The sequence below is a fragment of the Janthinobacterium sp. BJB401 genome, from assembly GCF_013372745.1.
GTDB lineage: Bacteria > Pseudomonadota > Gammaproteobacteria > Burkholderiales > Burkholderiaceae_D > Janthinobacterium > Janthinobacterium rivuli.
Genome location: NZ_JABXFH010000011.1, coordinates 1 through 57,671, shown reverse-complemented (window position 1 = coordinate 57,671; position 57,671 = coordinate 1). Strand labels below are relative to the sequence as shown.

Here is a 57,671-nt window from a genome sequence, read left to right as displayed (position 1 = left end):
GTGCCGCAGGTGGCGCTGGCGCCGCACAGCCACCAGTTGCGCGTGCTGTGCGCGGAAGACTTCCCCACCAACCAGATCATCATCCGCGTCATGCTCGAGGAACTGGGGCACCGGGTCGACGTCGTCGCCAACGGCGTGCTGGCGGTGGCCGCCTGCGTGCATACGCGCTATGACCTGATCCTGATGGATGGGCGCATGCCGGAGATGGACGGCGCCACGGCGACGCGCTTGATCCGCGTGGGCGGCTGGCCGGACCAGCCCGTGCGCGACCAGGAACTGATGATCGTGGCCCTGACGGCGAACGCCAGCGACGAAGACCGCAGCCGTTATCTTGGCGTCGGCATGGATGATTTCCTCAGCAAACCGGTGGACGAGGCGGTGCTGCATGGCTTGCTGGCGCGCGCCATCGAGCGCCAGCTGCAGCGCGGTTTCATGTTGCCGCGCATGCCGTCGGATGCGCCGCGCGCCGCCGCGCGCGGGCAGGCCGAACTCGACGCCCTGTTCGGCATCGCGCCGGCGGTTCCCGTGCCGGCGCCTGCCCAGTCCATCCGCAGCGGCGAACTGCAACGGCGCATCCGCGTCGCCTTCCTCGCCGACCTGGAGGGGCGTTTGCGTGAACTCGACGCCGCCCTGGCGGCGCAGGACAAGGACAACGCCGGGCGCCTGCTGCACGGTTTGAAGGGCAGTGCCGCCTATCTCGATGAAACGCAGCTGCACATGCTGTGCACGGAAATGGAGGAGGCGGCGGACGGCGGGCGCTGGACGCAGGTGGCCCTGCATTTGCCGCAATTGCGCGCACTGTTGGCGCAAATAGCCGTTTCTGGCAAGGAAATGTAAAATAGGCAATGCCGGCCATCGAGCGCGCGGCCAAACTGGGTAGAATATGGCCAGGCACCGTGACGCTGCCGCCTATGGAGAAAGCAATGAAAGTACTGGTGGTTGACGATGATGTCGTGTCGCGCATGGTATTGATGCATCTGATCGACAGCTGCGGCGTGCACGATATCGTGGAAGCCGAAGATGGCGCGGCGGCGTGGGAGCAGCTCGAAGGCGGCTTGCGTCCGTCGCTGTGTTTTTGCGATTTGCGCATGCCGCGCCTGTCCGGCATGGAGCTGCTGCAGAAAATCCGCTCCGACAGCGCGCTCGACGCCATGCCGCTGGTGCTTGTGTCGTCGGCGAATGACCAGGACACGGTGCGCGACGCCGTGCAGGCTGGCGCTGCCGGCTACATCGTCAAGCCCTTCCAGCCGGAGCAGGTGCGCCAGCATATCGACGCCTGCTTCGACGTTTCGGCCTTGCCGGCCGAGGCGCCGCGCGACACCTTGCAGCGCCTGGGCATCGACAGCGAACGTCTGCTGGCCTACCTGACGGGCTTCCAGGGACAGATAGTCGCCGCTGGCGAGCAGGTCGACGCCTTGCTGGCGCGCGGCGAACCGGCCCAGGCGCGCCAGCAGCTCGAACGCCTGCACCTCGGTTGCCGCACCTTGGGTCTGCACGGCGCGGAAGCGGGCATGATGGCCTTGCTGCAGGCCGCGGTGCTCGACGGCGGCCAGATACAAACGGCCCTGGCCGCGCTGGCGCGCAGCGTGGCGCAGCAGGCGCGTCTGGCACAGAAGCCGGACGGCGCTGGCTGAATTCGCTGTTTTCCGCTTGCCGGGAAAATACTTTAGGTTTAAAGTATCTGCTTCCGGGCCTTTGCACGCGCCCGTCACCAGCCAGGACGAGCATGAGCAGCGACCCTTCGCCTACCACCGCATCTCCCCGGGACGACTTCGCGCGTGCGCACTTGCCGCCGCGCGCGCACTGGCCGCAGCTGTGCCTGGACTTGCCCGAGCTGCAGTATCCGGCGCGCCTCAATTGCGTCGCCGCGCTGCTCGATGCGGCCGTGGCCGATGGCGGCGGTGGACGCACCGCCATCCTTGCCGACGGCCAGCGCTGGACTTACGCGCAGCTGGCGCGCCAGGTCGACCGCATCGCCCACGTGCTGCGCGCAGACCTGGGCCTGATCCCCGGCAACCGCGTGCTGCTGCGCGGCGCGAATACCCCCATGATGGCCGCCTGCCTGCTGGCCGTGCTGAAGGCCGGCTGCATCGCCGTGCCCACCATGCCGCTGCTGCGCGCGCGCGAGCTGTCCACGATTATCATCAAGGCGGAAGTCAATGCCGTGCTGTGCGCGCAAGGCTTGCGCGCGGAGCTCGATGGCGTGCCCGGCTTGCCGGCCATGCTGTGCTTTGGCGCCGATGACGCGGAACTGGAACAGCGCATGGCGGCCCACGCTGCACCGTTTGCCGCGTGCGATACGGCGGCCGATGACGTCTGCCTGATCAGCTTTACCTCGGGCACGACGGGCGTCCCCAAAGGCACCATGCACATGCACCGCGACTTGCTGGCCATCTGCGACTGCTTTCCCCGCTCCATGCTGCAGGTGCGCGCCGGCGATATCTTCATCGGCACGCCGCCGCTGGCGTTCACCTTCGGCCTTGGCGGCCTGCTGCTGTTCCCGCTGCGCTTTGGCGCTTGCACCGTGCTGCTGGAAAAACTCACGCCCGAGAGCCTGCTGCGCGCCATCGGCGCCTACGGCGCCACGATCTGCTTCACGGCGCCCACCTTTTACCGCCAGATGGCGCCCCTGGCGGCCAGCCACGACGTGCGCAGCCTGCGTTTGTGCGTGTCGGCCGGCGAGGCGCTGCCGCTGGCCACGCGCGACGCCTGGCAGGCGGCGACGGGCCTGGCCATGACGGACGGCATCGGCGCCACCGAAATGCTGCACATCTTCATTTCCGCCACGGGCGAGGGCATCCGCCGTGGCGCCATCGGCAAGGCCATTCCCGGCTACCAGGCGTGCATCGTCGATGAGGCCGGCGTGCCGCAGCCGCCCGGCGTGACGGGCCGCCTGGCCGTGAAAGGCCCCACCGGTTGCCGCTACCTGTCCGACCTGCGCCAGCGCGAGTATGTGCAGAACGGCTGGAACCTGACGGGCGACACCTTCGAGATGGATGCCGACGGCTACTTCTATTACCGCTCGCGCAGCGACGACATGATCGTCTCGGCCGGCTACAACATTGCCGGCCCGGAAGTGGAAGAGGCGCTGCTGCGCCACCCGGCCGTAGCCGAATGCGGCGTGGTCGGGCGCGCCGATGCCGAGCGTGGCCAGATCGTCGAGGCGCACATCGTGCTGAAGGAGGGCGGCCAGGCCAGCGACCTGCTGGCGGCCGAACTGCAGGACTTCGTGCGCCAGCAGATCGCCCCCTATAAATACCCGCGCGCCATCCGTTTCCTGCCTTCCCTGCCGCGTACGGAAACGGGCAAGCTGCAGCGCTTCAAACTTCGTACGGATACGCCATGAATATCGTCTGCATCGGCGGCGGCCCCGCCGGCCTGTATTTCAGCCTGCTCATGAAAAAGCAGAACCCGGATCACCACATCACCGTCATCGAGCGCAACCGGCCGTATGACACGTTTGGCTGGGGCGTCGTGTTTTCCGACCAGACCCTGGGCAACCTGGCCAACGCGGACGAGCCGACCGCGCGCGCCATCCTGCAGGCCTTCAACCACTGGGACGATATCGAGATCCACTTCAAGGGCCAGACCGTGCGTTCCGGCGGCCATGGCTTTTGCGGCATCGGCCGCAAGCGCCTGCTCAACATCCTGCAGGCGCGCTGCGAGGAACTTGGCGTGCAACTGGTGTTCGAGACGGAAGTGCAGGACGACCAGGCCATCGCGCAGCAGTACGGCGCCGACCTGGTGATCGCCAGCGACGGCTTGAACAGCCGCATCCGCACGCGCTATGCGGCCAGCTACCAGCCCGAGATCGACCAGCGCCAGTGTCGCTTCGTCTGGCTCGGCACGCGCAAGAAATTCGAGGCATTCACGTTTGCCTTCCGCCAGACGCCGCACGGCTGGTTCCAGGCGCATATCTATCAATACGATGGCGACACCTCCACCTTCATCGTCGAAACGCCCGAACACGTGTGGCGCGCGGCGGGTTTGGATGCCATGAGCCAGGAAGAGGGCATCGCCTTTTGCGAAGCGCTGTTCGCCGAGGAGCTCGACGGGCAAGGATTGCTGAGCAATTCGCCGCACTTGCGCGGCTCGGCGCAGTGGATCACCTTCCCGCGCATCGTTTGCCGCCAGTGGGTGCATGTACAGGACGGCGTGCCCGTCGTGCTGATGGGCGACGCGGCCCACACGGCGCATTACTCGATTGGCTCGGGCACCAAGCTGGCGCTGGAAGACGCCATCGAGCTGGCCCGCTGCTTCGGCCAGCATGCGGAAGCTGGTGCCGCGCTGGGCGCCTACCAGCAGGCGCGCGCGGTCGAGGTGCTGAAAATCCAGAGCGCGGCGCGCAATTCCATGGAGTGGTTTGAAAACGTCGAGCGCTACAGCGCCATGGAAGCGCCGCAGTTCGCCTATTCCATGCTCACGCGCAGCCAGCGCATTTCGCATGAAAACCTGCGCCTGCGCGACCCTGCGTATGTGTCCGATTATGAACGGTGGCTGGCGCGGCGCGCGGGCGAGCAGGCTGGAGTGGCGATGCGGGACGAGGCCCTGCCGCCCATGCTCACGCCCTTCCGGCTGCGCGGCGTGCTGCTGAAAAACCGCATCGCCGTCTCGCCCATGGCGCAATACAGCGCCGTCGATGGCGTGGCGGGAGATTACCATCTGATGCACCTGGGCGCGCGCGCCATGGGCGGCGCGGGTCTCGTGTTTGCCGAGATGACGTGCGTGTCGGCCGATGCGCGCATCACGCCCGCCTGCCCCGGCATGTACAGCGAAGCCCACACGCAGGCGTGGCGCCGCATCGTCGATTTCGTGCATGCGAACAGCGATGCGAAGATCGCCCTGCAACTGGGCCACGCAGGGGCGAAAGGCTCGACGCAGCCCATGTGGGACGGCATCGACCTGCCCTTGAAGAAAGATAACTGGCCGCTGCTGGCGGCCTCGGAACAGCAATACCTGGCCGGCGTGTCGCAGGTGGCGCGCGCGGCCACGGAAAGCGACCTGGCGCGCATCGAGCAGGACTTCGTGCGCGCCACCCTGGCCGCCGCCGTCGCCGGTTTCGACTGGCTGGAACTGCATTGCGCGCATGGTTATCTGCTGTCGAGTTTTATCTCGCCGCTGACCAACCGCCGCACGGACGACTATGGCGGCAGCCTGGAAAACCGCTGCCGCTATCCGCTGCGCGTGTTCCGCGCCATGCGCGCCGCCTGGCCGCAGGATAAACCGATGAGCGTGCGCATCTCGGCCCACGACTGGGTCGAAGGCGGCATCACGCCAGATGACGCGGTGCGCATCGCGCGCCTGTTCAAGCAGGCGGGCGCCGACCTGATCGACTGTTCCTCGGGCCAGGTGAGCAAACTCGAACAGCCCGTATACGGGCGCATGTTCCAGGCGCCGTTCGCCGACCGCGTGCGCAACGAGGCGGGCATCGCCAGCATGGCCGTCGGCTCGATCTTCGAGGCGGATCACGCCAACAGCATCATCGCCGCCGGGCGCGCCGACCTGTGCGCCGTGGGCCGGCCGCACCTGGCCAACCCCGCCTGGACCCTGACGGAAATGGCGCGCATCGGCTACAGCGGCGCAGGCGCAGCGTGGCCGAAACAGTACCGGCCGGGCCAGCAGCAGCTGGAACGCAATCTGCAGCGCGAGCGCCAGCTGGCCGCCGCCAATACGGGCCTCACCCCGCAACAGGTGGCCGCGCGGCTGCTGGAAGGATGACATGAGCAAGGAAGCATTGATGGACACGCTGTTAGAAAAACACGCGCTGGTGACGGGCGCCGGCAGCGGCATCGGCTTCGCGTGCGCGGGCGCCTTGCTGGACGCGGGCGCCAGGGTCACCCTGGCCGGGCGCGATGGCGCGCGGCTGGCGCGCGCGCGCATGCAGCTGGAAGAGGCGGGCCACGCGGGCAGGGTCGCCGTCTGCGTGCTCGACGTGGCCGTGGAAGCGTCCGTGCAGGCGGGCTTCGCGCAGGCGGCCGCGCATTTCGGCCGCATCGATATATTGATCAATAACGCGGGCCAGGCGCATGCGGCGCCCTTCGGCAAGACGGATGCCGCCATCTGGCAGCAGATGCTGGCCGTGAACCTGACGGGCGTGTATCACTGCTGCCATGCCGCCATGCCGGCCATGCTGGAAGCGGGCTGGGGCCGCATCGTCAACGTGGCGTCGACGGCGGGCCTGAAGGGTTATCGCTACGTCAGCGCCTATGTCGCCGCCAAGCATGGCGTGATCGGCCTGACGCGCGCGCTGGCGCTGGAAGTGGCGCCGCGCGGCGTCACCGTCAACGCCGTCTGCCCCGGCTACACGGAAACGGACATGGTGGCGCAGGCCGTGCAAAACATCGTGCGCAAGACGGGGCGCGGCGAAGACGCGGCGCGCGCGGAACTGGCGGCCAGCAACCCGCAGCAGCGGCTGGTGCAGCCGCGCGAAGTGGCCGATGCGGTGGCGTGGCTATGCCTGCCCGCGTCGGCCGCCATGAATGGACAATCGATCGCCGTCGCCGGCGGCGAAGTCATGTAACTGAGTGAAGACCATGGATAAAGAACCCGAAAATTTGCAGGACGAAGCCGTACCGGAAGAGCCGGTGCTGGACCTGGCGAGCCGGCTGACGCAGGACCACCACCAGTCGCTGAAATTGTGGCTGCGCATGCTGTCATGTACGGTCAAAATTGAAAACGAGGTGCGCACGCGCCTGCGCGCCACCTTCGGCATCACCTTGCCCCGCTTCGACTTGATGGCGCAGCTTGAACGCTTTCCCGAAGGCTTGCGCATGGGCGAACTGTCCCGGCGCATGATGGTCACGGGCGGCAATATCACGGGCATCACCGACCAGCTGGAACAGGAAAAGCTGGTGGTGCGCGTGGTCGACCCGAAAGACCGTCGCTCCTACAGCGTCAAGCTGACGCCGGCGGGCCGGCGCGCGTTCGACGAGATGGCGCGCGTGCACGAAGGCTGGATCGCCGAACTGCTGCACGGCGTGACGCCGGACGACAAAACCCGCTTGATCGACCTGCTGTCGCACATGAAACAGCAGTTGAATAACACCCCCATAAAGGACTGAGCATGCGCCATCTACCCGGCCAGCCGCAAGACCTGCCAGGCAACCGCGCCAGCCTGGCCGGCTACGCCGCGCGGCATTTTCTGTTTTCCGTCGACGCCGGCGTCGCCACCTTGACTTTGCACCGGCCCGAGCGCAAGAATCCGCTCACTTTTGACTCTTATGCGGAATTGCGCGAGCTGTTTCGCGCGCTGGCGCATGCGGACGACGTCAAGGCCGTCATCATCACGGGCAGTGGCGACAATTTCTGCTCGGGCGGCGACGTGCACGACATCATCGGCCCGCTGACAAAACTCGACATGCCCGGCTTGCTGGCCTTTACCCGCATGACGGGCGACGTGGTGAAAGCCATGCGCGCCTGCCCGCAGCCCATCATCGCCGCCATCGACGGCATTTGCGCGGGCGCCGGCGCCATGCTGGCGCTGGCCTCCGATATCCGCCTCGGCACGGCGCGCAGCAAGACGGCCTTTTTGTTTACCCGCGTGGGCCTGGCCGGCTGCGACATGGGTGCCTGCGCCTTGCTGCCGCGCGTGATCGGCCAGGGCCGCGCCGCCGAGCTGCTGTACACGGGGCGCTCGCTGACCGGCGCCGAGGGTGAACGCTGGGGCTGGCTCAACCGCCTGGTCGAACCCGAGGAGCTGGCCGAGGCGGCGCAGCTGTTCGCGGCCGGCCTGGCCAGCGGCCCCACCTTCGCCCATGGCATGACGAAAAAAATGCTGCAGCAGGAGTGGAACATGGGCGTCGACGAAGCGATCGAGGCGGAAGCCCAGGCGCAGGCCATTTGCATGGCCACCAACGATTTCCACCGCGCCTATCACGCTTTCGTAGCGAAGGAAAAACCACAATTCGAGGGTAACTGACATGCGTGACATGAGCTATCTGGACTGGCCATTTTTCGAGGCGCATCATGCCGGACTCGAACGCGAGCTCGATGCCTGGGCGACGCAGCACCTGGACGACGCGCATGGTGCCGACGTCGATGCGGCTTGCCGCGCGCTGGTGGCGCAACTGGGGCAGGGTGGCTGGCTCGCGCACGCCACCGGCACCGATGGCAAGATCGACACGCGCGCCATTTGCCTGATGCGCGAAACCCTGGCGCGCCACAATGGCCTGGCCGATTTCGCCTTTGCCATGCAGGGACTCGGTTCCGGCGCCATCGGCCTGTTCGGCAGCGCGCAGAACAAGGCGCGCTATCTGCCGGACGTGGCCAGCGGCAAGCGCATCGCCGCCTTTGCCCTGTCCGAACCGCAGGCCGGCTCCGACGTGGCGGCCATGGCGTGCGCGGCGCGCCGCGACGGCGACGAGTATGTGCTCGACGGCGAAAAGACGTGGATCTCGAACGGCGGCATCGCCGATTTTTACGTGGTGTTCGCCCGCACGGGCGAAGCGCCCGGCGCGCGCGGCATCAGCGCCTTCATCGTCGACGCCGACAATCCCGGGCTGGAAATCGCCGAGCGTATCGCCGTGATCGCGCCGCATCCGCTGGCGCGACTGCGTTTCAATCAGTGTCGCGTGCCCGTCTCGCAGCGCTTGGGCGAGGCGGGGCAGGGCTTCAAGGTGGCCATGGCGACACTCGACGTGTTTCGCACGTCGGTGGCCGCCGCCGCGCTGGGCTTTGCGCGGCGCGCCTTCGATGAAGCGCTGCGCCACGCGACAAAGCGCCAGATGTTTGGCCAGACCCTGGCCGACTTCCAGCTGACGCAGGCAAAATTGGCGCAGATGGCCACCGGCATCGATGCGGCCGCCTTGCTCACCTACCGCGCCGCCTGGCAGCGCGACCAGGGCCGCAAGGTGACGAAGGAAGCGGCAATGGCCAAGCTGACAGCCACGGAAACGGCGCAGCAGGTAATCGACGCGGCCGTGCAGCTGTTCGGCGGCATGGGCGTGGTGAGCGACCATCCGGTCGAGCGCCTGTACCGCGAAATTCGCGCCTTGCGCATCTACGAGGGCGCCAGCGAAGTACAGCAATTGATCATCGCGCGCGAATTGCTGCGCGAGGCGGCGGACGCATGACCCGCATCAACAACGAGGAAAGCAATATGCAAGTTTTACAACCACCGGGATGGGCCAGGCCGCGCGGCTATGCGAATGGCGTGGCCGCCAGCGGACGCACGGTGTACGTCAGCGGCATGATAGGCTGGGATGCGCAGGGCCAGTTCCATACGGACGATTTTGCGGGACAGGTGCGCCAGGCCCTGCAGAATATCGTCGCCGTGCTGGCCGAGGCGGGCGCCTTGCCCGAGCACATCGTGCGCATGAACTGGTATGTGCTCGACAAGAAGGAATACGTGGCGGCGTATCCGCAAATCGGCGTAGCCTACCGCGAGCTGATCGGCAAGCATTTTCCTGCCATGACGGCCGTGCAGGTGGCCGGCCTGATCGAGGATCGCGCCAGGGTGGAAATCGAGGTGACGGCCGTGCTGCCGCCATGATGGTGGCAGAAAACCATTGCATTAACTGCATTTCAATTGAAATTAATTAATGCAATTAATATATCACCCTGTGCTATATTGATATGCCGAAAATTCGCGGCAACTACACAGGGGGAGCGATGCAACAACAAATCATGCTGAAAATCAAGGCGGTGCAGCCCGTCACCTTGCTCGCTGGCGCCTTGCTGTGCATTGGTGCCGTGCCTGCCGCGTCGGCGCAATCCTTGCTCAACGGCGCGCAGGAAGCGCAGCTGTCCGCCTGGCTGGGCGAAGGTCCGCTGGCGCTGACGGCCATCTACACGAAGTCGGCGGGCGACACCTCGCGCGATTTTCACCTGGCTGCCGACGGCAGGGGACGCACCTTTTCCGTGATGCAGGCGAGCAACAGCGCCGGCCAGACTTGGCTGGTGGGCGGCTACAACCCGCAAAGCTGGAATTCGTCGGGCAACTACAACATGACGCCGGAAGACCGCGACCGCACGGCCTTCATCTTCAACCTGACTTCGGGCCAGCATTTCCGGCAAACGCCGAAAACCTATGCGCTGGACTCGGTGGGGTCGTATCAGACCTTCAATGACATCAACGCCGGCCCCACCTTCGGCATCGGCGCCGACCTGGGCATGTCGGCGGACCTGAGCACGAACGGCATTTCTTCGCGCTACTCCTACATCGACCCGGTCAATGGCATCTTTGGCGCCAGCTTGCTCGATGGCACGCCGTACGGCTCCTATCCCAACGTCACGTTTGGCGCCATGCAAGTATTTAGCGTCAGCGCCGTGCCTGAGCCGGCGATGTTGCAGCTGTTGCTGGCCGGCTTGTTGCTTGTCGGTGCAGCTACCGTGCGGCACAGGAAATTGAGCGTGCCGCCGTTTGCAACGAGGCGTGTCAAGTAAGACAGAACGCTTTTACGGGATCGACAGTGCGGCGGAACAGGAACATGGTGCGCAGGACTGGCTGACGGCGATGGCGCGCGTGATTGCGGCCGTGCGGCGCATGATGGCGCGTCGTGCGGGCAAGAACTCGTCTCATCCTCATGTTAAAAATAATAATAAACAAATATCGGCATCAAGCGTTTAGACTTGCGCTTGCTGGTCGCCGAAGCGTCACGTGTAAGCAACTTTATGGAATCGCGCCGTGTTATTTAATTCATTTCCGTTCTTTCTGGTGTTTTTGCCGTTGGCGTTGCTGGGATACTTTCTCATTTCAAAGTATTCGCTGCGGCTATCCATAATTTTCCTGTTGCTGGCCTCGCTTGCATTCTATAGCTACTGGGACGTCGCCTACCTGCCGCTGCTGCTGTTGTCAATCTGCTGTAATTTCACTATTGGCCGAGTCGTCTCGAAGCGTCAGGAGACGGGGCGCAAGCGCGAGGCAAAGCGCTGGCTGTGGGCCGGACTGGCCTTCAATTTGTCGCTGCTGGTGTTTTTCAAGTATTTTGATTTTGTGATCAGCAATGTTGCCACCTTGACGGGAGCGCCATTTCAGCCGCTGGGGATTACCTTGCCCATTGGCATTTCGTTTTTCACCTTTACGCAAATCGCCTACCTCGTCGATTGCCACGCCGGAAAAGTCAAGGATTACCAGCCAGAAAGCTATGGTTTATTTGTGACCTACTTTCCGCACCTGATCGCTGGTCCCATTCTGCATCACAAGGAGATGATGCCGCAGTTCGTGCAGGCCGAATCGCATGTTTTCAGTCGCGGGCGCCTGATCGTCGGCCTTGCATTCTTCACGGTTGGTTTGTTCAAGAAAGTTATTCTGGCCGATGGGATCGCGCGCTACGTCGCTCCCGTCTTCGACCTCCATCACGCCCATTTGAGCATGCTGGAGGCCTGGGCCGGTGCGCTGGCATATACCTTCCAGCTGTATTTCGACTTCTCGGCTTACTGCGACATGGCCTACGGCTTGTCCTATATGTTCGGCATCATCTTGCCCATTAACTTTTTCTCGCCATACAAGGCGACCTCGATCATCGATTTCTGGCGCCGATGGCACATCACGCTGTCCAATTTCCTGCGCGATTATTTGTATATCCCCCTGGGTGGGAACCGCAAGGGCGGGTTCTTGCGTTACCGCAATCTACTGATCACGATGCTGCTGGGCGGACTCTGGCACGGCGCCAACTGGACCTTCGTGGTATGGGGCGGCTTGCACGGCTTTTATCTCATCGTCAACCATGCGCTGCGCCACCTGTTGGGCCAGCGCAGCAACCTGGTGGTACGCGCTGGCGGCGCATTGGCGACTTTTTTTGCCGTGGTGCTGGCTTGGGTCTTTTTTCGCGCCAGTTCCATCGACGCGGCGCTGGATGTGCTCCAGGCCATGTGCGGCGGCACGCTGACGCCCGCCATGCAGGAAAGCATGCTGGGTGTGAACCGCATCATGCAGCTGAGTTCCTGTCTGTGGTGGCTGGGCGTCTGTGCCGCCATCATTTTTTTCATGCCGAATGTGTATGAGCTGCTGGGGCGAGGCTTGCGCGTGTCGACGGAGCAGCGCCTGGAAAGTGACCGGGGCAGTGTCCTGTTGGGGGCCATGTTGATGCTGTGCCTGGTCTTGCTGGCAATTAGTGAGACGCGTGGCGTTTCTGAATTCTTGTATTTTAATTTCTGATAAATCATATGCGCTCTATATTTGCGATAGGCCTGGGTGTCCTGGGTACGGCACTGGTGTTGGAAGCGTTGCTGCAATGCCTGCCGGTGGTGTCCGGCCTGCGCATGGAACAGAGCAGCGAGCAGCGCCCGTATGCCCGTTATCTGCCGCAGCAGGACTACGTGTATTCGCACGGCTGGGCGCTGGCGAATGCCCGGCATGGCAAGACGAATCGGCAGGGCTTTACCAACTCTCCTGATTTTAAGGATGGTGCGGCCGTTCTTGTCATCGGCGACAGCTTTATCGAAAGCTTGATGCTGGAGTATCCGGAAACCCTGCAAGGCCGGCTGGCTCAGACACTGGGCGGCGGCGTGTATGCCGCCTCCGCCTCGGGAAACGGGTTTGCCGATGCGCTGGAAGTGTTGCGTTATACGCGTGCGCAGCTGCATCCGCGCACGGTGGTGATGTTTGTCGAGCCGATGGACATGCTGGACATCCTGGCGCCAGCACAGCGGGGCCATAGCATGTTTGTCAGCGAGGGAAACAATATCAAACTGGTGCACGTCCCGTATGTCGAGTCCAAGGTCAAGCAGCTAGTTTCCTATTCGGCCCTGGTCCGTTATATCTATTACAACTTGAAGTTTCCTGACTGGTTGATGAGCCAGTTGCGCCGCAGTCCCCCTGGCGCGGCACAGGAGCTGGCCGCCGGCGCGCCTGATGCACGCCGCGCTGCCGCGCTTGAATACTACATGACGCAATTGCGCGCGCTGGGCGGCGCTGACGATACGCGCTTTATCTTCGTGGTCGATGCTGACCGGAACATGCTGTATGCGCCGCGGAAGGCGGTGCCGAACTGGAAAGCCGGTGATCGCACATTTTTTATCCAGAGTGCAATACGACATGGCTATCAGGTGGTGGACATGCAGCCCATATTCGCGCGCCATTGGGAGCAACAGCGCGAGCGCATGGATTTCCTGCCGGCGGACGGCCATTGGAACCCTGTGGCGCACGATCTGGCGGCGCAGCAAATCCTGCCCTTGCTGCCTTCGGCATCGCCTGCGTTGCCGGCGCCATTGCGCCAGGTGGCAGGACACTGAGGCGCCGGCCCCACGCACGCGCCCGATTGCCGGACTGTCAATGGCCGGAACTAGCCTGTATAATGCCGCTGCGCGTGTCGCCATCGTACAATGGATAGTACAAGGTCCTCCTAAGACTTAAATGCAGGTTCGATTCCTGCTGGCGACACCACGTTTCCACGCAACGCGCGTCGGCAGCCTGTGATCATCCAGGCGGTAATTACTGGTCGATGGCGATTGAAGTCCGAGTTATCGGTACAATGCGTGCTTCATTCATCCAATCGGCGGCTGTTTTGCACACCACGCGGTGTGCGCGAGACGGCGCCCGAGCACTCTTACTCATTATGGCTGTCATTTCTCTTTCATCGGCGCAACTTGCGTTCGGTCACGTCGCGCTGCTCGATCACGCGGAATTTTCACTGGAAACCACGGAGCGGGTCGGCTTGATCGGCCGTAACGGCACGGGTAAATCGTCGCTGTTGAAGGTTATTTCGGGCAAGTTCAAGCTCGATGACGGCTTGTTGGTGATGCAGCAAGGCATCAAGATCGCGTATGTGGAGCAGGAACCGCAATTCGACCCGGACATGTCCGTGTTCGATGCCGTCGCTTCCGGCATGGGCGAATCGCAGGCGTGGCTGAAGGAATACGATGCGCTGACGGGTCAGTTTGGCCAAGGCAATGACGACGAACTGATGGAACGCATGCACGACATCCAGGTCAAACTCGATGCGGCCGATGCGTGGAGCTTGCCGAACAAGGTTGAAACCGTACTCGACCGTCTGAACCTGACGGGCGACATGGCCATGAAAACCCTGTCCGGCGGGATGCAAAAGCGCGTGGCGCTGGCGCGTGCGCTGGTGTCGGCGCCTGACGTGCTGCTGCTCGATGAGCCGACCAACCATCTGGACTTCAGCTCCATCCTGTGGCTGGAAGGCTTGTTGCGCGACTTCAAGGGCAGCGTGCTGTTCATTACCCATGACCGCTCCTTCCTCGACAACGTTGCCACGCGCATCATCGAGCTCGACCGCGGCCGTTTGCTGTCGTATCCGGGCAACTTCACGGCGTACCAGACCCGCAAGGCGGAGCAGCTGGAAATCGAGGAAGTGGAAAACGCCAAGTTCGACAAGTTCCTGGCGCAGGAAGAAGTGTGGATACGCAAGGGCGTCAAGGCGCGCCGCGTGCGTGACGAAGGCCGCGTGCGCCGTCTGGAAGCGCTGCGTCTGACGCGCAATGCGCGCCGCGACCAGCAGGGACAAGTCAAGCTGGACGTCTCGGCCGGCGAACGCTCGGGCAAGATCGTGGCGGACCTGGAAAACGTTTCCAAGATTTATGGCGACAAGGTCATCGTCAAGGATTTCAGCGCCACCATCTTGCGCGGCGACAAGGTTGGCCTGATCGGCGCCAACGGTGCCGGCAAGACCACCTTGCTGAAGATGATCCTCGGCCAGGAAGAGTCGGACACGGGCAGCATCCGCCTGGGTACCAAGCTGCAAGTGGCGTATTTCGACCAGATGCGCACGCAGCTGAACGAAGAGGCGAACCTGATGGAAACCATCGCGCCAGGCAGCGACTGGGTCGAGATCAATGGCCAGCGCCGTCACGTGATGACGTATTTGAACGATTTCCTGTTCGCGCCGGAACGCGCCCGTTCGCCCGTCAAGTCCTTGTCCGGTGGCGAGCGCAACCGTTTGCTGCTGGCGCGCCTGTTCGCCAAGCCGGCCAACGTGCTGGTGCTCGATGAGCCGACCAATGACTTGGATATCGATACCCTGGAATTGCTGGAAGAGTTGCTGGAAGAATACACCGGCACCGTTTTCCTCGTCAGCCATGACCGCACCTTCCTCGACAACGTGGTCACGCAAGTGATCGTCGCCGAAGGCGAGGGCAAGTGGCGCGAATTCGTCGGCGGCTATACGGACTGGGAGCGCGTGCGCACCTTGCCGATCGCCACGGCGCCCGCCAGCAAGCCGGCCGTGAAGGTCGAGGCTGCCGCGCCGGCCGCCAAGCAGAAAAAGCTCAGCTACAAGGAACAGCGCGAGCTCGATGAGTTGCCGAAACTGATCGCCAAGCTGGAAGATGAGCAGTCGGTGCTGGCCGCCGAACTGTCGCACCCGGACTTCTACAAGAAGACGCCAGCCGAAGGCAAGCGCCTGAACGCGCGCGTGGCCGAGATCGAAGGCGAACTGCTGGAAGCGCTGGAAAAGTGGGAACTGATCGAGGCGCGCACCAATAGTTGATGCTTTTTTGCATACCCTGTTGTAATTAAGTCAGGATTATTTGCCACGGCAACGGTTCAGCTTGATATAATTATATAATTATATTTATTACATCGGGGGATGCATGTTTGTCATGAAAAACATGCGCTCCGGACCACCGCGTCCGGTGCGCGGTTCCACCTCCGGTGCGCAGCAGCATGTTTGACCGCGCCGCCTTGCCCCGGGTAGCGCCATTCCTTGCCTATCTCTCCTTCATTGTCATTGCCGACGTGCTCGGCCGCCTGGGCGTTGCCGCGCAGGACTTGCGCTGGCTGTACGCCGTCAAGATAGCCGTCGTGCTGGGCCTGTTGTTGTACTGGCGCCGCAGTTACACGGAATTGCTGTGGACGCCGTTGGGCGCGCGTGCCATTCTCGGAGCGCTGGTCAGCGGTGTTGTTGTTTTTCTGCTGTGGATCAATCTCGACGCCAGCTGGATGCGCATCGGCAATCCGGACGGCTTCGATCCCCGCACCGATGGCCGCATCGAGTGGAGCCTGGTGGTGCTGCGCATCGCCGGCGCGGCGCTGGTGGTGCCCGTGATGGAGGAGCTGTTCTGGCGTTCCTTCCTGCTGCGCTGGATCGACAAGCCGGATTTTTTGCGGGCCGATCCGCGTCTGGCCAGCGCCAAGGCCTTCTCCATCAGCGTGTTGCTGTTTGGCTTTGAGCATAATTTGTGGCTGGCCGGCATGGTGGCCGGTGCGGCATATAGTTTGTTGTACATGCGTAGCCAGTCCCTGTGGTCGCCTATCCTCGCGCATGGCGTGACGAACGGCGTGCTGGGGCTCTGGATTATTTCTGGTGGGCATTGGATTTACTGGTAGTATTGCCTATCAACTGTGTGATCTTTCAAAGACAAAACCATGTTGAATTCCTTGCGTAAAAAAGCCGTTGCCGCAGCCTTCATGGCCAGCCCGCGTTTGCCGGCTGCGCTGTTCCTCCTGGGCACTCTGGCCAGCGGCGCCGCCCTGGCCGACATCAGCGACACCATCAAGCCTTTCGTTGCCACCTCGTATTCGTACGACGACAACCTGATGCGCTTGCCAGACGACGTGCCCGGTTTTTCCGGTCCCCGTTCGGATACGTCGAGGATGCTGCAGGCGGGCTTCCTGTTCAACCGTCCCATCGGCCGCCAGGTACTGACGGGCCAGGCCAAGTGGTCGAAGGTGAGCTTCAACCGCTTCAGCCAGTTCGACTACGACGGCAAGGATTATCTGGCCGACCTGGAGTGGCACATCGCCAACCACCTCGAAGGCCATGTGGGCGCCAGTTATTCGCAGACCCTGACGCCGTTCAGCGACTTCCAGAGCTCTGTGCGCAATCTGCGCACGGAGCGCCGCGAGTACGTGAATGGCGCCTGGCGCTTCCACCCCAGCTGGCGCGTGCGCGGCGGCCTGTCGCGCGACCGCTACTCGTATGACTTGCCGTCGCAAGCGTTTTCCAACTGGACGGAAGATGCGACGGAGTTCGGCGTCGACTACCTTGCGCCCAGCAATAGCCGCATCGGCCTGCAATTGCGCCACCTGAACGGCAAGTATCCGAACCGCGGCGCGCTCGATGCCAGTGTGTACGGCAACGGCTATCGCCAGGACGAGATCAAGGCCAATGTCTTCTGGGAATTGAGCGGCAACACGCAGTTGGAGTTCCTTGGTGGCTGGGTGCGCCACCGCAACAACTTGCTGGTCGGGCGCGATGAGAGCGGCACCAATGGCCGGCTGAGCATGTACTGGAAGCCTTTGGGTAAAGTCAATTTCACGGGCATGGTCTGGCGCGAATTCGGTTCCGTCGACAATTCGCTGGTGACAAGCAGCCTGAACACGGGCGCCAGCCTGGGCGCTTCATGGGCTACCACGTCGAAGGTGCGCGTCGATGCGCTGCTGCGCAAGGAACGACGCGATTTCGCCGCCATCAGCGGCCTGGTGCTGCCGGGCGACGGGCGCGACACCACCCGCACGGCATCGCTGGGCGCCACGTATGCGCCGCACCGGAAAATCCAGCTTGGCGTGCGTCTGTTCCACGAGCGGCGCGAAGGCGTCGCCATCATCGATAGCGGCAGCTATCGGGCCAAGGGCATTTCCTTCAATGGCAGCGTCCAGTTTTAAAGATCAACATGACTGTCAATGATATACCCCTGATTTCGTTTTTTCAGCGCGTCCTCGACCCGATCATCATCATGGGCTTGCTGTACCTGATGACGGTTTTGTCGGGCTCGCCATTCACCGGCTATACGCTGGTGCTGATGATACTGGCCGTCTTCATTTCGTCGACGGTGTACCAGCACGTCGACCCCTACCGTACCTGGCGCAGCGGCCGCATGCTGGCGTATGCGCGCGATATTCTCGTCGGCTGGACGATCGTCGCGCTGATCCTCATCTTCCTGGGCTCGGCCACGGGCCTGGCCTATCATTTCGATACCGAGGTGGTGCTGGCCTGGTTTGTCCTCACGCCCTTCGTGCTGCTGGCCGGGCACCTGGCCGGGCGCAGGTTCAGCCTGCGTCCGGACAGCGACAGCGAAGTGCGCTCGGTGGTCATCATCGGCGCCAATGACGCGAGCCTGAAGTTTGCCGCCACCGTCGAGCGCAATGCCAACCTGTTCATGCAGGTGCATGGCTTCTTCGACGACCGCACGGACGACCGCTGGCCGGAAAAAATGCGCGAACCGATGTTGGGGCGCATGGACGATATCGCCACCTACGTGCGCGAACACAATATCAAGATGATCTTCATCAGTCAGCCGATTTCGGCCCAGCCGCGCATCCGCAAGATGCTCGACGAGCTTGAAGATACGACGGCTTCCGTGTATTTCTTGCCCGATATTTATATCTTCGACCTGATGCAGGCGCGCTTCGACAACGTGGGCGGCATGCCCGTGATCGCCATCCGCGAATCGCCGTTTACGGGCTTTAACAGCATGGTCAAGCGGGGTAGCGACATCGTGCTGGGGCTGGTGATCCAGGTGCTGCTGCTGCCGGTCATGCTGGTCATCGCCATCGCCGTCAAGAGCACCTCGAAGGGGCCGGTGATTTTCCGCCAGCGCCGCTATGGCCTGTATGGCGAAGAGATCGTCGTCTACAAGTTCCGTTCCATGACGGTGGGCGAAGACGGCGATACGGTGGTGCAGGCCACCAAGAACGACCAGCGCGTGACGCGCGTCGGCGCCTTCCTGCGCCGCAGCTCGCTCGATGAGCTGCCGCAATTTCTCAACGTCCTGCAGGGCCGCATGAGCATCGTCGGTCCGCGTCCCCACGCGGTGGTGCACAACGAGCAGTACCGCAAGCTGATCAAGGGCTACATGCTGCGCCACAAGGTCAAGCCCGGCATCACGGGCTGGGCCCAGGTTAACGGTTTGCGGGGCGAGACGGAAACGCTCGACAAAATGGAGGCGCGCATCCATTTCGACCTCGATTACCTGCGCAACTGGTCGCTGTGGCTGGATCTGTGGATTATCGCGCGCACGGTGAAAGTGGTGCTGGCGCGCGAGAACGCCCATTGAGCGCCAGTATGCTGCCTGCAGGAAAAAATAGCGTTTGAATATACTTTGCACGGAGTCAATACGCGTTAAAATGGAGCATCTTTAGAGTACCAGCATAGAGCACCAGCGCATCACGCGACCACTCCGCGCTCACCCTGCCACGAGTCGTGCCGGCCATGCGCCATTACTTTCCTCTTGGAAAGGGTCCGACGAAGGGTGCAGTATCCGGCCTTGCCCCTGCCGGTCGTAGCGTCAGCCTGACGGGCAGCCGTCAGGGACGGCACGCGCCAACTATCATTGTTAAAGTCAGTCTGTACCGTGCAATACATAATTTTTTGCAATGAAGTAGACTGCGGAAATAGTTGTTTTTATATCTCATTAGTAGATTTTTAAGCAAATATTTTGCTTGTCGTCATGCATTGTGTGTATTATGTTTACAATATTATTAATTATTTGACGAATAACTATTTTTCGGAGGAATCTGAGCAGTGCAGCCTGGCCATGCAGCCAGCACGCCGCGCCGGATTTTTCCAGCCGTCATACCCGTCATCCGAAGGAGCTCGCTTGAACCACTTTATTCATTCCCGTCCCGCGCCACGTCTGTTGTGCGCCGCCCTGGTCCTGCTGGCCGCCGCCGGTCTGTCGGCCTGCGGCAACAAGGAAAAAAAGGCTGGCCAGGCGCTGGCCAGCGTGAACGGCGAAGAAATCACCGTCCTGCAGTTGAATGAAGAGTTGCAGCGGGCCGGCGTGCAGGCGCCGCAGCAGGCCGCGGCCAGCAAGCAGTTGCTCGAGTCGCTGATCGACCGCCAGCTGCTGCAGAACGAAGCGGCGAAGGAAAAGGTCGACCGCGATCCGAAAGTCATGCAAGCCATCGAGCGCGCCAAGGCGCTGATCGTTGCCCAGGCATACATGCAAAAACGCATCGGCGCGGCCACCCGCCCGAGCAAGGCCGAAGTGGAAGAGTACTTCGCGAAAAACCCCCTGTTCTTCAGCCAGCGCAAGCAATTCGATTTGCGCGAGCTGGTCATTCCGACGGCGGCGCTGAACGATGAACTCAAGGCCGTCATGGACCGCGCCAAGTCGCTGGAAGATGTGGCGCAATGGCTCGACGAACACAAGATCGCGTTTGGCCGCACCCAGGTGTCGCGCACCAGCGCCGACCTGGCGCCCGAACTGAGCGGCAAACTGCAGTCGATGCCCAAGGGCCAGCTGTTCATCGTGCGCGAAGGCGAGCGCAGCCTGCTCATCGCGCTGGCCGATATCAAGGATAGCCCGGTGGGCCTGGACGCGGCCGCGCCGCAGATCGAACAGTTCCTGGCCAACAAGAAGAACAAGGATGCGGCCGAAGCCGAGCTGAAGCGTCTGCGCGCCAGCGCCAAGATCGAGTATTTCAACAAGGATGCAGCGGCCTCGGCTTCGGCCAGTGCACCGGCGGCACCAGCGGCAGCGGCGCCGGCGAACAGCGCGCATGAAGCCAACGAGCGCGGCGTAGCGGGTTTGAAATAAGTGACGTATCAACAAGTAGTTAAACATCAGCAATCTACCAACGGGAATCTGTAATCATGAAACGACTCGCAAACTGGATGATGGCGGCCTTCCTGGCCCTCGCCGCAGGCATGGCCGGTGCAGCCGATGTCCCCCTCGGGGCTGGTGATGTGCTGAAAATTTCCGTCTACGGCAACCCGGATCTGGGCCTGGAGACGCGCGTCAGCGAAGCGGGGGAAATCACCTTCCCGCTGGTGGGCGCGGTAGCGATCGGCGGTTTGTCCACCTCGGCAGCGGAAAAGAAACTGGGCGGCCTGCTCGAAAGCGGCGGCTTCCTGCGCAAGGCGCAAGTGAACATCATCGTCACCAGCCTGCAAAGCCAGCAGGCGTCCGTGCTGGGCCAGGTGAACCGCCCGGGCCGCTATCCGGTGGAAGGCAAGCGCAGCGTGATGGACATGCTGGCCATGGCCGGCGGCGTCAGTCCTGATGGCGCCGACCAGATCACCGTGATCCGCAAGCGCGGCGGCACTGCCACGCGCGAGGTGGCCGATATCCTCGACATCGTGCGCAACGGCGACCTGAAGGGCGACACGGAAGTGGGCGGCAACGACATCATCTATGTCGAACGCGCGCCGCGCTTCTATATCTACGGCGAAGTGCAGCGCCCGGGCGCCTTCCGCCTGGAACGCAACATGACCGTGCTGCAAGCCTTGTCCGTGGGTGGTGGCCTGACCTTGCGCGGCACCGAACGCGGCGTGCGTGTCAAGCGCCGCAATGCGGCCGGCCAGATGGAAGTGTTGCCGGTCAAGCATGACGACCTGCTGCGCGTCGACGATGTCGTGTATGTCCAGGAAAGCCTGTTCTAAGAGCAACTGGCTCCCTACCTTTTTGTATTGAAAGTTTCCAAATGAACCTCACCCAACTATTGCTGATCCTTCGGGCACGCAAGAAGATTGTGCTGCTGACCTTGATGATCACCGTGGCGCTGGCGCTGGGCGTCAGCCTGGTGTTGCCGAAGACCTACAAGGCCACCAGCACCTTGCTGATGAACTACAAGGGCGTCGATCCTCTGACGGGCATGACCATGCCGGGGCAGTTGCTGCCCGGCTACATGGCTACCCAGGTCGATATTATCGGCAGCAAGAACGTCGCCCTGCGCGTCGTCGACCAGCTGGAGCTGGCGCGCAGCCCCGCCGTGATCGCCCAGTTCAATGACGCGGCGCAAGGCAAGGGCACGGTGCGCGACTGGCTGGCCGACTTGCTGCTGAAGAAACTCGAAGTGATGCCGTCGCGCGAAAGCAGCGTGGTCGATGTCAGCTTCAAGGGCGCCGACCCGCAATTCGTCGCGGCCGTCTCGAACGCCTTTGCGGAACAGTATCAAAAGGTCAGTATCCAGCTGAAGGTCGACCCGATGCGCAAGGCGACGACGTACTTCGATGACCAGACCAAATTGCTGCGCGATAACGTCGAGCGCGCGCAAAGCCGTTTGTCGAAATACCAGCAGGATAACGGCATCGTCAGCGTCGACAACCGCCTCGACGTGGAATCGAACCGCCTGAACGACCTGTCGGCGCAACTGGTGCTGGCGCAGGGCCAGGCCATGGAAGCCAATTCGCGCCAGCGCATGGCGCAGGGCGGCAACCTGTCCGAATCGCCGGACGTGGCGTCGAATCCGCTGATCCAGAGCCTGAAGCTGGGCCTGGGCAACGCCGAGGGTAAATTGGCCGAGCTGGGCCAGCGCCTGGACCGCAATCACCCGCAATACCAAAGCGCCAAGGCGGAAGTGGACAAGCTGCGCCGCGACCTGGCCGAGCAGACGCGCTCGACCTCGCAAAGCGTAGGCAACAATGCGCAGATCCTGCAGCAGCGCGAAGGCGCGATCCGTGCCGCTCTGGCCGCGCAAAAAGCCAAGGTGCTGGAACTGAACCGGACGCGCGATGAAATGGGCGTGCTGAGCAAGGATGTGGAAAGCGCCCAGCGCGCCTTCGACGTGACCTCGCAGCGCCTGTCGCAGACGCGCATCGAAGGCCAGGCCGAGCAGTCCGATATCGCCATGCTCAACCCGGCCACGGCGCCGATCGAGCCGGACAGCCCGAAGATTCCCCGCAACGTGCTGCTGTCGATTTTCCTCGGACTCATGCTGGGCTGCGGCATCGCGCTGCTGGCCGAATTGCTGGACCGCCGTATCCGTTCCGACCAGGACCTGAGCGAAGTGCTGCAGATTCCCGTGTTCGGCGTGGTCGACTGGAAACCGAAACAGCGCCGCATGCGCGGTATGCTGCCGCGCCGCTTGCGCCTGAACTGAGATGGAACCTATCATGACTTCAAGTCCACACCTTCTGAATACCACCGCACCGCTGGTGCGCGGCGCCGATTCCAGCATAGGCGGCCTGTTGCTCGAATCGGGCAAGATCACGCCGGAAAACGCCGAACGCGTGCTGCGCATGCAAAAGGAACTGGGCATCCGCTTCGGCGAAGCGGCCCTGCGCCTGGGCCTGATCACGGAAGCCGATATCGAGCAAGTGCTGGCGCGCCAGTTCGACTACCCGTATCTGCAGCCGGGCGCCGGCAAGTATCCGCAGGAACTGGTGGCCGCGTACCAGCCATTCAGCCACCAGGTGGAAACCCTGCGCGCCGTGCGCAGCCAGCTGATGCTGCGCTGGTTCGCCCGCGGCAGCAAGTCGCTGGTGGTGCTGGGCATGGAGCCGGGCGACGGCGCCAGCCTGTTCGCGGCCAACCTGGCCGTGGTGTTTTCCCAGCTGGGCGAGCACACCTTGCTGGTTGACGCCAACCTGCGCGCGCCGCGCCAGCAGGAAATCTTCGACCTGAAGACACGCCAGGGCCTGTCCGACGTGCTGGCCGGCCGCGCCGAACTCGATATCATCGCCAAGGTGGAATCGTTTGTCGCGCTGTCGGTGCTGGCCGCCGGCACCTTGCCGCCGAATCCGCAGGAATTGCTGAGCCGGACCTCCTTCGTCACGCTCAACAAGCAGCTGGAAAGCCGCTACGACGTGGTGCTCTACGACGTGCCGGCGTATGCCACCGGTTCCGATGCGCTGGCCGTGGCCGCGCGTGCCGGCGGCGTGCTGCTGGTGGCGCGCAAGAACAAGACGCCGATGGCGGAAGTGGCAGCCATGGCCGAGCAAATGACGCATAGCGGCGCCCAGGTGGTCGGTTCCGTGATGGTCGACTTTTGATGACTGCGCCTGGCCATGCCATGCCGCCGGCACGGTCCGGCCGGTCCGCCGTGCCGGACTGGCTGCCGCTGGCGCTGGGCTTCCTGGCCATGCTCGCGCCCAGCCTGGTCGGACTGTTCCGCGGCATCTGGTCCACCGAAGAGCAGGCGCACGGCCCCATCATCCTGGCCCTGTCGCTGTGGCTGATCTACCGCAAGTGGCCCGAGATGCTGGCGCAGAGCGCCGGCGCCCGTCCGGCCCGCGCCGGCTGGCCGCTGCTGGCCGCCGCGCTGCTGCTGTATGTGCTGGGCCGTTCGCAGCACATCCTGTCGCTGGAAATCCTCGCCCTGATCGGCACCGGCCTGGCCCTGCTGCTGCTCAAGCGCGGCTGGATTGCCGCGCGCGTGCTGTGGTTTCCCTTCTTTTTCATGCTGTTCATGGTGCCGCTGCCGCTGCCGCTGGTGACGACCCTGACCATGCCGATGAAAATGGCCGTTTCGTATGTGACCGAACACCTGCTTTTCCTGGCCGGCTATCCGATCGCCCGCAATGGCGTGATCCTGCAGATCGGCCAGTACCAGCTGCTGGTGGCCGACGCCTGCGCCGGCTTGCAGACCCTGCTCACGCTGGAAGCGCTGGGCCTGTTTTACCTGAACCTGGTGCGGCATACTTCGCCGTTCCGCAACATCGTGCTGGCCCTGCTGATCGTGCCGATTTCCTTTACCGCCAATGTCATCCGCGTGATCGTGCTGACCCTGATCACATATTACTTCGGCGACGCGGCCGGGCAGGGCTTCCTGCATGGCTTCGCCGGCATGGTGCTGTTCATTTCCGCGCTGCTGCTGATCCTCAGTGTCGACAGCCTGCTGCAGTGGATCGTGCGCAGGCGCCAGGCGGGCCGCGCGCCCGCCGTGGGAGCGTCGACATGAACGCGGCGCTGCGCATGAACATGCTGCTGGGCGCCTTGCTGCTGGGCGCGGCCATCCTCAGCCACGGCGTGGCGCCGGGCGTGAAGCTGGCCGACCAGCGCCCGAGCTTTTCGCTGGAAACGGCGATACCGCAAGCGTTCGGCGAGTGGCGCGTCGACAGTTCCATCGTGCCGCTGCAGGTGGATCCGGAAACCCAGGAACGCCTGAACAAGATCTACAACCAGACCTTGTCGCGCACCTACATCAATGCGCATGGCGAACGGGTGATGCTGTCGATCGCCTACGGCGGCGACCAGAGCGACAACATGGGCGTGCACAAGCCGGAAGTGTGCTACGCGGCGCAGGGTTTCCAGGTCGAGCGCGACGAATATGGCGAGCTGGCCTCGGCCTACGGCAGCCTGCCCGTGAAGCGCTTGTTGGCCGTGAATGGCAACCGCAGCGAACCCATCACGTACTGGATCACCATCGGCGACAAGATCAGCAAGGTCGGCATGCAGCAGCGCCTGGAGCAATTGCGCTACGGCCTGACGGGCACCGTCGCCGACGCCATGCTGTTCCGCGTGTCGAGCATCGATACGGATTTGCCGCGCGCGTACCGCTTGCAGGCCGATTTCGTCAATGGCTTGCTGGCCAGCATGCCGCCAGCGGAGCGTGGCCGCCTGATCGGCGCGCCGTCCCGTTGAGGCGCAGCGAAGCAGATAGCGAGAATCATGAGTAGCGACATCAACAAGAAAAGCGTCAGCGCCGTCAAGTGGGCGGCGATGGGCACGGTCCTCATGTTTGGCCTGCAGCTGGTCACGCAAGTGGTGCTGGCGCGCCTGCTGGGGCCGGAAAACTACGGCTTGTTTGCCATGGGACTGATCGTGCTGACATTTAGCAACTTCCTGGCCGATTTCGGCTTTTCCTGGGGGCTGGTGCAAAACCGCACGCTCAGCGAGGAAGATGTGCGCTTTACCGTGACGTGGCAGGCGCTGACGGGCCTGGCGGCCATGACCTTGCTGTTTTTCATGGCGCCCTGGATCGCCGCGTATTTCAAGGAGCCGCGCATCGCGCCCGTGATCGCGTGGATGAGCCTGACCTGCCTGCTGAATGCGCTGACGGCGCCCGGTAGCAGCCTGCTGCGGCGCGCCCTCGATTTCCGCTGGCTCAACATCATCCAGGTGAGCAGCTACATCGTCGGCTACCTGCTGGTGGGCTTGCCGCTCGCGTATGCGGGCGCCGGCGTGTGGACGCTCGTGTGCGCCTGGCTGGGACAGGCGGCCACGGCGCTGGTGCTGACGTATGCGCGCACGCGCTTTTCGCTCAAGCCGCTGCTGTGGTACGAGGGCGCGCGGCGTTCGACGAATGTGGGCGTGACGGTGTTCGTGACGAATCTGTGCAACTGGTGCCTGAACAATATGGACCGCGTATTTCTGGGCCGCTTCCTCAACGCCCACGCGGTGGGCGTGTATGCGGTCGGCTACAACCTGGCCAATACGCCCAATTCGCTGTTCCTGAGCGCCTTGCAGCCGGCGTTCCTGGCCACGGGCGCCAAGCTGCAGGACGATCTGCCGCGCCTGCGCGACACCTATCTGTCGGTGCTGGCGACCATCTGGATCATCATCCTGCCGCTGTTCGTGCTGCTGGCGATGACGGCGCCGGACCTGATCGGCGTGTTGTATGGCAAGGTGTGGCAAGAGTCGGGCATCGTGCTGAGCATCCTGGCGCTGGCCATGCCCGCGTACATCACGTGGGGCATGTCGACGCCGATTTTATGGAATACGGGCGGCAAGCACCTGGAAAGCCTGCTGCAACTGCCGCTGATCGTGCTGGCTGGCGCGGCGCTGGTGCTGTGGGCGGGGCAGGGCGGGGCGGTGGTCGCCATGATCGCCGCCGGCACCTTGCTGGCACGGGCGCTGGTGGTGGGCACGGTGGCGTGCCTGCGCCTGCAGGTGGGGCTGGGCGAACTGGCGCCACTGGCCGCGCGCGGCCTGGCGATGGGCTTGCTGGCCGCCGCCGGCAGCTGGGGCGGCGCCATGTTGGGCGGCCTGGGCGGCAGCCATCCGCTGCCGGCATTCCTGGGCGGCGCGATGTTCGGCGGCCTGACCCTGCTGCTGGCCGTGCTGGCCTGGCCCGAACTGCTGGGCACGCGCGCGGTGGGCATGCTGGCCCGCTTCAGCCCGCCGCTGCCGGCCAGGGTGGTCTCTTATCTGCGCGCCCGCTGTGGCGCGCGCGACAACTTACTGGATACGCGAGAACTACATGAGTGAAATACTGTTTGGCCTGTTTGCCGTGGTCGCCGCGCTGGTGGTGGTGTTCGTGATCGCCTTGAGCATTCATTGGGGCAACAAGCGCGAGACGGGACTGGTGCCCTATGTGTTCTATCCGGTACTGCTGTCGATCGCCGTGGCGGCCATTTTGTCGAACCGCGATATCTCTGGCGATGAGCTCCAGATGGGCATGCAGGCGATGGTGCGCAACCCGGCCAGCGCCTGGTTTGGCCGGCTCACGTCCCTGTTCGTGATCTTTGCCTGCGGCGAGCGCATATTGCACCGCCTGACTTCGCGCGACAAGATCCAGCCCATGCCGATGCTGCTGTTCTGGGCGCTGTTCGTGTACTTCCTCAGCAATATTGTCAGTCCGGCCCTGTTGGGGCGCCATACCAGTGTCTCGCATGAATACCTGTACATGTTCCTGGCCGGCTATGCGGCGCTGCTGATGACGCCGAAAGAGGTCGACCTGAGCGTCATTTCGATGCGCAACGCCACCTTGCTGTTCCTGGTGCTCAGCGCGGCCGTGTTTGTCTGGAAGCCGAACATGGTCATCAACAAGAGTTACCACGGCCTGATTCCCTTCCTCAGCATTCGCTATACGGGCCTGGCCAATCACGCCAACAGCCTGGGACCGATGGTGGTGGTATTCCTGTTGTGCCTGTGGCGCAAGCCCTATGCCTCGCACCTGCTGAACCTGTTTGCCTGGGGTGTGGGCCTGGGCAGCCTGTTGCTGGCCCAATCGAAAACCAGTTGGATCGCCTGCTTCCTGTGCTTTGCCTGTGTCGCGTATTTCGGTTTCCGTGAACAAATCAAGGAGCGGCTGTTCGATTACCGCCGCCCGCAATTGTCGATCATCGGCATCTTCTGCTTCATCCTGTTGTGCACGTTGGGCATGCTGATGGTGATGTTCGGCAATCTCGACGCCAAGCTGGCGCGCTTTGCCTCGAGCAACGAGGGCTTTGACTTGATCAGCTTGACGGGCCGTGACGTGATCTGGCAGGTGGCGCTGCAGGAATGGCACAAAAATCCCGTGTTCGGCTACGGCTTGCCGCTGTGGGATGATGCGTTCCGCGTCAGCATCGGCATGCCCTACGCCACCCATGCGCATAGCCAGTTTTACCAGAGTCTGGCCAGCGCTGGCACCATCGGGGCCATCGGCCTGGTACCGTATGCCATGGCACTACTGTATGCCTGCGCGCGCACGGCCCGTGCCAGCCAGGGCCTGTCGATGGCCCTGTTCGTGCTCATTGCCATCCGTTCGATCAGCGAAGTGCCGCTGTCGCTGACGGGCTTTGCCGCCGAGGCGATGACGCATTTGCTGTTGCTCATTATCTTGACGGCGTATTATCCGGCGGCCGACCGGCAGGCGCTCAGGGCGCGCAAGGTGCGCGTGCCGGGGATGGCTTGATGCTGTGCTCGGTCATTGTGCCGCTGTATAACAAGGGGCCATATATCGAAGCGGCGCTGGCCTCGGTGCTGGCGCAAACCCATGCCGACTGGGAAGTGGTGGTGGTTGATGATGGTTCCAGCGATGATGGCGCGCAGCGCGTGCGGGCCTGCGCCGACGCGCGCGTGCGGCTGGTAAGCCAGTCCAATGGCGGCGTGTCGCGCGCGCGCAACCGCGGCATTCTGGAAGCGCGCGGCGAATTGATCTGTTTTCTCGATGCGGACGACTGGTATGGTCCGGTGTATCTGGAAACCATGGTGGCCATGGCGCGCGCGCATCCGTCGGGGTCGTTTTTCGCCTGCGGCTTCGAACGCATACCGGACAGCAGCCTGGCGGCGCTCAGCTACCAGGGCGTGGCGGTACGCGAGACGCGCCTGCTCGACGACTTTTTCGAGCGCCGTCGCCGCGGCGGACCGTTTTTCTGCACGAATTCCGTGGCCATCTGGCGCAGCGACTTGTTGCCATTGCAACCGTGCTTTCCGGAAGGCGAATCGGCTGGCGAAGACCAGGATCTGTGGTTTCGGCTGGCCGAGCGCCTGACGCTGGTGTTTACGCCGGCACAGCTGGTGGCTTACCGTGTCGAGGTGGCCGGCAGTCTGTGCGCGATCGAATCGGTCGATGTGCTGGCGCCCACCTTCGAGCGACTGGAGCAGCGTGCCCTGGCCTGGCCGGCGGCCAAGCCGGCGCGCCGTTCGGCCTTGCGGCTGGTGTCCGATGCGCGCGTCAGCGTGGCGCGCGCGGCGCTGGCGCGGGGCCGCCGCGGCGAAGCGCTGGCCGGGCTGCGCCGCGCCGCCAGCGGCGGCATGTCGCGCCACTGGTGGGTGGCCCTGGCCTTGTGTTGCATGTTGCCGACCAGGCTTGCCATAAAATGGCAAATGTGGCGCGAAACGCACATTAGTAGCTGAGAAGAAACTAATATTAGTGCTTGTAAGAATACTTTAGGTATATGCTGCATATATTCGCAGTGCCTTCCGCAGTGTCTTCGCCTATTACCCGATCTTGTACGGCGGGCCGTCCTGTGTCTCGCAAGCAGCCTCGACAGGAGGCGTATGCCCACGCAGCGGCGGTATCTTGCTCGATAGTTGATGTTAAGAAGGTAATCTATGAAATTCGCTAAATATACGCTGGTCAAGGTAGCGCTGCTGCTCGTCTGTTCAGCTTGCGGCCAGGCCCAGGCCGACTGGGCCCTGGCGACAGACCCGCTGGCCATCCGCACCTTGCCGGACAACCGCCAGATCCAGCCGCAAAATCCCCCCAGTTTCAGCTGGTCGCGCCATCCGCAGTCGCCGGCGTCCTACATCATTGAAGTGCGCTCCGCAGGCGCCGTCGTCGGCACCTTCACGTCGGCGCGCAACTGGTATCTGCCATCCAGGAAATTTGCGGATGGCACGTACACCTGGCGCGTGCGTCCCGGCACGAGCAATGAATGGTCGAGCCCGCGAACCTTTGTGATCAATGCCACCTCGAAAGTGTTCGAAGTGCCGGAAAACAGCACCTTGCGCGCTGCCGTCGTGTTGCGCCCGCGCCCGCGCGGCTTGGAAGATAACGCGACCTTTTTTGCGAACTGGAGCGCGGCCAAGCGCACCGACCGCAGCCAGGTGCTGACCTGGCTGAGCAATGAGGTCAAGCGCAACATGACGGAACTCGCGCCCGTTTCCGACGCCGAATGGCCTTTGTCGCCGGGCAAGGTTCGTACCGCCGCCAACGAGGCGCAGAATGCGCGCGTCATTTCGCGCACGAATCTGAGCGCACGCCAGCTGGAGGCTGCCTCGCTGCTGTACCGCGTGACGGGCGAGAACCAGTATCTGGTGGAGGCGCTCAAGCGTGGCGACCAGCATGCCGCGCTCAGCACGAGCGGCGGCACCAGTTTTGTCAACCATGACCAGGGCAACCGCGCCATTGCGCAAAGCCTGATCAAGGCTATCGACAATCTGGCCAGCGCCCTCGATGCGCCGCGCCGCGCCCTGTGGCTGGAGAAGGTGCGCGTACGCACGAATGCGATGTACCTCGACCTGGCCGCACAGACGGGGCGCCTGGACCAGTATCCCTACGATTCCCACGCCGCCAGCAATATCGGTTTCCTGACGCTGATTTCAACGCTGTCCCTGGGCGATATCCCGGAGGCGAAGGACTGGTTCGATTTTTCGTTCCGCGCCTTTGTCAGTTCCTACAGCGTGTGGAGCGGCCCGGAAGGCGGTTTCGCCAACGGCACGGCGTATGCCGAGTATGAGGCCGACTACGCGCTGCAGATATGGCCCGCCCTGGCTTACGCGACCAAGGTCGACCTGTTCACCAAACCCTGGGCCAGCGGCTTTCTCGACTACCTGATGCATTTCGTGCCACCCGGTTCGCAGACCCACGTGTTTGGCGACGGGCACGAGACCTTGCCTGAAATCCGCATGATGAAGGGTTTCGCCGCGCATTTCGCCACGCCTGCCGCGGCATGGTATTTCAAGAACCTGATCCGTACCGACGATTCGCTGGCCACGCTGCAGGCACCGTACCCGTTGCCGGTGTCGACCGTCACCACGGCCGCGCCGCCAGCGAACTCGGCGTATTACCCGAGCATCGGCTGGGCCGCCATGCACAGCGACATCGGCAATCTGCAGCGTACCTCGGTGTATTTCAAATCGAGTCCCTATGGTTCGTTCAATCACAGCCATGGCGACCAGAACGGCTTTGTGCTGGCCAGCGCGGGCGTGCCCCTGCTGACGGAAAGCGGCTGGTATGACTGGTACGATTCGCCGCTGTGGAGTTCCTGGTACCGCCAGACCAAGGCGCACAATGCCCTGACGTTCGACAATGGCCAGGGCCAGTTGGTCGACGGCTATGAAACGACCATGGCGCGCAATGGCCGCATCACCGCTTTTGCCCCCAAGGCAACCGTCGACTACGTGGCGGGCGACGCCACGCTGGCGTATGGCGGCCAGCTCAAATCGGCGCTGCGCAAGCTGTGGTATTTGCGCACGATGGACGCCGTGGTGGTGCAGGACCAGGTGACATCGGCCACGCCGCGCGTGTTCGAGTGGAACTTCCATACGTATGCGCCTATCGTGGTCGACGCCGGCGGCGCCATCTCGGTGACGAATCAGGGCCGCAAGGTGTGCGTGGTGCCGGTCAGCACCGGTGCGCGTTTCGAAAAGCGCACGGGACCTCCGCCGCAGCCTGGTACCTACGAAGAGCATGGGGTGTTCATCAAGTCGGCCGCGGCGCTGAGCGGTGAATTCCTCACGGTGCTCGATGTCGGCTGCAAGAAGCCGCTGATCACGCTGGGCAGCAACGGCACGGCCCGCACGCTGACGGTTGGCAAGCAAGTGGTGACATTGCCGAACTGAGCGCTGGTTCCAGCAAAATCCACTGTCGTTGTTGCGGCAGTGGATTTTTTTCAAGGCGCCAACAGAAATTGTTCGATTTCCTGGCCCGGTCCGCCGCGCTGTTCCATGCGGGCATAGGCGCGCGACACTTGCCCGGCCAAGGCTTCGCGGAAGGCATCGTCGGACAGGGCGCGGCTCAAGCCTTCGCGCATGGCGCCGCTGTCGCCTGCGGCAACGAAGCCGGCGTAATCACGTCCCAGGTAGGCTTCGATGGCTTCGTGGCGCGTGGCGATCAGTGGTTTGCCATTGCGCAATACCCGTAGCAGCACGCTCTGGCCACACGCTTCGCCCTGGCTTTTCAGCGGCATGGCGACCACCCGGCTGCGTGCCAGCAGCATTTCAAACTGCGCTTCCGGCAAGTCGAGATGGACCGTCGTCTGCGCCGGATCTTGCGCGGGGATCTGGTTTTGCGCCGACGCCACGATCACCAGCTGCGCCCCCAGTCCGCGCGTCGCATCGAGCAGCAGGTCGTAATCGCGGTTGGAAAAGCCGCCGGCGAAGATGCTGCCGTCATCTTGCCGCTGGGACGGCGCGGTGGCGCCGTCGAGATGCTGGCGCCACAGGTGGAAATGCACGGCGGCGGGCGCGATGCCGACGTTGTCGGTCAGGTTCAGCGTTTCACCGCTGGAAAAGGTAATGAATTCCAGTCCGGGGAAATTGAGCAGGCGCCAGGCCCGGTTGATCACGTTGCGTGCCCGCGCGCCATGGATGAAGCAAGCCATTACCAGCAGGCGCTGCGGGCGCGGCAGCAGGCCCACGCGTATCAGCGCCAGCACGGGCAGCGCTTGCCAGCCGACAACCAGCAGGCGGTCTTGCCGGCTCCATAATTTGCGCGTGCGCAACAGTGATGGCGACAGCATGGCCGCCAGGATGGACAGTTTGCTGCGCATGTGCGGCTGCGCCTGCGCGTCCGGTCCGATATGCGTCACGCGCGCGCCGCTCGCCGCCAGGTGCTCGACGATGTCGTGGTAGGTTCCGGCTTCCGACAGCAGCACATGGATCATTGTTGCGCCTTATTGAAAATGGACATTATCACATTAAAACAACAGCCAGCGCCGTTGCGGCCGTCGTTGTCACTGACTTAATGATTGGCAATCGACAGCATTATAACAATAGCATTAATATAGATGTTTACATATTGTTTCAATGCACGGCATGCCACGCTGCGGTGATGTGCCGCGCCATTGCTGGCCGCTGCTAGCATAAACTTGTCGTGATGCTATTAATGCAATATAATTAATCATTTCGTAAGGCCGTGATATGCTTCGGCGCATGGCGTATTGTATCTGCCTCAACCTTCTTTTGCCGTCGAACCGCCTATGTCCCTGAAGATTTTGCAACTGGTGCCGGAAAGCCTGCCCACGTTTCGTCCCGATGTGGCGGTGCTGTTCGGTAAATACCTGCCGCGCTACGGCGTCGAATGCGATATCGTGGGCATGCCGTCGCAACAGGCGCCGCAGGCGCAGGGCTTCCGCTCCGTGCGCCACGGACGCTTCCTGGGCAACCGCCTCCTGCGTGAACTGGCTTTCCAGTGGACCTGCCTGCGCGCCCTGATGGGCGCCCGCCGCGCCAGTTGCGATGCGGTCCAGGTGCGCGACATGGTACCCACGGGCCTGCTTGCCTTGCTGGCGGCGCGCCTGAAGGGCATCCCGTTCTATTACTGGGTGTCTTACCTGATCAGCGAGGGACGCATCGAACGCGCGCGCAGCAGCCTGGCGCAACGCCCCACCTTGCGCGCGCGCCTGGTGCTGTGCAAGGGATTGCTCGAACAATGGTTGCTGTACCGTATTGTGTTGCCACGCGCCAATCACGTCTTCGTGCAAAGCGAAGCGATGCTGCGCATGATGCAGGCGCGCGGCATCGCGGCGCAGCGCCTCACGGCCGTGCCCATGGGTGTCGACATGGAAGTGTTGCAGGCGCAAGCCATCGCGCCCATCCGGCCGGCTGGCTGGGAGGAGGTGCCCTTGCTGGCTTACCTGGGCACACTCGACCAGTCGCGCCAGCTGGAACGCTTGCTGGACGCCTTGCTGATCGTGCGCCAGACCATCCCCGCTGCCTGCCTGCTGCTGATCGGCGCTTCCGATACGCCCTCCGATGTCGATGACTTGCTTGCCTATGCGCAGCGCGCCGGGCTGGCCGATGCCGTGCGCGTGACGGGCTGGCTGCCCTCGGACCAGGCGTGGCCCCTGCTGGCCGGGGCCGATGCCGCGCTGTCGTATATTCCCCGTGGCGCCCTGTTCGACGTCAGTTCGCCCACCAAGCTGCTCGAATATCTGGCCTTGCGCATGCCGGCCGTGGGCAACGACAGTCCGGATCAGGTCGAGGTGCTGACGGCCAGCGGCGCAGGCTGGCTGACGGCCAGCGAACCGGCCGCCATGGCCGCGGCGATGACGGCCATCTTGTCCGATGTGCCTGCGGCGCGCGCCCGTGCCCAGGCCGGCGTCGCCTATATCGAGGCGCAGCGCAGCTACCGTGTGCTGGCGCAGGCACTGGCGCAGCGCTACCAGGATCTTGCCAGTGCGCGCAGTTGACGCCCGTGGCTGGATGAGCAGGCAAGAAGTTGTTGCCGAACACGTAAACGGCGCTCAGAATGCACCATGGGTGGTGTTCCCTGGAAGAAAATTGTTGTAGATATTAGCGCAATGCAGCAAATATATTTGTCTTCGCGTCTAAATTACAAAAGTACAACATATAATACCAATATGACTACGATAATGCTGCTAGGACCTGCACTGACTGCGGTGAGCGGGGTAACCACCCATTTGAATCAACTATTTCACAGTTCTTTGTCGCAAGACTACAAGCTGGTGCACTTCCAGGTCGGTAGCGAGGGCCGCAACGAGTCGCGCCTGCACAAGCTGCTGCGTTTTGCCTGGAGTCCCGTGCAGTTCGTGCAGGCCGTGCGCAAGCAGCGTCCGCAGATCGTGCATATCAACACCTCCATGGAGTGGCGCAGCTATTGGCGCGATATCGTGTATCTGCTGCTGGCCAAGGCCATGGGCAAGCGCGTCGTGTACCAGGTGCATGGCGGCGCCTTGCCGCAAGTGTTTTTCAATGGCAAGCCATTGCTGACGGGCCTGCTGCGGCGCGTGCTGCGCGCGGCCGATGTGGTGGTGCTGCTGGCGCAATGCGAACTGCAGGGCTATCGCGACTTCGATCCCGCGCTGGCGCTCGACGTGATCCCCAACGCCATCGATGCGGGCAGCGACCCTGGCGACAGGCCGCTGGCGCCGCAGCGTCCGCTGTCACTCGTGTACGTGGGGCGCCTGGCGGAAAGTAAGGGCTTGTTCGATCTGCTCGAAGCGCTGCGCCTGGCGCGTGCCGCTAGCGTGGAAGCAACGCTGTCACTGGCCGGCAGCGGCCCCCTTGAAGGGGCGTTGCGCGAGCGCGTCGCCAAACTGGGCTTGCAAGAGGTGGTGCGCTTTCTCGGCCCCGTCTTTGGCGCCGAAAAGGAAGCCGTGTGGCGCCAGGCCGACCTGTTCGGTTTTCCCACCTTGCATCAGGAAGGCTTGCCGTATGCGCTGCTGGAAAGCATGGCCGCGCGCACGCCCGTGCTGGTGTGCCCGGTGGGCGCGATTGCCGACGTGATGCAGGATGGCGTGCATGGCGTGTTCTTGCCGCCACGCAAGCCCCAGGCGCTGGCGGACGCCATCGTGCGCCTCGACGCCGACCGCGCCCTGTTGCAGCGCATGGGGCAAGCGTGCCGCGAGCGCATCGAAAGCGCCTATACGGTCGAGCGCCTGGCGCAGGATTTCCGCCGCGTCTACCGCGCCTTGCTGGCGCCGCCGGCGCTCTAGCCGAATTCTTTTTTAAGCGAGCCTATATGTGCGGTATTGCCGGTTTGATCTTTCCCTCGTCCGTTGCCGGCCTGCCTGCCGCGCTCGACGCCATGGGGCGCGCCATCGCCCACCGCGGCCCCGATGATACGGGCGTGCTCCAGGCGGCCACGGCCGACGGCGCCTGGCAGGTGGGCTTGCTGCACCGCCGCCTGTCCATCATCGACATCGCCACGGGCCACCAGCCGCTGGGCAATGAGACGGGCGACGTGCAAATCATCTTCAATGGCGAAATCTACAATTTCCAGCCCTTGCGCGACGAGCTGATCGCGCTGGGCCACCATTTCCGCACGGCATCGGACACGGAAACCATCGTGCATGCCTACGTGCAATGGGGCGAAGAGTGCGTGCAGCATTTCCGGGGCATGTTTGCGTTTGCCATCTGGGATGCGCGCAAGAATTGCCTGTTCATGGCGCGCGACCCGTTCGGCAAAAAACCCCTGTTCCTGTGGCAGCACGAGGGCAAGCTGGCTTTCGGCTCGGAAATCAAGGCGCTGCTGGCCTTGCCGGACGTGGCGCCGCAAGCGGACGAGGCCGCCATCTGGGATTATTTCGCCTACCGCTACGTGCCGGGCCCGGCCACCTTATTCCAGGGCATCCGCAAGCTGGCGCCCGGTTCCACGGCCACGTGGGAAAACGGCGTGCTACGCGAGCGCGTGTATTACACGCCGCCCGACAGCCGGCCCCGCGTGACGGCGCCGTTGCCGGCCGACCCCGTCGCCACTTTCCTCGACAAGCTCGATGAATCGGTGCGCATTCGCATGATTTCCGACGTGCCCTTCGGCGCCTTCCTGTCCGGCGGCATCGACTCGTCGGCCATCGTGGCGCTGATGTCGCGCCATGCGGGCGTGCCCGTGAAAACTTTTTCCGTCGGCTTCAAGGAGGGCGGCTTCAGCGAGCTGGCGTATGCGGCCGATATCGCGCGTCAATTTTCCACCGAACACCATGAGCTGGAAGTGTCCGTCGACCAGGTCATCGCACTGCTGCCCGACCTCGTGCGCTTCCGCGACGCCCCCGTGGCCGAACCGTCCGATATTCCCATCTACCTGCTGGCAAAAGAATCGCGCAAGACGGTCAAGATGGTATTGACGGGCGAAGGCTCCGATGAAATCCTCGGCGGCTACCCCAAGCACGTGTACGAGCGCTATGCGGGCCATTACCAGATGCTGCCGGGCTTGCTGCGCCGCGGCCTGATCGAGCCGGCTGTCGGCGCCTTGCCCTACCGTTTCCGCCGCGCCAAGACGGCCATCATCAACCTGGGCCTGGAAGCGTTCGACGAACGCATGCCGCGCTGGTTCGGCATGATGTCCGACCAGGAACGCGCGCGCCTGGTGGCCATGCCGGCGCCGTCGCGCCAGCGCGATCCCGCGCTGGGCTGCGGCAGTGCCGGCAACAGCGCCTTGCGCCGCATCCTGTGCTTCGATCAACTGAGCTGGCTGCCCGACAACCTGCTCGAACGGGGTGACCGCATGACCATGGCCGCCTCGCTGGAAGCGCGCATGCCCTTCATGGACCACGAACTGGCCGCGTATGTGTCGAGCCTGCCGGACGAGTACCGCGTGCGCGGCCGCACTACCAAGTGGATTTTGCGCGAAGCCATGAAGCAGCTGCTGCCGGAAAATATCCTGTCGCGGCCGAAAGTGGGCTTCCGCGTGCCCGTCAACGAATGGTTCCGCGGCCCCATGAAGGATTATTTGTATGAACACTTGACGGGCGCCGAGTCGCGCACGCGCCACTATTACCATGCGCAAGCCCTGCAGCAGGTGCTGGCCGAGCACGTGGCCGGACGGCAAAACCACGAGAAGCTGCTGTGGAGCTTGCTCACCCTGGAAATCTGGCACCGCCAGTATCTGTGAGACGTCCATGCTGAGCAACTTGTCCTGGAAACTGAACCGCTTGCGCGCCATGGGGGCGCCCGAGGTGGCGCACCGCGTGCGCGATGCCGTGCAGCAGCGGCTGCAGGCGCGCGGCTATGGCCTGGCGACTGTGCCGCCGCCGGCCGCGCGCCAGCGTTTCGGCGCGCCGTGGCTGGGCTTGCCCAGCGATGCCGCGCCGCACCTGGCGGCGGCCGAACGCATCCTGGCGGGCCGCTTCGACGTGTTCGCTCAGCGCGATGCGGAGCTGGGTTTCCCGCCGCAATGGAACCGCGATCCGAAGACGGGCACCGTGGCGCCGCTGGACTTTGGCAAGACGCTCAATTACCGCGATGAAACCGTGGTGGGCGATATCAAATGCCTGTGGGAACCGAACCGCCACCTGGCCGTGGCCGACCTGGCGATGGCGTACCGGCTCGGCGGCGACCTGCGCCATGCGCTCGGCGCGCAAGCCTTGCTGGAATCGTGGTGGCAGCAATGCCCGTATCCGCTGGGGCCGAACTGGAGCAGCGCGCTGGAACTGGCCTTGCGCCTGGTCAGCTGGTCGCATGCGTGGCATTTGCTCGGTGGCATCAACAGCCCCTTGTTCCAGGGTGCGCAAGGGCAAGCCTTCCTGCAGCGCTGGCTCGACAGCATCTACCAGCATTGCCATTTCATCGCGGGACACTTTTCGCGCCACTCGTCGGCCAACAACCACCTGTTTGGCGAATTGACGGGCTTGCATATCGCCGCGCTCACATGGCCGTGCTGGCCGGAAAGCGCCGGCTGGCTGGCGCAGACGGAAGGCGAGCTGGAAGCGCAGGCGCTCAAGCAAAACGGTCACGATGGCGTGAACCGCGAGCAAGCCATTTATTATCAGCACACGGTGGCCGATGAAATGCTGCTGTGCGTGCTGGCGGGCCGCGCGAATGGCCGGCCCCGCTCGGACGCTTTTTTGCGGCGCCTGGAAGCCATGCTGGAATTTATTGCCGCCATGACGAATGTGGCGGGCGAAGTGCCGATGATCGGCGACGCCGACGACGCGCTGCTGGCGCACTGGGACAAGGCGCCGGACGCCAATCCCTACACCTCGCTGCTGGCCAGCGGCGCGGCCCTGTTCGGCCGCGCCGACTTCAAGGCCAGGGCGCGCACTTTCGACGAGAAAAGCGCGTGGCTGCTGGGCGCGGCGGGGAGCCAGGCATTTGACGCCTTGCCGGACGCCGCGCCCGATACCTTGCCGCGCGCCTTCCCCGATGGCGGCTATTACGTGATGGGCGCCGGCTTCGGCACGCCCGGTGAAGTGCGCCTGATTGCCGACGCCGGCCCGCTGGGCTACCTGGGCATTGCCGCGCACGGCCATGCCGATGCGCTGGCGCTGACCTTGTCCGTGGCGGGCCAGATGGTGCTGGTCGATCCGGGCACCTATGCCTATCACACGCAAAAGCAGTGGCGCGATTATTTCCGCGGCACCAGCGCGCACAACACCGTGCGCATCGATGGCCGCGACCAGTCCGAGTCCGGTGGCAACTTCCTGTGGCTGCGCAAGGCCACGGCACAGTGCCTGGCGTGGCGTGACGATGCCGACGGGCAATTCTGGAGCGCCAGCCACGATGGCTACCTGGGTTTGAAAGATGCCTTGCTGCACCGGCGCGACGTGCGCGTGGCACCCGGCGCCGTGCGGATCGTGGTCGACGATGTGTTCGCATGCCAGGGCGCGCATGAGGTGGAATTGTTCTGGCACTTCGATCCCCGCTGCAGTGTGCGGCTGGATGGCCAGGTAGTGCGCGTGGCGGGCGACGCCTTCGCGCTGGACATGCATTTGCCGCCGTTGCCGGATGCCTCCGTGCAACTGGTGTGCGGCAGCGACGATCCGCCCCTGGGCTGGATTTCGCACCGCTTCGATGAAAAACAGGCTGCGCCTGTGTTGGTCTGGCGCGGGCGGCTGCAAGGCGCGGCCACCTTGCGCACGGAGTTTCACCTGAGTTTGGCTACCCCTGATCTGTCAGAAAATACGAGGAAAACATGAAAATTAGCATATTTGGTTTGGGTTATGTGGGTGCCGTCTCGGCTGGTTGCCTGGCAACGGATGGACACGAAGTCATCGGCGTCGATCCGAACAGGACCAAGGTGGAACTGATCAACCAGGGCACCACGCCCATCATTGAAAAAGACATCGGCGAGATGATCGCCGCCACCGTGAAAAGCGGCCATTTGCGCGCCACCTTCGACGTGCGCGACGCCGTCTTCGGCTCGGACATGTCGCTCATCTGCGTGGGCACGCCATCGCAGCTCAATGGCAACCTGGACCTGAGCCACGTGCGCAAGGTGTGCCAGGAAATCGGCGCCGCCATCCGTGAAAAGGATACTTTCCACGTCGTCGTGGCGCGCTCGACCATGCTGCCCGGCTCCATGCGCTCGCTCGTCATCCCGACCCTGGAAGCGGCCTCGGGCAAGGTGGCCGGCGTCGATTTCGGCGTGTGCAACAACCCGGAATTCCTGCGCGAAGGCACGGCCGTCTACGATTACTACAATCCGCCGAAGACGGTGATCGGCGAATCCGATGAAAAGGCGGGCGCGCTGCTGGTGCAGCTGTATGAAAAGATGGATGCGCCGCTGGTGCGCACGGACGTGGAAACGGCCGAGATGGTCAAGTACACGGACAATACCTGGCACGCCGTCAAGGTGGCGTTCGCCAACGAGATCGGCAACATCTGCAAGGCCGTCGGCATCGATGGCCACACGGTGATGGAGATTTTCTGCCAGGACACCAAGCTGAACCTGTCGCCGTACTACATGAAGCCGGGCTTTGCCTTCGGCGGCTCGTGCCTGCCGAAAGACGTGCGCGCGCTGACCTACAAGGCGCGCAGCCTGGACCTCGATTTGCCTTTGCTCAATTCCATCCTGCCATCGAACCAGAAGCAAGTGGAAAAAGGCATCAAGATGATCGTCGACAAGGGCGCGCGCAAGGTGGGCATCCTGGGCTTCTCGTTCAAGGCCGGCACGGATGACTTGCGCGAGTCGCCGCTGGTCGATGTCATCGAGTATCTGCTGGGCAAAGGTTATGAACTGAAGCTGTACGACAAGAACGTCAACCTGGCCGCCTTGACGGGCGCCAACCAGGATTACATCCTGAACATGATCCCGCACATTTCCAAGTTGATGGTGGACAACATGCAAGACGTGCTCGATTTTGCCGACACCATCGTCATCGGCAACGGCGCGGCCGAATTCAAGACGGTGCCTGCCAGCCTGCAGCCGCACCAGCATATCGTCGACCTGGTGCGCATCAGCAAAGAACAAAGTGGAGAGCAATATGACGGCATCTGCTGGTAACACCGTGGCAGGCCAGCCGCGGCGCGTGCTGATCCTGGTGGAAAACCTGCCGTCGCCGTTCGACCGGCGCGTGTGGCAGGAAGCGACCACCTTGCATGCGAACGGTTATGAAGTGTCGATCATTTGCCCGACGGGCAAGGGCTACGAGTCGCGCTACGAAGCCATCGACGGCATCCATATCTACCGCTACAACCTGCCGCTGGAAGCGGAAGGAGCGAAGGGATACCTGGTCGAATATACACTGGCGCTGTTCCACACCTTCCGCCTGGCGTGGAAAGTGCATTTCGCGCGCGGCTTCGACGTCATCCACGCCTGCAATCCGCCTGATTTGTTGTTTCTCATCGGCGGCTTCTTCAAGTTGACGATGGGCAAGCGTTTCCTGTTCGACCACCATGACATCAATCCGGAGCTGTACGAAGCCAAGTTCGGCCGGCGCGATTTCTTTTACAAGCTGATGGTGCTGTTCGAGCGCTGGTCGTTCCAGAGCGCCGACGTGTCGATCGCCACCAACGAGTCGTACAAGAAGATCGCCATCGAGCGCGGTGGCATGCGGCCCGAGGATGTCTACGTGGTGCGCAGCGGACCCAAGCTGGACCGCCTGCGCGTGCTGCCGCCCGTGCCGGAACTCAAGAAGGGCCGCGCCTACCTGGTTGGCTATGTGGGCGTGATGGGTGCGCAGGAAGGCATCGATCTGCTGCTGCAGGCGGCGCAATACATCGTGCAGACCCTCAAGCGCGAGGATGTGCACTTCGGCCTGGTGGGTGGCGGCACCTCGCTGGAACAGATGAAGCAGATGGCGCAGGACATGGGCATCGCCGACTATGTGACGTTTACGGGGCGCGTGCCGGACCAGCAATTGCTGGAAATGCTCAACACCTCCGACGTGTGCGTGAACCCGGACGTGGCCAACGACATGAACGACAAGTCGACCATGAACAAGATCATGGAATACATGGCGCTGGGCAAACCGATCGTGCAGTTTGATCTGGTCGAGGGCAAGGTGTCCGCGCAGCAGGCATCCTTGTATGCCTTGAAGAACGATCCCATCGACATGGCGCGCAAGATCGTCGAATTGCTCGACGACCCGGCCCGCCGCGAGCAGATGGGGGCATTCGGCCGCCATCGCGTGATCAACGAGCTGGAGTGGGAGTATGAAGCGCCCAAGCTGCTGGCCGCGTATGCGCGCCTGTTTCCCGCCGCCGCGCCCGCCGTTCCCGTAACCTTGAGCAAGGATGGCCGCTGAAGTGCGTCCCACCCTGATGGAGCATGCTGGACGATGAAAGCAATGATACTGGCAGCAGGCAAGGGCACGCGCGTGCAGCCCCTGACCTATGATTTGCCCAAGCCGATGATTCCCATCCTGGGCAAGCCCGTGATGGCTTATCTGGTGGAACACCTGGCGCAGCATGGCGTGACCGACATCATGGTCAACGTCAGCTACCTGCATGAAAAGATCGAGGAGTATTTCGGCGAAGGCCACCAGTTCGGCGTGCGCATCGGCTACTCGTTCGAAGGCTATACGAACGATGCGGGCAAGGTCGTGCCGCAACCGCTCGGTTCGGCCGGCGGCATGAAGAAGATCCAGGAGTTCGGCGGCTTTTTCGACGACACGACGATCGTGCTGTGCGGCGACGCCTTGATCGACCTCGACCTGGAAGCGGCTCTGCGCGAGCACCGCAGCAAGGGCGCGCTGGCGTCCGTCATCACCTTGGAAGTGCCGTGGGACAAGGTATCGAGTTATGGCGTTGTGGTCAGCGACGAAGACGGGCGCATCCGCGCCTTCCAGGAAAAGCCGGCGCAGGCCGATGCGCAGTCCAATTGCGTCAGTACCGGCATCTATATTATCGAGCCGGCCGTGCTGGACCTGATTCCCGCCGGCCAGCCCTTTGATATCGGTTCGCAACTGTTTCCCTTGCTGGTCGCGCAAGGCTTGCCCTTCTATGCGCAAAAGCGCCAGTACAACTGGGTCGATATCGGCAGCATCAAGGATTACTGGGAAGTGCTGCAAAGCGTGCTGATGGGAAAAGTGGCCAATTTGCACGTGCCGGGCACCCAGATCGCCGATGGCGTGTGGGCCGGCCTGAATACGAGCATCGACTGGCGCGGCGGCACGCGCATTGAAGGCCCCGTCTACATCGGCTCGGGCTGCCGCATCGAGGCGGGCACGACCATCATCGGGCCGGCCTGGATCGGCCATGGCAGCCATGTCTGCGGCGGCGCCGAGGTGGTGCGCAGCGTGCTGTTCGAGTACACGCGCGTGCTGCCTGGCGTGCTGCTTGATGAAATGATCGTCTTCAAGGATTATAGTGTCGACCGTGCCGGCCAGATGCGCCATGTCTCCGACTATGAGAAAGATGCCTGGGGCAATGCGCGCGACCGGCGCAGCCTGCGCCGCGATGAAACGCCGCCGGCCCTGTATGCTGCCCAATAATGCTGCCCAATAAACTGTTTTTGAAATGAAATCATGAAAATTTACCCAGTCATCCTGTCCGGCGGTTCGGGCACCCGTTTATGGCCGCTGTCGCGCGCCGTGCTGCCCAAGCAACTATTGCCGCTGGTAACGGACAAGACCATGCTGCAGGAAACGGCGCTGCGCGTCACCAGCCTGCCCAACCGCCGTGCCGGCGATAGCGGACTGGCCGGTTTCGAGGTCATGCCGCCGCTGGTGGTGTGCGGCAATGAACACCGCTTCATGGTGGCCGAGCAACTGCGCGAAATCGGCTTGCCGCCGCTGGGCATCTTGCTCGAACCGGTGGGGCGCAACACGGCGCCGGCCGTGGCCGTGGCTGCGCAATACCTGCTGGCCATCGACCCGCAGGCGCTGATGCTGGTCTTGCCGGCCGACCATGTCATCACCGACGTGGCCGCGTTTCACCAGGCTATCGCCGAGGCGGCGCTGCTGGCGGCCGATGGTGCGCTGGCCACCTTCGGCATCGTGCCGACGGCGCCGGAAACGGGCTATGGCTACATCCGCAGCGGCGCGCCCGTCAGCCCTGGCGCCGTGGGCTGCAAGGTCGAGCGTTTCGTGGAAAAGCCGGACCTGGCCACGGCGCAGTCGTTCCTTGCCGCCGGTAATTATTCCTGGAACAGCGGCATGTTCATGTTCCGCGCCGAACGCTATCTGGGCGAGCTGGGGCAATTCCAGCCCGCCATGCTGGCCGCCTGCGAAACGGCCGTGCGCGACGGCTACCGCGACCTCGATTTCTGCCGCCTGGAAGAAAAGGCCTTCGCCGCCTGCCCATCCGATTCGATCGACTATGCCGTGATGGAGCATACGGCGCATGCGGTGGTGCTGCCGGCCGCCATCGGCTGGAGCGATGTGGGTTCCTGGTCGGCCCTGTGGGAAGTGCAAGCTGGGGACGCCAACGGCAACGTGGTGCGCGGCGACGTGTATCTCGATGGCGTGCGCAATTGCCTGGTGCGCGCCGAGCGTCGCATGGTGGCCGTGCTGGGCGTGCAGGACTTGATCGTGGTGGAAACGGACGACGCCATCCTGGTGGCGCACAAGGACCAGGTGCAGCGCGTGAAACAGGTGGTCGACCACTTGAAGCAGGCGGGACGCAGCGAACACGTGCAGCACCGCAAGGTGTACCGCCCGTGGGGCAGTTATGAAGGCATCGATATCGGCGAGCGCTTCCAGGTCAAGCGCATCACGGTCAATCCGGGCGGCAAGCTGTCCTTGCAGATGCACCACCACCGCGCCGAACACTGGGTGGTGGTCAGCGGCACGGCGCAAGTGACGTGCGGCGAGAAGGTGACTTTACTCACGGAAAACGAATCGACCTACATCCCCATCGGCATGACGCACCGGCTGGAAAATCCGGGCAAGCTGCCCTTGCACCTGATCGAAGTGCAGTCGGGCAGCTACCTGGGCGAAGACGACATCGTGCGCCTGGAGGATGTCTACCAGCGCGCCTGATGGCGCTATAATCGGAAGGCAGCCGCGCCCCTGGCCGCCTGCCTCCGATCACTCCCTTACCGGTGCACCGACCCTTGCGCAACTTCCTTTGTCTTTCGCTGGCGCTGGCCGCCGCCGCCCATGCCGAGCCTGTCGCACCTGTCCCACCTGCGGCCCCGCCCGGATTGCAGGCGTCGCAGCTGGCCATCGTCATCAACGACGCCGAACCGAACAGTATCGAAGTGGGCGAGTACTACCGCAAGGCGCACGGCATTCCGGCCGCCAATGTGGCGCACGTCAATATTCCCAACCGCCCCCGCAAGCTCAGCATCGACCAGTTCGCGCAGTTGAAGGAGCGCATCAATGCGCAGCTGAAACCCGAGATCCAGGCCGTGCTGATGGTGTGGAGCGCGCCGTATGCCGTCGAATGCAATGCCATCACCTCGGCTTTTACCCTGGGTTATGACGGGGATCAATGCGCGAAAACGTGCGACCCCGGCAAGCCCAGCGCGTATTTCAACAGCGAGGTGGCGCAGCCTTACACGCAGCTGGGCTTGCGGCTGTCGATGCTGCTGCCCATCGATTTTGTGGAAGAGGCCAAGGCCGTGGTGGACCGCGGCGCCGTCAGCGGCTTTTCCGTGCCGGCCGCCAGCGCGTACTATCTGACCACCAGCGACGCGGCGCGCAACAGCCGGGCCGGTTTCTTTCCGCCCGCCGGCGTCGTGCGCCAGCGCAAGCTGACCGTCAAGAACCTCAAGGCGGACAGCCTGGAAGGGGCGCAAGACATCATGGTGTACCAGACGGGGCAGGCCAAGGTGGCCAAGCTGGAAACCCTGCGTTTTCTGCCCGGCGCCCTGGCCGACCATTTGACCTCGTTTGGCGGTGACTTACAGGGCAATAGCCAGATGAGCAGCCAGCGTTGGCTGGAAGCGGGCGCGACGGCCAGCTATGGCACCGTCAGCGAACCGTGCAGCTATTGGCAGAAGTTTCCCAATCCGACCGTGCTGCTGCGCCGCTACCTGTCCGGCAGCACGGCGCTGGAAGCGTACTGGGGCAGCGTGCTGTGGCCGGCCCAGGGCCTGTTCATCGGCGACCCGCTGGCCGCCCCGTATGCGGGCTTCCGGCGTTGATGCCTGATTCTTTCAGGTAATAAAAAAGGCCCTTGCGGGCCTTTTCTCATGCTGCGGCGTTCACGGTGCGTTATTTGCTCTTGCGGCGGCGCGCCAGGGCGACGAGGCCCAGTCCGGCCAGCAGCATGGCATAGGTTTCCGGTTCCGGCACGGCTGGAATTTCCGGCGTTACGGGGAGGATGCTGCCGCCCGTGAAGCCGCCACCCGAACCGCCGCCGCCGACACCGTTGCTGCCTGTGGGCAAGTTTTCACCCAGCGACGACGAAACGATCAATGGTGCCTGGGTGTCGCCGCTGCGGCCCTGGTACGAACGGCCCGGGCCACGGTAGCCGGCTGCGTCATCGAAGGGGCGGTTTTCTTCGGAAGCGACGAAGTCGCGCGTGGCAAAGCTGAAGTCGCGGTCGCTGCTGGCGAGCGCCTTGCTCGGTTCTCCGGCAGCGGCACCGGCAGGCAACTGGCGCGTGGCCAGGCGCTGATTGCTTTCGGCCGCGGGAGCCTTGCGGAATTCCTGGTCGGACGCGATGCCGTCAAATTCCGGCGTCTTGTTCGTGCCGTCGTTGGTGCGCGTGCCTGCGCCGATGAAGCCGTTGGACAGGCTGCAAGCGCTGTAGGTGCCATCGAGGTTGGCATCTTTCGTATTGCCATTCGCCGACTGCGTGCTGGCCTGGCAATTCTTTTCATTCTTTTGCGCAGGCGCGGCCGTTTGCGCCTGGACGCCGGCGCCGAACAGCATCAATGCTGCGGCCAGCAGCAAGGGACGGGAAGAGGCTGGCGTGAAAATTGGTGTTGGCATGATCGATCTCTCAAAAAGCATGGAAGGGTGCGCCGCTCGGCGCGTGTATCCACTGCGAATGTTGCCGCTCCCGTCCAGGCTACCGTTGCGAGCAAGGTGGGAGTGCGTTTCAAGGTCAGGCATGGATGGGGCCTGCACTACTGGGTCTGGTGTTGCCGTTTAATTTATTGTCATGAACTAAACTTATTTGTTTGAATTATATCATATTGTGCGGCTGCGTAACGGCCGGGATTGCTTTGCAAGGCATGGCGTTGTTGAAAGGATACTGATGGCATGCGGCCGCCAGCCGTGCTCCTGGCTGCGCATTACTCCGTTCAGCTTAATGAAATGTCATCAACTCGTCATGCAGCCTGTTTAGTATGTACATTCGTATGTAAATCATAAGTTCGTTGTCATTTTACTGACCAGGAAAACCATGACTTCCCACCTTGCCGCCGTGTCCGTTTCACCCCTGTCCCTGGGCAAACCGCTGCGCCTGACGGTCATGGCCGCCGTGCTGGCCAGCCTGTCGCTGCCTGCCCTGGCCGCCTCCGACGTCGTCATCAGCCAGGTGTATGGCGGTGGCGGCAACACGGGGGCCGTGTACCGCAACGATTTCATCGAGCTGTTCAACCGTGGCGCCAGTCCCGTCAACTTGAGCAACTGGAGCGTGCAATACGCGTCCGCCGCTGGCACGAGCTGGTCCGTGACGGCCTTGCCGGCTATCGATTTGCAAGCTGGCCAGTATTTGCTGGTTCAGCAAGCCAAGGGCACGGGCGGCACGCAAGACTTGCCCACGCCGGACGCCACGGGCAGCCTGGCCATGTCCGGCACGGCAGGCAAGGTATTGCTGAGCAATGGCAAGACGGCGCAAACGGGCGCCAGCCCTACGGGCGCGGCCGTCATCGACCTGGTCGGCTTCGGCACGGCCAACGGTTTTGAAGGCGCCGTGGCACAAGCACCATCGAATACCTTGTCTATCCTGCGCGCGAATGGCGGCTGCGGCGACACGGACGATAACAGCGTTGATTTTGCCACCGGCAGCGTGACGCCGCGCAATACGGCCTCGCCGCTGAATGTCTGCGGCGGCCCGGTCGTGCACCAGATCATTACCAGCTGCCCGGCCAGCTTGGCCTTGGCCGTGGGCAATGGCGGCAATGCCGTGCTGCGCGCGTCCGACGTGGATGGCGTCGTGAATGCCGCCACCTTGAGTTCGCCCGCCGTGGCCGGCATCAGCCTGGCCAATTTCAGCGCGGCCGGCGTGGCGGGCGAGAGCGCCATGGTCAGCCTGCTGGTGGCCGCTGGCGTGCCGGTGGGCAATTATCCCGTCATCGTCAGCTTCAGCAATGACCAGCAGCAAAGCGCCAGCTGCAAGATCGATGTCGCCGTGCAAGGCCTGGCCGCCGTCAGCCACACGATTCCGCAAATCCAGGGATCGGGCGCGGCCAGCCCGTATGCCAATTCCGTGCAAACGACGGAAGGCGTGGTGACCCTGAAAGTGGGCACGGGCTTCTTCATGCAGGACGCGGCCGGCGATGGCGACCCATCGACGTCGGACGGTATCTTTGTATACACGGGCGCGACGGCCACCACCGTGCAGCCGGGCGAACTGGTGCGCGTGACGGGCACGGTGGTCGAATACACGCCCTCGGGCGCGAAAAATTCCTATACGGAATTCAAGGACGTGACGGCCATCCTCACGCAAGGCGCTGGCCACGGCATCGTGCCGACGAATGTAACCTTACCGAACGAAAACCTGGCCGCCGTGGAAGGCATGCTGGTGCGCTTCACGCAACCGTTGACCGTGTCGCAAAACGCCTACCTGGGTGCGCGCGGCGAGCTGACCCTGTCGGCGGGCCGGCGCGAAGTGCCGACCAATCGCCATCCGGCTGGCTCCGCCGAGGCGCAAGCCTTGATCGCCACCAATGCGCACAACCTGATCGTGCTCGATGATGGTATTTTCGTGGCGCCGGCGACGATACCGTACATCGGCCAGGACAATACCGTGCGCAGCGGCGATACGCTGGCCGACTTGACGGGCGTGGTGGATTTCGGTGCCATCGGCGGTGGCGGCGCCGCCTACAAATTGCAGCCGACGCAGACGCCGCAATTCTCGCGCGACAACCCGCGCACGGGCAGCCCGGAACTGCCATCCGGCAACGTCAAGGTGGCCAGCGCCAACGTGCTCAATTTCTTTACGACCTTTACGAATGGCAACAATATCTTTGGGCAAACGGGGCAGGGCTGTACCGTGGGCGCGTCGACCACCAAGAGCAATTGCCGTGGCGCCGACAACCTGGCCGAGTTCGAGCGCCAGCGTGACAAGATCGTCGCCGAACTGAAAGCCATCGATGCGGACGTGGTGGGTTTGATGGAAATCCAGAACAATGGCGAAATCGCCGTCACTTACCTGGTCGAGCAGCTCAACGCGGCCATCGGCGGCGTCACGTATGCCGTGGTGCCGAAACCGGCCGCCACGGGCACGGACGCCATCCGCGTGGCGATGATCTACAAGCCTGCCAAGCTGGGCCTGGTGGGTGGCGCCTTGTCGGACGCCAACGCCATCAACAACCGCCCGCCGATGGCGCAAACTTTCCTTGCAAGCAATGGCGAAAAATTCTCGCTGATCGTCAACCACCTGAAATCGAAGGGTAGCTGCCCGTCGAGCGGGCTGGACGCGGATCAGAACGATAGCCAGAGTTGCTGGAACGCCACCCGCGTGCAGCAAGCCCAGCGTCTGGTGGGCAGCTTCGTGCCGCAGGTGGCGGCCGCCGCCGGCGACGCGGACGTGCTGGTCATCGGCGACTTGAATTCCTATGGCGCGGAAGACCCGATCCAGGCCATCACGGGCGCCGGCTTCGTCAACGAACTCGAGCGTTTCGTGCGGCCGTCCGGCATGCCGTACTCGTATGTATTCGGCGGCCAGAGCGGCTACCTCGACCATGCTCTGGCCAGCGCGTCGCTGAGCCCGCAAGTGGCCGGCGTGGCCGAATGGCATGTGAATGCGGACGAGCCGGAAGTGATCGACTACAACATCGATTCGGCCAAGCCGCAAGACTTGTACAACGCCTTGCCCTACCGCGCTTCGGACCACGACCCCGTCGTCGTCAGCCTGGACCTCCAGCCTGCCTACCGTGACATCACGGCCGCCGTGGCGACAGCCAGCTCGGGCCTGGCGTACAACCGCGCGACGCAAAAGTACACGGGCACGTTTGCCTTCACGAACACGGGCACGAGCGCCTTGAACGGTCCGTTCCAGGTGGTGTTCGGCGGCTTGCCGGCCGGCGTGAGCCTGGCCAATGCCACGGGCAGCCATGCGGGCGCCGCGTACGTTACCGTCAACACCGCCAGCCTGGCGCCTGGCGCGACGGCCTCGTTTGCCGTCAGTTTCACCAATCCGTCGAAAGTGACGATCAATTATTCCGCCAGCATCTACGCCGGCAACTTCTAAGGACACCATCATGTTGACAACGAAACTCAACCTTACCCTGCGCCGCGCCGTATTGGCCGCCGTGCTGGCCGCCAGCTCCAACCTGGCGCTGGCGGACCCGCTCGGCTACCGCGTGGAAATCGACACGAGCCAGTTCTCGGGTGCCGGTTTCCTCGATTTCGCTTTTATCGCCGGCAACAGCCCGGCGCCGGGCGCCAGCGCCGTGCTGAGCAATTTCTCGGGCGCGTTCGGCGCGCTGGAATCTCTGGAAGGCAACGTCAGCGGCAGCGTGCCCGGTACCTTGACTTTCGGCAATAGCGGCGCCTACAACGACTGGTTTCACAACGTGACCCTGGGTGGCAAGTTCGGTTTCAACGTCGTCTTTGGCGGCGACTTCCTGAGCACGGCCGGCAACGCGGGAACGACGTTTGGCGTAGGCTTGCTCGACTACACCGGCACCACTTACCTGGGCAATGCGAATGGCAACCTCGTGCAATTTGAACTGACGCCGCTGAACGGCGGTTTGCCCGCCAGCATTACGGGCAGCACTTATGCCAGCATCGCGACGATCTCGGCCGTGCCGGAAGCGTCGGAATGGATGATGCTGACGGGCGGCCTGGCGCTGATCGGTTTTGCCCTGCGCCGCCGCCAAGCTGTCACACGCGCCTAGTCTATTTATTCGCAATAGCTATAAATCAGGAAACTAAATTGTATTGGCCACTGTTTTACGCTTGATGCATAGTCAAAAACTTGTCGGGCAGTCTAGTTTTTCATGGACTGCCGCCAACTTTTTTGGGAGATGCATCGATGCCTGGCCATATCCTGGTGCTGGACCCTGCGCCCGCCATGCAAGCGCTGCTGGCGCATAACCTGGCGGGGGCCGGTTACCGGGTCAGCTGCGCCGTGGATGCGCGCGGCGCGCTGGCGCTGCTGGCGGCTGACCCGCCCGACGTGCTGTTGCTGGAATGGGATCTGCCGGATGCGTCCGGCATCGCGCTGCTGCGCCAGCTACGCCAGGATGGCGTGCTGTGCGACTTGCCCATCATCATGGTCAGCGCGCGCGACAGCGAGCAAGACAAGGTGCTGGCGCTGGACAGCGGCGCCGACGATTACCTGTGCAAACCTGCCGGCCCCCGTGAAATGCTGGCCCGCGTGCACGCGCTGCTGCGCCGCCGCGCGCCAGCGGTCTTGCGCACCGCCACTGCCGCTACCTTGTGCCTCGATCCGCACACCCGGCGCGTGACGGCCGGCAAGGTGCCAGTCAACCTGGGCCGCGTGGAATTCAAGCTGCTGCATTTCCTCATGGACCATCCTGGCAGGGTGCATAGCCGCGCGCAATTGCTGGATCAGGTGTGGGGCCATGCGGCCTATCTCGACGAGCGTACGGTCGACGCCCACGTGGGACGCTTGCGCCACGCCTTGCAGCCGGGCGGCTGCGGCCACCGCATCGAAACCGTGCGCGGCAGCGGTTACCGCTATCTGGCGCTGGATGCCCTTGACACCGCCGTGTGCGCCTGATGCTGCTGACGGGGCGGGAACAGGAATACTTGCTGCACGCCATACTCGGCGCGCATGGCATCGCCGTGCCCGGCGATTTTTTCCTGTGGAGCCAGGGACCGCTGCAGGCGCTGCTGCCGCATGCCGTCCTCGTCTGCGCGCAGCTGGGCGCCGATGGCGGCGTGGTGCGCAGCGCGGCCTGGCATAGCGCGGTGCTCGCCGAGGCCGAGGTGCGGGCGCTGAGCGACCCGCGCCAGGGGCAGGTGGCGCATCTGGCGCAAGCGTGGCGCGCAGGCGGGCGGCGCGTGGCCATCCTCGATGACGTGTTGCTGCATGGCAGCGCGGCAGCGGGCGGCGGCAGTTTTTTTGCCCTGTTCGGCGCGCCCCGGACCGACCCGGCGCGCCAGGCCTATGTGCTGGAACTGCTGCTGCCCTGCCTGCACCTGCATTGGCTGGCGCTGCCGGACGGCGCGCAGGCAACACTCGCCGGCGTGGCGCGCGCGGCCAGTGCGCGCGAGCTGGAAGTGCTGCACTGGGTCAGCATCGGCAAGAGCAATGAAGAGGTGGGGCAAATTCTCGGCATCAGCGGCGGGACCGTGAAAAGCCATTTGCAGCGCATCTACAAATTATTGGGCGTAAGCAATCGCACGCAAGCCGTGTCGCGCGGCATCGCGCTGCGCCTGCTGGCCGCCTGAGGCCGTTTAGTGCTGCGGCCGGGGTGCTGCAGTGTTGTGCGTGCCGCCGCCATTGAACTGATCCTCGGTGCCCGGCGCCACCCGCGCGACGAGGGGGCTGGCGCGCAGGCGCTTGACTTCGGCCGGCGTCAGCATGGCGGCAAAGCCGTTCAGCGCGGCCGTGTAATGATATTGCACCGTGGCATCGGGCACCAGCGCCAGCACGGCACGCCGGCCACTTTCCCGCTGCGCCTCCCGCTGGGCTTCCCTTTGTCCTGCATCAGACGGCGGGGGCAGTTGCAGGCTCAGTTCAACAATATATGGCTGTCGCTACGGCGCCGCCGACGCGCCGGCAGGCAGCACGCTGGCAGCGGCCAGGATGGCAAGGCTCAAGCGGATTGCAGACATGCAAGCTCCTTCGGCAGGTGGCGGCATGGCCGCTCATGCGCCGATTGTACCCCTGCCGGATGATGGGTGGCGCGCGACTTGCGTTAGTGCAAACGCGATGGTTTCCCTTGGAATTTTGTTGTTTTCAGTACAAACAAAAGATTGTATTAACCATAAGCGGCATGGTAGCCTGCTAAGTAAGCCTCGGGAAATTAGTGTGAATTTATGACGAACAGAACCGGATGCTATGCAAGGCGCTCGCTGCGACGCAGTGCGAGCACTGCTAGCAGTGAGCAACGCCGCCTAGCGCCGGTTATGGAAGTCAGAAATTACAATAATTTATTGGGGGTTACTTAGGCATCAGGCAGGCGCGCGCGGCCTGTGCGCGGCCACTAGCGGCGCACATGGCGGCAATGTATTGAAGGTAGGCAAGAAGGAGTTACCGGATGCATGCAGCACACAGGCAGAACCTTGCGGCAACGCGCCATGCGCGCGGCTTTACCTTGCTCGAATTGCTGGTCGTCATCGTGATCATTGGCTTGCTGGCGGCCTATGTCGGCCCCAAATATTTCGCCCAATTGGGCAAATCCGAAGTGACGGTGGCCAAGGCGCAGATCGAGGCGTTTGAAAAATCGCTCGATACCTACCGCCTCGACGTGGGGCGCTACCCGACCACGGAAGAAGGCCTGGCCGCGCTGCTGGTCGCGCCGCCCGCCGCCGGCACGCGCTGGAATGGCCCCTACCTGAAAAAGGCCGTGCCGCTCGACCCGTGGGGCCATGCCTATCAATACCGCGCGCCCGGCAGCAAGGGCGAATATGACATCGTCTCGATGGGCAAGGATGGCCAGCCGGGCGGCAGCGGCGAGAACGCCGACATCAGCTCGCAATAGCGCCAGCGCATTCTTTTTCCTACGGACAAGCCATCATGCAGTTCGAAGTACGCGCGCTTTCCACGGACCAGGCCGTAACTACCTTGCAGACGTGCGTGATCGACGGCCGCGACGAAGCCGACGCACGCCGTCAGGCCGAGGCGCGCGGCCTGTTCGTCAGCGCCATCCGCCCGCTGCGGGCCACGCCGTTCAGCGCGGCCGGCCGTCAGCGCGCGCGGGCCTTGCCTTTGCTGCTGTTCAGCCAGGAATTGCTGGCGCTGCTGAACGCGGGTCTGGGCATCGTCGAAGGGCTGGAAGCCTTGCTGGAAAAGGAAGCGTCGCCGGCCACGCGCAGCGTGCTCACGCGCCTGCTGGAAGGTTTGCGCGAAGGCAAGCGCTTTTCCGCCGTGCTGGCAGAACAAGCGGAACTGTTTCCCCCCTTGTACATCGGCATCGTCAAGGCGGCCGAAGGCACGAGCGACTTGCCGCGCGCCTTGTCGCGCTACATCGACTACCAGCAGCGCATCGATACGGTGCGCAGTAAAATCGTCAGCGCCGCCATTTATCCCGCCATCCTGCTGGCCGTGGGCGGCGGCGTCAGCGCCTTCCTGATCAGCTATGTGGTGCCCCGTTTTGCCGAGGTGTACCAGGGCGCCGGGCGCAACCTGCCGTGGATGTCGCAAGTGATGCTCAGCTGGGGCCAGTTCGTCACCGAACACGGTGTGCTGCTGTTGCTCGGGCTGGCGCTGGCCGGCAGCGTCGTGTTCACTGCCGTGCGGCGCGTGCTGCGCCATGGCGGCGTGGCGCGCCTGCTGGCGAAGCTGCCCGGCATCGGCGAGCGCGTGCGCATCTATGAACTGTCGCGCCTGTACCTGACCCTGGGCATGCTGGCCGAAGGCGGCATCACCATCGTGCAGGCGATCGCCACCGTGCAGGCGATGGTCTCGCCGGGCATGCAGGCGTCGTTGCAGCAGGCGCGCGGCGCCATCGAGGCGGGCCAGCCCCTGTCGTCGGCCTTTGAGCAGCATCGACTGACGACGCCGATTTCCCTGCGCATGCTGCGCGTGGGCGAGCGCACGGGCGACATGGGCCCCATGCTGACACAGTCTGCCGCCTTTTACGATGGCGAAATCAGCCGTTGGATCGACCGTTTTACGCGCACGTTCGAGCCGCTGCTGATGGCCGCCATCGGCCTCGTCGTGGGCGCCATCGTGATCCTGCTGTACATGCCCATCTTTGACCTTGCCGGCGATATTTCATGATGCAAACCGAAACCACCGTCGCCAGCGTGGCCATCGATTCTGCGCTGCTGCAGCGCGCGCGCATCCTGAGCCGGCAATCGAAGCGCAGCCTGGTCGAGGAATTGCAGCAGCTGAGCGGCATCGAGGCGCGCGCCGTGGTGCGCGCACTGGCGCGTCCGTTCGGTCTGGACGTGCTGGAAACGGCCGACATGCTGGCGCTGTCTCCCGCCTTCGACGTGCTGCCCCTGTCGCAGGCGCTGGCGCGCCACAGCGTGCTGCTGCGCGCCGCCGATGGCCAGCTGGTGGGCGTGATCGCCGACCCCTTCGACCTCGACCTGCAAACCTGGCTGAATGCGCGCGCCGGGCAGGGCGCCTTGAGCATCCGCCTGGCGCTGCAGGCCGACATCGGCGCCTATTTGTCGAAACAGGAGGAATCGGCGCGCGCCGTCGACAGCCTGCTGCCCGGCGCCGCCACGGACGCGCGGCGCGACGGCAAGACGGCCGCCGTGCTGTCGTTTGCCAGCGTGTCGGAAGCGGCCAGCCCCGCCGTCAAGCTGGTCAACTCGACCCTGTATGACGCGCTCAAAGCAGGCGCCTCGGACATCCACCTGGAAAGCACGGCAGGTGGCCTGGCCGTCAAGTACCGGGTCGACGGCGTGCTCGATCACGCCACGTCCGTCAACGGCATCGAAGTGGCCGAACACATCATCTCGCGCCTGAAAGTATTGGCCGAACTCGATATCGCCGAGCGCCGCGTGCCGCAGGACGGCAGCTTCCGCGTCGAATCGGGCGGACGCGAAATCGATTTGCGCGTCTCCATCATGCCCAGCATCCACGGCGAAGATGCCGTCATCCGCATCCTCGACAAGCGCGCCATGATCGAGGCCTACGGCGCCCTGACCCTGGAAGCGCTGGGTTTTGATGCGCCATCGCTGGAAGCCTTGCGCGCGCTGGCGCAGGAAGCCTACGGCATGCTGCTCGTCACCGGTCCCACGGGTTCGGGCAAGACGACGACCCTGTATGCGGCGCTGACGGAAATCCATAACGGGCGCGAAAAGATCATCACCATCGAAGACCCGGTCGAATACCAGCTGCCCGGCATTTTGCAAATCCCCGTCAACGAAAAGAAGGGGCTGACCTTCGCCAAGGGCTTGCGCTCGATCTTGCGGCACGACCCAGACAAGATCATGGTGGGCGAGATCCGCGACCGCGAGACGGCGGAAATCGCCGTGCAATCGGCGCTCACGGGCCATTTGGTGCTGACCACCGTGCATGCGAATAATGTCTTCGACGTGTTCGGCCGTTTTACGCACATGGGCATCGACCCGTATGCGTTTGTTTCGGCCCTGAACGGCATCTGGGCGCAGCGCCTGATCCGCACCAACTGCCCCCATTGCGCGGTCGAGTACACGCCGGACGATAGTGAACTGGCCAGCGTGGGCCTGGCGCGCGCCGACGTGGCGCAATATCAATTCAAGCAGGGCAAGGGCTGCGGCGACTGCCGCGGTACGGGCTACAAGGGGCGCCGTTCGATCGCCGAAATCCTCGTGCTGACCGATGAAATCCGCGAACTGATCGTCGATAAAAAACCGATCCGCCAGATCAAGGCGGCAGCGTATGCGAACGGCACGCGCAGCCTGCGCCTGGCGGCGCTGGAACTGGTCAAGCGGGGCGCCACCACCATCACGGAAATCAAGAGGGTCACCCTGCATGCGTAGAGGTTTTGGACAAGCCCTGCGCCTGGGCGTGGCGGCGGGCAAGGTGAGCCTGTGGCGCAGCAGTCGCTGGCGCGCGCCTGCCTGGACGCCGCTGGGTGAAGCCGCGTATGCGCCGGACGACGCGCCGCATGGCGACTTTGCCGCCCTGGGCCAGGCGCTGGAACAGATTCTGCCAGCGGGGCAATACGCGGGCTGGCCTTTATCCGTGGTGCTCGACGATGGACTGGCGCGCCTGTGGCAGGTGGACATGCCGCAAGGCGCCGCGCGCCTGGCCGACATCGAGGCCGCCGCCGCGCTGCGCTTCCAGTCGCTGTATGGCGATGTACCGGGCCTGTGGCGCAGCAGCGGCGCCTGGGATGCGCGCGCGCCGTTTTTCTGCGCCGTGCCCCGCGCGCTGCTGGCGCAGCTGACGCGCGTGGCCGACGCACGCAAGCTGGCCCTGATTTTCATTACGCCGCAATTCGCGCGCCACTGGAACCGCTGGCACGGCGCGCTGAAGCCGGGCGCCTGGTTTGGCCAGTTGCAGGAGCACGTCCTGACCCTGGGCGTGCGGCACGAGGGCCGTCTGCGCGCCGTGCGCGCGCTGCCCGTACCGCCTGGCGCTGGCAGGGACTGGCTGGCGCAGACCCTGGCGCGCGAGGCGTTGCTGCAAGGCGTGCCCGCACCGGCGCTGCTGCAGCTGTGTGGAGCGCCGCCAGCGGGCTGGCTGGCGCCCGCGCAAGAGTTCCATTGCCGGGCTTTTTCCACGCCGGACGGGGACGGCGTTTTGTCGCCGGCGGCCCGGCTGGCGCATAGCGGAGGCGTGGCATGACGCGCCTCGATATCGATTTTGCGCCGCCCAACTGGCGCCGCAGCCTGCACCGCGTACCCGTCTGGGCGTGGTGCATCGGTGCGCTGGGCGTGGCGCTGACCATCGCGGCGGCGTACAGCGGCAGCGCCGCGCTGCAGCGCCAGCAGGCCAGCGAGGCGCAATGGCAGCGCGCGCAGCAGCGCGTCGCGCAAGCCATGCAGGGGCCGGCGCTTGCGCCGCAAATCGCCATCGCGCCCGCGCAAGCGGCAGCCGTGAATGCGGCCATCCTGCAACTGAACCTGCCGTGGCGCGACCTGCAGGATGCGCTGGCCAGCGCCACGCCGCCCGCCATCGCGCTGCTGGCGCTGGAGCCGGATGCGCGCAAGCGCGTGCTGAAGATCACGGCCGAGACGACCAGCAGCGACGCCATGGTGGCCTATATCGCGCAATTGAAGCGGCAGGAGCTGTTCGGCACGCGCGTGCAGCTGCTGCGCCATGAAATCAACGCGCTCGATCCGAACAAACCCCTGCGCTTCCAGCTCGAAGCGCGCTGGGGTGCGCCATGATGGCCATCGACCTCGCAAGCGTGCGCCTGCGCGCGCAACTGCTGCTGCGCCGCCTGGGGGCGCCCGCCTGCCTGGCCGTGGCCTTGCTCGCACTGGGCGTGGCCGCCTGGGCGTGGACCTGGCAGCAGCGCGCCGTGG

The 57,671-nt window shown here is 63.7% G+C and carries 48 protein-coding genes and 1 tRNA gene (1 of these 49 running past the window's edge); 46 read left to right on the top strand and 3 right to left on the bottom strand.

Features of this window, described 5'->3' with window-relative positions; all coding sequences use genetic code 11:
- The 28 genes from HWE17_RS09950 to HWE17_RS09815 form a co-directional block, all read left to right on the top strand.
- On the top strand, nt 1-837 hold the final stretch of the coding sequence (locus HWE17_RS09950) for a two-component regulator propeller domain-containing protein (RefSeq protein ID WP_255206184.1). The gene continues 3,342 nt to the left of window position 1, outside the view; only the last 837 of its 4,179 coding nucleotides appear in the window; its start codon lies beyond the left edge, outside the window; its stop codon occupies nt 835-837.
- Between the two features lie 86 nt (nt 838-923).
- Nucleotides 924-1,634, top strand: coding sequence for a response regulator (locus tag HWE17_RS09945; protein ID WP_035828776.1), 711 nt, complete (start codon nt 924-926; stop codon nt 1,632-1,634).
- Between the two features lie 92 nt (nt 1,635-1,726).
- Nucleotides 1,727-3,346 carry an AMP-binding protein gene (locus HWE17_RS09940; RefSeq protein WP_176388662.1) on the top strand — a complete coding sequence of 540 codons (1,620 nt, stop codon included), beginning with the start codon at nt 1,727-1,729 and terminating at the stop codon, nt 3,344-3,346.
- A complete protein-coding gene (locus tag HWE17_RS09935; RefSeq protein WP_176388661.1) occupies nt 3,343-5,718 on the top strand; it encodes a bifunctional salicylyl-CoA 5-hydroxylase/oxidoreductase in 2,376 nt (791 codons plus the stop codon). Before HWE17_RS09940 ends, HWE17_RS09935 begins: the two co-directional genes overlap by 4 nt.
- A 1-nt stretch (nt 5,719) precedes the next feature.
- Entirely contained in the window at nt 5,720-6,520 is an 801-nt protein-coding gene (locus tag HWE17_RS09930; protein ID WP_176388660.1) for an SDR family NAD(P)-dependent oxidoreductase, read from the top strand.
- A gap of 13 nt (nt 6,521-6,533) precedes the next feature.
- Entirely contained in the window at nt 6,534-7,061 is a 528-nt protein-coding gene (locus HWE17_RS09925) for a MarR family winged helix-turn-helix transcriptional regulator (protein ID WP_176388659.1), read from the top strand.
- A 2-nt stretch (nt 7,062-7,063) separates the two neighbouring features.
- On the top strand, nt 7,064-7,918 hold the full coding sequence (locus HWE17_RS09920) for an enoyl-CoA hydratase family protein (RefSeq protein ID WP_176388658.1): 855 nt from the start codon (nt 7,064-7,066) through the stop codon (nt 7,916-7,918).
- Nucleotide 7,919: 1 nt separating this feature from the next.
- Nucleotides 7,920-9,071, top strand: coding sequence for an acyl-CoA dehydrogenase family protein (locus HWE17_RS09915; protein ID WP_176388657.1), 1,152 nt, complete (start codon nt 7,920-7,922; stop codon nt 9,069-9,071).
- Between the two features lie 26 nt (nt 9,072-9,097).
- Complete coding sequence (locus HWE17_RS09910; RefSeq protein WP_035828787.1) at nt 9,098-9,490, top strand: RidA family protein; 393 nt, start codon at nt 9,098-9,100, stop codon at nt 9,488-9,490.
- Between the two features lie 119 nt (nt 9,491-9,609).
- Nucleotides 9,610-10,383 (top strand): PEP_CTERM-anchored TLD domain-containing protein, encoded by a 774-nt coding sequence (locus tag HWE17_RS09905; RefSeq protein ID WP_235211809.1) that lies wholly within the window; start codon nt 9,610-9,612, stop codon nt 10,381-10,383.
- Nucleotides 10,373-10,567 carry a hypothetical protein gene (locus tag HWE17_RS09900; RefSeq protein ID WP_152598871.1) on the top strand — a complete coding sequence of 65 codons (195 nt, stop codon included), beginning with the start codon at nt 10,373-10,375 and terminating at the stop codon, nt 10,565-10,567. The genes HWE17_RS09905 and HWE17_RS09900 overlap by 11 nt, the downstream gene beginning before the upstream one ends.
- A 57-nt stretch (nt 10,568-10,624) precedes the next feature.
- Complete coding sequence (locus HWE17_RS09895; protein ID WP_035825799.1) at nt 10,625-12,097, top strand: MBOAT family protein; 1,473 nt, start codon at nt 10,625-10,627, stop codon at nt 12,095-12,097.
- Between the two features lie 59 nt (nt 12,098-12,156).
- Nucleotides 12,157-13,173, top strand: a complete 1,017-nt coding sequence (locus HWE17_RS09890; protein ID WP_176388656.1) for a hypothetical protein — start codon at nt 12,157-12,159, stop codon at nt 13,171-13,173.
- Nucleotides 13,174-13,249: 76 nt separating this feature from the next.
- Nucleotides 13,250-13,324 (top strand) — tRNA-Arg (locus HWE17_RS09885).
- Between the two features lie 172 nt (nt 13,325-13,496).
- Nucleotides 13,497-15,389, top strand: coding sequence for an ATP-binding cassette domain-containing protein (locus HWE17_RS09880; RefSeq protein WP_176388655.1), 1,893 nt, complete (start codon nt 13,497-13,499; stop codon nt 15,387-15,389).
- Nucleotides 15,390-15,565: 176 nt separating this feature from the next.
- Nucleotides 15,566-16,228 (top strand): CAAX prenyl protease-related protein, encoded by a 663-nt coding sequence (locus tag HWE17_RS09875; RefSeq protein WP_176388654.1) that lies wholly within the window; start codon nt 15,566-15,568, stop codon nt 16,226-16,228.
- A 39-nt stretch (nt 16,229-16,267) separates the two neighbouring features.
- Nucleotides 16,268-17,506, top strand: a complete 1,239-nt coding sequence (gene epsL / locus HWE17_RS09870; protein ID WP_176388653.1) for an XrtB/PEP-CTERM-associated polysaccharide biosynthesis outer membrane protein EpsL — start codon at nt 16,268-16,270, stop codon at nt 17,504-17,506.
- Between the two features lie 8 nt (nt 17,507-17,514).
- On the top strand, nt 17,515-18,897 hold the full coding sequence (locus HWE17_RS09865; protein WP_099401013.1) for an undecaprenyl-phosphate glucose phosphotransferase: 1,383 nt from the start codon (nt 17,515-17,517) through the stop codon (nt 18,895-18,897).
- Between the two features lie 543 nt (nt 18,898-19,440).
- Nucleotides 19,441-20,382, top strand: a complete 942-nt coding sequence (locus HWE17_RS09860; protein WP_255206183.1) for an EpsD family peptidyl-prolyl cis-trans isomerase — start codon at nt 19,441-19,443, stop codon at nt 20,380-20,382.
- A 56-nt stretch (nt 20,383-20,438) separates the two neighbouring features.
- Nucleotides 20,439-21,227, top strand: a complete 789-nt coding sequence (epsE, locus tag HWE17_RS09855) for a polysaccharide export protein EpsE (protein WP_176388651.1) — start codon at nt 20,439-20,441, stop codon at nt 21,225-21,227.
- A 41-nt stretch (nt 21,228-21,268) separates the two neighbouring features.
- A complete protein-coding gene (gene epsF, locus HWE17_RS09850) occupies nt 21,269-22,666 on the top strand; it encodes a chain length determinant protein EpsF (protein ID WP_176388650.1) in 1,398 nt (465 codons plus the stop codon).
- A 13-nt stretch (nt 22,667-22,679) separates the two neighbouring features.
- A complete protein-coding gene (gene epsG / locus HWE17_RS09845; protein ID WP_035828798.1) occupies nt 22,680-23,558 on the top strand; it encodes a chain length determinant protein tyrosine kinase EpsG in 879 nt (292 codons plus the stop codon).
- On the top strand, nt 23,558-24,466 hold the full coding sequence (gene xrtB / locus HWE17_RS09840) for an exosortase B (RefSeq protein WP_217916736.1): 909 nt from the start codon (nt 23,558-23,560) through the stop codon (nt 24,464-24,466). The genes epsG and xrtB overlap by 1 nt, the downstream gene beginning before the upstream one ends.
- Entirely contained in the window at nt 24,463-25,149 is a 687-nt protein-coding gene (gene epsI / locus HWE17_RS09835; RefSeq protein ID WP_035825816.1) for an exosortase-associated protein EpsI, B-type, read from the top strand. Before xrtB ends, epsI begins: the two co-directional genes overlap by 4 nt.
- A gap of 27 nt (nt 25,150-25,176) precedes the next feature.
- Nucleotides 25,177-26,715, top strand: coding sequence for a lipopolysaccharide biosynthesis protein (locus HWE17_RS09830; protein ID WP_176388649.1), 1,539 nt, complete (start codon nt 25,177-25,179; stop codon nt 26,713-26,715).
- Entirely contained in the window at nt 26,708-28,126 is a 1,419-nt protein-coding gene (locus HWE17_RS09825) for an O-antigen ligase (RefSeq protein ID WP_176388648.1), read from the top strand. The genes HWE17_RS09830 and HWE17_RS09825 overlap by 8 nt, the downstream gene beginning before the upstream one ends.
- Nucleotides 28,126-29,070, top strand: a complete 945-nt coding sequence (locus tag HWE17_RS09820; RefSeq protein WP_035825818.1) for a glycosyltransferase family A protein — start codon at nt 28,126-28,128, stop codon at nt 29,068-29,070. Before HWE17_RS09825 ends, HWE17_RS09820 begins: the two co-directional genes overlap by 1 nt.
- A gap of 198 nt (nt 29,071-29,268) precedes the next feature.
- Nucleotides 29,269-31,500, top strand: a complete 2,232-nt coding sequence (locus tag HWE17_RS09815) for a heparinase II/III family protein (RefSeq protein ID WP_176388647.1) — start codon at nt 29,269-29,271, stop codon at nt 31,498-31,500.
- Nucleotides 31,501-31,550: 50 nt separating this feature from the next.
- On the opposite strand, the gene HWE17_RS09810 is transcribed toward HWE17_RS09815, so the two are convergent.
- Nucleotides 31,551-32,543, bottom strand: coding sequence for a hypothetical protein (locus HWE17_RS09810; protein WP_176388646.1), 993 nt, complete (start codon nt 32,541-32,543; stop codon nt 31,551-31,553).
- Between the two features lie 315 nt (nt 32,544-32,858).
- Here HWE17_RS09810 and HWE17_RS09805 point away from each other — a divergent pair, with 315 nt between their 5' ends.
- From HWE17_RS09805 to HWE17_RS09765, 9 genes are all read left to right on the top strand, one after another.
- On the top strand, nt 32,859-34,070 hold the full coding sequence (locus tag HWE17_RS09805) for a glycosyltransferase (RefSeq protein WP_176388645.1): 1,212 nt from the start codon (nt 32,859-32,861) through the stop codon (nt 34,068-34,070).
- Nucleotides 34,071-34,301: 231 nt separating this feature from the next.
- The gene (locus HWE17_RS09800; RefSeq protein WP_161784214.1) at nt 34,302-35,336 is read left to right on the top strand and encodes a glycosyltransferase family 4 protein; all 1,035 of its coding nucleotides are present in this window, start codon (nt 34,302-34,304) and stop codon (nt 35,334-35,336) included.
- Nucleotides 35,337-35,362: 26 nt separating this feature from the next.
- Nucleotides 35,363-37,231 (top strand): asparagine synthase (glutamine-hydrolyzing), encoded by a 1,869-nt coding sequence (gene asnB, locus HWE17_RS09795; RefSeq protein WP_176388644.1) that lies wholly within the window; start codon nt 35,363-35,365, stop codon nt 37,229-37,231.
- A 7-nt stretch (nt 37,232-37,238) separates the two neighbouring features.
- A complete protein-coding gene (locus HWE17_RS09790; RefSeq protein ID WP_255206182.1) occupies nt 37,239-39,254 on the top strand; it encodes an alginate lyase family protein in 2,016 nt (671 codons plus the stop codon).
- Nucleotides 39,251-40,561 carry a nucleotide sugar dehydrogenase gene (locus tag HWE17_RS09785; protein ID WP_176388643.1) on the top strand — a complete coding sequence of 437 codons (1,311 nt, stop codon included), beginning with the start codon at nt 39,251-39,253 and terminating at the stop codon, nt 40,559-40,561. Before HWE17_RS09790 ends, HWE17_RS09785 begins: the two co-directional genes overlap by 4 nt.
- A complete protein-coding gene (locus HWE17_RS09780) occupies nt 40,542-41,804 on the top strand; it encodes a glycosyltransferase family 4 protein (RefSeq protein ID WP_176388642.1) in 1,263 nt (420 codons plus the stop codon). Before HWE17_RS09785 ends, HWE17_RS09780 begins: the two co-directional genes overlap by 20 nt.
- A gap of 33 nt (nt 41,805-41,837) precedes the next feature.
- Nucleotides 41,838-42,992: a sugar phosphate nucleotidyltransferase gene (locus tag HWE17_RS09775; RefSeq protein WP_176388641.1), complete on the top strand. Its 1,155-nt coding sequence runs from the start codon at nt 41,838-41,840 to the stop codon at nt 42,990-42,992.
- Between the two features lie 33 nt (nt 42,993-43,025).
- Entirely contained in the window at nt 43,026-44,480 is a 1,455-nt protein-coding gene (locus HWE17_RS09770; protein ID WP_176388640.1) for a mannose-1-phosphate guanylyltransferase/mannose-6-phosphate isomerase, read from the top strand.
- A 74-nt stretch (nt 44,481-44,554) separates the two neighbouring features.
- Complete coding sequence (locus HWE17_RS09765; RefSeq protein ID WP_176388639.1) at nt 44,555-45,589, top strand: TIGR03790 family protein; 1,035 nt, start codon at nt 44,555-44,557, stop codon at nt 45,587-45,589.
- A 70-nt stretch (nt 45,590-45,659) separates the two neighbouring features.
- Here HWE17_RS09765 and HWE17_RS28640 read toward each other — a convergent pair whose 3' ends face one another.
- On the bottom strand, nt 45,660-46,382 hold the full coding sequence (locus HWE17_RS28640; protein ID WP_255206181.1) for a PEP-CTERM sorting domain-containing protein: 723 nt from the start codon (nt 46,380-46,382) through the stop codon (nt 45,660-45,662).
- A gap of 415 nt (nt 46,383-46,797) precedes the next feature.
- Between HWE17_RS28640 and HWE17_RS09755 the strand changes: the two genes are divergently transcribed.
- From HWE17_RS09755 to HWE17_RS09740, 4 genes are all read left to right on the top strand, one after another.
- Nucleotides 46,798-49,812, top strand: coding sequence for an ExeM/NucH family extracellular endonuclease (locus HWE17_RS09755; protein WP_176388638.1), 3,015 nt, complete (start codon nt 46,798-46,800; stop codon nt 49,810-49,812).
- 10 nt (nt 49,813-49,822) lie between these two features.
- Nucleotides 49,823-50,461, top strand: coding sequence for an NF038129 family PEP-CTERM protein (locus tag HWE17_RS09750; RefSeq protein ID WP_176388637.1), 639 nt, complete (start codon nt 49,823-49,825; stop codon nt 50,459-50,461).
- A 137-nt stretch (nt 50,462-50,598) separates the two neighbouring features.
- On the top strand, nt 50,599-51,309 hold the full coding sequence (locus HWE17_RS09745) for a winged helix-turn-helix domain-containing protein (protein ID WP_176388636.1): 711 nt from the start codon (nt 50,599-50,601) through the stop codon (nt 51,307-51,309).
- On the top strand, nt 51,309-51,983 hold the full coding sequence (locus tag HWE17_RS09740; protein ID WP_176388715.1) for a LuxR C-terminal-related transcriptional regulator: 675 nt from the start codon (nt 51,309-51,311) through the stop codon (nt 51,981-51,983). Before HWE17_RS09745 ends, HWE17_RS09740 begins: the two co-directional genes overlap by 1 nt.
- Before the next feature lie 6 nt (nt 51,984-51,989).
- On the opposite strand, the gene HWE17_RS09735 is transcribed toward HWE17_RS09740, so the two are convergent.
- Entirely contained in the window at nt 51,990-52,271 is a 282-nt protein-coding gene (locus tag HWE17_RS09735; protein WP_217916738.1) for a protease inhibitor I9 family protein, read from the bottom strand.
- Nucleotides 52,272-52,795: 524 nt separating this feature from the next.
- Between HWE17_RS09735 and gspG the strand changes: the two genes are divergently transcribed.
- The 5 genes from gspG to HWE17_RS09710 are packed head-to-tail and all read left to right on the top strand — an operon-like array spanning nt 52,796 to nt 57,533.
- Nucleotides 52,796-53,239 carry a type II secretion system major pseudopilin GspG gene (gspG, locus tag HWE17_RS09730; RefSeq protein WP_034751618.1) on the top strand — a complete coding sequence of 148 codons (444 nt, stop codon included), beginning with the start codon at nt 52,796-52,798 and terminating at the stop codon, nt 53,237-53,239.
- Nucleotides 53,240-53,274: 35 nt separating this feature from the next.
- Nucleotides 53,275-54,480: a type II secretion system F family protein gene (locus tag HWE17_RS09725; RefSeq protein WP_176388635.1), complete on the top strand. Its 1,206-nt coding sequence runs from the start codon at nt 53,275-53,277 to the stop codon at nt 54,478-54,480.
- On the top strand, nt 54,480-56,177 hold the full coding sequence (locus HWE17_RS09720; protein ID WP_176388713.1) for a GspE/PulE family protein: 1,698 nt from the start codon (nt 54,480-54,482) through the stop codon (nt 56,175-56,177). Before HWE17_RS09725 ends, HWE17_RS09720 begins: the two co-directional genes overlap by 1 nt.
- The gene (locus HWE17_RS09715; protein WP_176388634.1) at nt 56,170-56,988 is read left to right on the top strand and encodes a hypothetical protein; all 819 of its coding nucleotides are present in this window, start codon (nt 56,170-56,172) and stop codon (nt 56,986-56,988) included. Before HWE17_RS09720 ends, HWE17_RS09715 begins: the two co-directional genes overlap by 8 nt.
- A complete protein-coding gene (locus HWE17_RS09710; RefSeq protein ID WP_176388633.1) occupies nt 56,985-57,533 on the top strand; it encodes a hypothetical protein in 549 nt (182 codons plus the stop codon). The genes HWE17_RS09715 and HWE17_RS09710 overlap by 4 nt, the downstream gene beginning before the upstream one ends.
- Nucleotides 57,534-57,671 lie beyond the last annotated feature (138 nt).

What these genes read in the sequence shown, in the direction of transcription:
- HWE17_RS09805 (WP_176388645.1), top strand. Translation starts at nt 32,859, where the DNA reads ATGTCCCTGAAGATTTTGCAACTGGTGCCGGAAAGCCTGCCCACGTTT.
- epsI (WP_035825816.1), top strand. Translation starts at nt 24,463, where the DNA reads ATGAACGCGGCGCTGCGCATGAACATGCTGCTGGGCGCCTTGCTGCTG.
- asnB (WP_176388644.1), top strand. Translation starts at nt 35,363, where the DNA reads ATGTGCGGTATTGCCGGTTTGATCTTTCCCTCGTCCGTTGCCGGCCTG.
- HWE17_RS09810 (WP_176388646.1), bottom strand. Translation starts at nt 32,543, where the DNA reads ATGATCCATGTGCTGCTGTCGGAAGCCGGAACCTACCACGACATCGTC.
- HWE17_RS09790 (WP_255206182.1), top strand. Translation starts at nt 37,239, where the DNA reads ATGCTGAGCAACTTGTCCTGGAAACTGAACCGCTTGCGCGCCATGGGG.
- HWE17_RS09940 (WP_176388662.1), top strand. Translation starts at nt 1,727, where the DNA reads ATGAGCAGCGACCCTTCGCCTACCACCGCATCTCCCCGGGACGACTTC.
- HWE17_RS09905 (WP_235211809.1), top strand. Translation starts at nt 9,610, where the DNA reads ATGCAACAACAAATCATGCTGAAAATCAAGGCGGTGCAGCCCGTCACC.
- epsG (WP_035828798.1), top strand. Translation starts at nt 22,680, where the DNA reads ATGACTTCAAGTCCACACCTTCTGAATACCACCGCACCGCTGGTGCGC.
- HWE17_RS09910 (WP_035828787.1), top strand. Translation starts at nt 9,098, where the DNA reads ATGCAAGTTTTACAACCACCGGGATGGGCCAGGCCGCGCGGCTATGCG.
- HWE17_RS09745 (WP_176388636.1), top strand. Translation starts at nt 50,599, where the DNA reads ATGCCTGGCCATATCCTGGTGCTGGACCCTGCGCCCGCCATGCAAGCG.
- HWE17_RS09725 (WP_176388635.1), top strand. Translation starts at nt 53,275, where the DNA reads ATGCAGTTCGAAGTACGCGCGCTTTCCACGGACCAGGCCGTAACTACC.
- epsE (WP_176388651.1), top strand. Translation starts at nt 20,439, where the DNA reads ATGAAACGACTCGCAAACTGGATGATGGCGGCCTTCCTGGCCCTCGCC.
- HWE17_RS09925 (WP_176388659.1), top strand. Translation starts at nt 6,534, where the DNA reads ATGGATAAAGAACCCGAAAATTTGCAGGACGAAGCCGTACCGGAAGAG.
- HWE17_RS09750 (WP_176388637.1), top strand. Translation starts at nt 49,823, where the DNA reads ATGTTGACAACGAAACTCAACCTTACCCTGCGCCGCGCCGTATTGGCC.
- HWE17_RS09875 (WP_176388654.1), top strand. Translation starts at nt 15,566, where the DNA reads ATGTTTGACCGCGCCGCCTTGCCCCGGGTAGCGCCATTCCTTGCCTAT.
- epsL (WP_176388653.1), top strand. Translation starts at nt 16,268, where the DNA reads ATGTTGAATTCCTTGCGTAAAAAAGCCGTTGCCGCAGCCTTCATGGCC.
- HWE17_RS09865 (WP_099401013.1), top strand. Translation starts at nt 17,515, where the DNA reads ATGACTGTCAATGATATACCCCTGATTTCGTTTTTTCAGCGCGTCCTC.
- HWE17_RS09710 (WP_176388633.1), top strand. Translation starts at nt 56,985, where the DNA reads ATGACGCGCCTCGATATCGATTTTGCGCCGCCCAACTGGCGCCGCAGC.
- HWE17_RS09830 (WP_176388649.1), top strand. Translation starts at nt 25,177, where the DNA reads ATGAGTAGCGACATCAACAAGAAAAGCGTCAGCGCCGTCAAGTGGGCG.
- HWE17_RS09720 (WP_176388713.1), top strand. Translation starts at nt 54,480, where the DNA reads ATGCAAACCGAAACCACCGTCGCCAGCGTGGCCATCGATTCTGCGCTG.
- HWE17_RS09825 (WP_176388648.1), top strand. Translation starts at nt 26,708, where the DNA reads ATGAGTGAAATACTGTTTGGCCTGTTTGCCGTGGTCGCCGCGCTGGTG.
- HWE17_RS09770 (WP_176388640.1), top strand. Translation starts at nt 43,026, where the DNA reads ATGAAAATTTACCCAGTCATCCTGTCCGGCGGTTCGGGCACCCGTTTA.
- HWE17_RS28640 (WP_255206181.1), bottom strand. Translation starts at nt 46,382, where the DNA reads ATGCCAACACCAATTTTCACGCCAGCCTCTTCCCGTCCCTTGCTGCTG.
- HWE17_RS09820 (WP_035825818.1), top strand. Translation starts at nt 28,126, where the DNA reads ATGCTGTGCTCGGTCATTGTGCCGCTGTATAACAAGGGGCCATATATC.
- HWE17_RS09755 (WP_176388638.1), top strand. Translation starts at nt 46,798, where the DNA reads ATGACTTCCCACCTTGCCGCCGTGTCCGTTTCACCCCTGTCCCTGGGC.
- HWE17_RS09915 (WP_176388657.1), top strand. Translation starts at nt 7,920, where the DNA reads ATGCGTGACATGAGCTATCTGGACTGGCCATTTTTCGAGGCGCATCAT.
- epsF (WP_176388650.1), top strand. Translation starts at nt 21,269, where the DNA reads ATGAACCTCACCCAACTATTGCTGATCCTTCGGGCACGCAAGAAGATT.
- HWE17_RS09775 (WP_176388641.1), top strand. Translation starts at nt 41,838, where the DNA reads ATGAAAGCAATGATACTGGCAGCAGGCAAGGGCACGCGCGTGCAGCCC.
- HWE17_RS09920 (WP_176388658.1), top strand. Translation starts at nt 7,064, where the DNA reads ATGCGCCATCTACCCGGCCAGCCGCAAGACCTGCCAGGCAACCGCGCC.
- HWE17_RS09880 (WP_176388655.1), top strand. Translation starts at nt 13,497, where the DNA reads ATGGCTGTCATTTCTCTTTCATCGGCGCAACTTGCGTTCGGTCACGTC.
- HWE17_RS09785 (WP_176388643.1), top strand. Translation starts at nt 39,251, where the DNA reads ATGAAAATTAGCATATTTGGTTTGGGTTATGTGGGTGCCGTCTCGGCT.
- HWE17_RS09930 (WP_176388660.1), top strand. Translation starts at nt 5,720, where the DNA reads ATGAGCAAGGAAGCATTGATGGACACGCTGTTAGAAAAACACGCGCTG.
- xrtB (WP_217916736.1), top strand. Translation starts at nt 23,558, where the DNA reads ATGACTGCGCCTGGCCATGCCATGCCGCCGGCACGGTCCGGCCGGTCC.
- HWE17_RS09740 (WP_176388715.1), top strand. Translation starts at nt 51,309, where the DNA reads ATGCTGCTGACGGGGCGGGAACAGGAATACTTGCTGCACGCCATACTC.
- HWE17_RS09935 (WP_176388661.1), top strand. Translation starts at nt 3,343, where the DNA reads ATGAATATCGTCTGCATCGGCGGCGGCCCCGCCGGCCTGTATTTCAGC.
- HWE17_RS09815 (WP_176388647.1), top strand. Translation starts at nt 29,269, where the DNA reads ATGAAATTCGCTAAATATACGCTGGTCAAGGTAGCGCTGCTGCTCGTC.
- HWE17_RS09945 (WP_035828776.1), top strand. Translation starts at nt 924, where the DNA reads ATGAAAGTACTGGTGGTTGACGATGATGTCGTGTCGCGCATGGTATTG.
- HWE17_RS09715 (WP_176388634.1), top strand. Translation starts at nt 56,170, where the DNA reads ATGCGTAGAGGTTTTGGACAAGCCCTGCGCCTGGGCGTGGCGGCGGGC.
- gspG (WP_034751618.1), top strand. Translation starts at nt 52,796, where the DNA reads ATGCATGCAGCACACAGGCAGAACCTTGCGGCAACGCGCCATGCGCGC.
- HWE17_RS09780 (WP_176388642.1), top strand. Translation starts at nt 40,542, where the DNA reads ATGACGGCATCTGCTGGTAACACCGTGGCAGGCCAGCCGCGGCGCGTG.